The following is a 56595-nucleotide window of genomic DNA, read 5'->3' on the forward strand; positions in this document are numbered from 1 at the left end:
CGCGCAATGGCGCTATACCGAGGCCGAGCGTCACCACCAGCAGGCGCTGAACCTCTTCGAGCAGATCGAGCATCGGCAGGGGCAGGCCTGGGCCCACAATCACCTGGGTCGAATCCTGCGCCAATATGGGCGTACCGACGAAGCCGTTGAGCACAACCGCGAGGCCCTCCGGACATTCGAGGATATCGGTGACCTGTACGGCAAGGGGTGGGCTCTCTTGCACCTCGGCGCGGCACTTCAGGACATTGACCGATTGCAGAGCGCTCAGCAGATCTTCGCCGCGATGGATGTCCCGGAACACGAGGGACTGGGGACGTCATTGATGTGGCAAGGGCACTTCCTCGGTGACGCTGCGGCGCTCAACGAGGCCATCGGCTACTTCGAGGTCGTCGGCAGCCTTACCGGCCATGGGAGCGCGCTGCGCGAGCGGGCTGACATCGAACGTGCCGCAGGAGACGTTCAGGCGGCCGCGCGTTCCTACGAGGAAGCGCTCACGTACCTGCGGCGGGCCGCCGATCCGCATGGGGAGGCCCTGGCGCTTCTCGGTCTCGCCGGCATCGATCCGGAAGGCGGCCATGCGATGGTGGCCGAGGCCATCATGGCGCGCCTCGGCCTGCGGATTCCCTGAAGGCCGACCTGCCCAAGAAAGGACTCCACATGGAACCCGTTACTCTGGCCGCCGCGGCGGTGGGCGCGCTCGTCCCCTACCTCGGTCAGATGGCCGAAGGTGGTCTGGCGCGTTTGGGGGAGGCCGCGTCCGATGGCGTGTCGCAGCGGATCGCCGAACTTTACAGAACGATCCGCGGTCGCATTGCAGGCGCTCGCTATGAAGAGACCATCCTGGAGGGCGCCGAGGCCCAACCGGAGAACGAAGGGCGAAGGGCTGCGCTGCAGAACGTCCTCACTGAATTGATCGACGCCGATCCTGAATTCGCGACACGCCTTGAGCGGCTCGTCGAGGAGCTCAAGGCCGTCGAAGCGCGCCACCTTCAGGTCGCCGACTCTGGAGCGGTCGCCGGAAACGACCTTCACCAGACCGGCACCTATGTCGCCGGCCGCGACCTGCGCATCGGTGACGTACCGTAGCGATCCCGGTACCCGGCGCACGTGTGCTGCTCGGTCAGCCGATCAGCCCCCAGTAGTGATCTCTCCGACGGACCGGGCGGGGCGCTGCTCCTTGGCCAGGGGGTCGGTCGGCAAGGAGTGCGCGGCGACCCGGCCGGGTCGCCGCGCTGGGCTGTGGGTCGGTCCCATTTCCCCTGCCCTGAAGGTCAGTCGATGCGGCGGTTGCCGAGCTGGGCGACGATTGCGGGGTCGCGGTGGTCGAAGTACAGCGTGGCGCCGGTGTCCAGGGCCGCGATCTGGTTCATCTGGTCGCCGCTGAGTTCGAAGTCGAAGACGGCGAGGTTGGCGGCCATGCGGTCGGGGCTGATGGACTTGGCGTTGACGGGGATCTGCCGCTGGACGAGCCAGCGCAGCACGATCTGGGCGACGGACTTGCCGTGTGCTTGGCCGATGGCGGTGAGGACCGGGTCGGTGAACAGGTTGTTCTTGCCTGCGGCGAACGGGCCCCACGACTCGATCACCACGCCGCGTTCGGCGTTGATCTGCTGGTCGACGACGCGTTGGAAGAAGGGGTGGACCTCGATCTGGTTCACCGCGGGGGCGATCTCGTTGTGGTCGACCAGGTCGACGACGCGGTCGGGGTAGAAGTTGGAGATCCCGATCGCCTTGATCCGGCCCTGGCGGTGCAGGTCCTGCATCGCGCGCCATTGTGCGTAGGCGTCGCCGAACGGCTGGTGCATCAGGTACAGGTCGAGGTAGTCCAGGCCGAGCCTGGTCAGGGAGGTCTCGAAGGCCCGCTTGGTGTTGTCCTCGGCGGGGGCGTCCTGGACCCACAGCTTGGTGGTGATGAACAGTTCCTCGCGGGGGACGCCGCCGGCCTTGATCGCGCGGCCGACGGCCTCTTCGTTGCGGTAGGCCGAGGCGGTGTCGAACTTGCGGTACCCGGCGGCGAGCGCGTCGGTGACGGCCTGTTCGGTCTGCTCCGGCGGGATCTGGAAGACACCGAAACCCAGGATCGGCATTTCGATGCCGTTGTTCAGCGTGATGGTCTGCATGGTCTGTCCTTCCATGGACGGGCGGGCCGTCAACTGCCGGGTCACGGGCGGATGAGGACCTTGAGGGCGCGCCGGTCGGCCATGGCGCGGTAGGCGTCGGGGACGCCGTCGAGGCTGACGGTGCGGTCGAAGACGCGGCCCGGGTCGATGGTGCCGTTCAGGATGTCGGGCATGAGTTCTTCGATGTAGGCGCGGGCGGGGGAGGCGCCGCCGGTCAGCGTGATGTTCCGCATGATCATCTCGAAGCCCATCGGGCCGTCGGTGTACTGCGGGACGCCCAGGCGGCTGATGGTGCCGCCGTCGATGACGGCCCCGAAGGCGGTGTCGAGCGTCTGGCGGGTGCCGACGGCCTCGATGACACGGTCGGCACCGTCCCTGCCGGTCAGCTCCCGGACCCGCGCCACGCCCTCCTCACCGCGTTCGGCGACGACGTCGGTGGCGCCGAAGTCGCGGCCCAGGTCGGTGCGGTCGGTGTGGCGGCCCATGAGGATGATCTGCTCGGCGCCCAGCCGCTTGGCCGCGATCACCGCCGACAGGCCGACCGCACCGTCTCCGACGACCAGGACGCGGTCACCGGGCCCGACACCGGCGGTGACGGCGCCGTGGTGGCCGGTGCCCAGCACGTCCGACAGGGTCAGCAGGGACGGCAGCAGCGGAGAGTCCACGCCCACGGGGAGCTTGACCAGCGTCCCGTCGGCGTAGGGGACGCGGACGGCCTCGCCCTGCCCGGCGTCGACGCCGTTCAGGCCGTAGCGGCCGCCGTGGCGGCAGGAGGACTGCAATCCCCGGCGGCAAAAGTCGCAGGTGTTGTCGCAGTAGGTGAACGGGGTGACGACCAGATCACCCGCCTTCAGCCCGGTCACGTCCGAGCCGGTCTCGGCGATGACGCCGAGGAACTCATGCCCCATCGGACGGCCGGTGTCGGTGGCGGGCATGGAGCCGTAGGGCCACAGGTCACTCCCGCACACGCACGACAGCACCACCCGCACGATCGCGTCGGCGGGCTGCTGGATCTCAGGGTCGGGCCGGTCCTCGACCCGGACGTCTCCCGCGCCGTACATCACGGCTGCGCGCATCACATGCTCCTCATGCTCGGGGTGGCGTTGTCTCGCAGGGCCGCGGTCTCGCAGCGGCGCGCTCAGCGCTCCATCATTCGCATGCCGGCTTCGGTGTGGGTGTCGCCGGCGGCAGGCCGCTGAGCCTGGCGAGCTGCTCGGCGGTCAGCTCCACACCGTCGGCGGCGGTGTTCTCCTCCACCCGGTGCACGCGCTTGGTGCCGGGGATCGGCGCGATGTCGTCGCCCTGGGCCAGCAGCCAGGCCAGCGCGACCTGGGCGGGGGTGGCGCCCGCTTCGGCGGCGACGGCTTGCGCCTCGTCGGCGATGCGCAGGTTCCGCTGGAAGTTCTCGCCGGTGAAGCGCGGGTTACCGTGCCGGAAGTCGCCCTCGGCGAACTCGTCGGTGGAGCGGATCTTCCCGGTCAGGAACTGTCGATGAACGTGACGCCCAGCTCCAGCGCCCGATGCAGGGTCCGGATCGACTCGGCCTCGTCGCTACCCGCACCCGTATAGCCGTGCGACATCCCCATCGCCCCCAGCTCGATTGGAGAAACCTCCAGGTCACGCAACTTGATGTACTTCATGCCACTGCCTCCTCAGCACGGCTGCCGGTATGGGGGTCATCGCCGGTATGACGTTCAGCAATCAACCCGGCCAGTGATCGACGGGGCGTCCCGGCGTCGCGGTGCCGGCGGTGATCCCCTGTGATTCCAGCCTCGCGCGGCCGCGGCCGCGGTGACAGGGCGGGTCGTTCGGGGGTAGTGGCAGGGCCCCCCGCATGCCCGTTACGCAGGTCAGCGCGGTGTAACACTGAAGGCATGGCACAAGAGCGCATCGGCGACAGCACCGGACCGGAGCTGGGCCGGTTCCTGCGCGCGCGCCGCACCCAGACCAGCCCCGACCAAGTCGGCCTCAGCCCCGGCGCCGGCCTGCGCCGCACCCCGGGACTGCGCCGCGAAGAACTCGCCACGCTGGCCGGAATCAGCATCGACTACTACGTGCGGCTGGAACGCGGCAAGGAGACCCGGCCCAGCCCGTCGGTCCTGGACGCCCTCGCCCGCGCGCTGCGCATGGACGACCGCGAGCACCAGCACCTACGCGAACTCGCCGCCCGCGCCGCCCGCTACGCCCCCGAACCCCCGCCACCGCCCAGCCGCACCGTCCGCCCCCACCTCGAACTCCTGCTGGAAACCCTGCGCCCCAACCCGGCCTACATCGTCAGCCGCAGCATGGACTTCCTCGCCAGCAACCCCGGCGGACTCGCCCTGTACGCCGGCATGGACGACTGGCCCGCCAAACACCGCAACCTCGCCCGCTACCTCTTCCTGCACCCCGCCGCCCGCGACCTGTTCCCCGACTGGGACGCCCAGGTCCGCGGCTGCGTCGCACGCCTGCGAGCCCAAGCAGGCACCGCACCCGACGCCCCCGACCTCACCGGCCTCGTCGGCGAACTCCTCCTCAAGAGCCCCGACTTCGCCGGACTCTGGGACCGCTACGAGGTCACCGGCCGCAAACCCGCCCGCAAGACCTTCCACCACCCCCCAGGTCGGCACCATCACCCTCACCCCCCAATCCCTGGACGTGGAGGGCACTCCTGGGCAGCGCCTCGGCGTCTACGTCGCCGAACCCGGCACCCCCGACCACGACGCGCTGCTCCTGCTCGACATGGCCGCCCCCCGACCCGCCAGGACGTCCAGGGATCCGAGGCGAGACGCCCCCCGAACCCGGCCGTGATCCCCTGGACAGGCCGCACGCCCCGGGCTGTGCGCGGGAGACCGGGCGATTGACCGTGCAGTTGCGCGACGAGGCGAAGGTCAGCGTGACCCTGCTGGAGGGCGCGTCGGGCGGCGGTCACCCGCCGGCCGACTTCCACCGCGAGCTGATCCGGATGATCGCCGAGGTGGCCGACTCCGGCAGCGCGCAGTTGATCAGCGCGCGGCATGTGGACGGCGGGTGGCGCTGGGTCAGCGAGCCTCTGTAGGCGTGTCCGGTCCCGTGCGCGGGGGGTCGGCGGTCAGCCGGGAACGCGGACGGCGAGGATGGCGACGTCGTCCTCGCCGTTGGGCTCCATCTGTTCGAGGAGCCGGTCGCACAGGTCGGGGAGGGGGAGCCGGGCGAGGTGGGAGCTGCGGCGGCGTAGGCCGGTGAGGCTGTCGGTGAGGTCGGTGCCGCGGGTCTCGATGAGGCCGTCGGTGTAGAGGAGCAGCGTCGACAGTGGCGGTAGATCGCGGGTGCCGTCGGGGCGGCGGCCGGTGAGGTCGGGGTTGCCGAGCAGCATTCCGTGCTCGTCGAGGAAGGTCGTGCCGCCGTCCTGGGTGATCAGCAGCGGCGGCGGGTGGCCGGCGTTGCACCAGTGCAGACGCCAGTGGCCGCCGGGGGTCTTCTGGACGCGGGCGAACACGGCGGTGGCGAGTTCGGCGTCGCTGACGGCGTCCATCACCGCGTCCAGGCGTTCCAGGACGGAGCTCGGGGACACGCCCGGGCCCCAGGCCAGGGCCCGCAGCATGTTGCGGACCTGCGCCATGCGGGCCGCCGCGTGCAGGTCGTGGCCGACGATGTCGCCGATGACCAGCCCGGTGGCGCCGCCGGTGAGGGGGAAGGCGTCGTACCAGTCGCCGCCGACCCAGCCGACGCGTGCGGCGGGCACGTACCGGGCCTGGAGCTGCAGGTCGTCCGGTTGGGGGAGGGGGGTGAGCAGGCTGCGCTGCATGGCCTCGGCGGTGTTGCGCTGCGCGGCGAAGAGCCGGGCGTTGGCCAGGACGAGTCCGGTGCGGCGCGCGATGTCCTCCACGACGAGCCGGTCGTCGGGGCCGTAGCCGTGTCCGGGACGGGAGTAGCCGAGCGTCAGCGCGCCATAGGTCTCACCGCGGGCCGCCAGCGGAGTGATGATCGCCGTGTGCGCGTCCATGATCTGGAAGAGTTCGTGCTGGGCGGCCGTCAGCGGCTCATCGGGATACGCGCGGGCGGCGTCGGCGCTGACGACCAGGGTCGTCCCGCCTCGGAGCACGCGTGCGAGCGGGCCGCGAGCGGTTCGGGGGAGGGGTGGGAGCGGCCCCTCCAGGCGGGCGATGTCGGCGGGGGACAGTTCGCGGTGGGTCGCGGCCGCCCGTTCGATGCGTCCGTCGGGGATGAGCAGGTCGACCTCCGCCCAGTCGCCGAGCGCGGGCACCACCAGCCGGACCAGCCGCCGCAGCACCTCGTCCTCGTCCAGGGTGGACGACAGGACCGTGGTGATCTCGGCGACCAGTTCCAGCCGGGAGTTCGCGCGCCGCACCTGCGCCGTCCGGTCGTGCCGTTCCCGCTCGATCCGGTACCGTCCGGCCGCGTCCTGCAGCACGATGACCGCTCCGGCCACCGCCCCGGTTCCGGGCTCCTCCACGGCCGCGGCCGGATCACCGGCGTAGATCGGCGCGGACGACCAGGAGAGCATCACCTGCCGCCCGTCGCGGTGGGCGAACGCATCGCCGTCGGCGTGGTCGGGGAGGCCGCTGCGCAGCGTCCGCAGCAGGCGGCAGTTCCGCCCCGCGGGGAGGTCGTCTTCGGCGGCGCGGTGCAGGAGGTCGTCCAACGGCCTTCCCAGCGCCTCGTCGCGGGTGTATCCCAGCAGCTGCCGGGCCCGCGGGTTCCAGGCCGTGATCCGGCCGGCCGCGTTGACGGCCACGACCCCCGAGTTCATCGCCTCGACCAGGCCCCCAGGGTCCGCACCGGCCGCGCCGTCCGGCTGCCCGCTCATCTGCTCCCCCCGGGTCGGATATCAGGAGCCTGCCCCCGCGGCGATTCCGAACACCTCCACCAGGGAGGAGGGAACGCTCCGCCGCCGGATCGCTCCCCGACGGCGTTGACCCGGCACCGGCGGTCTCCCCTCCAGCGGGCTCAGGAGACGTGCGGTCCGGCCGCCGTGCCGGGTGCCGGGAGTTCATGGGGTCATGCCGCGGGCGCGGCCTGGGCGCGCGGAGCGGTCTGGACGACGAACACCCGGTCCAGGCCCGTGTGGTGGAGGAGTTCGGTGAGCTGCCGGCCGGCGGCGCTCAGGCGGACGGTGATCCCGAGTGCCGCGGCGCGGTGCTGGACGCCGACCAGGACGGCGAGCCCGGACTCGTCGCAGGACGACACCTCGCCCATGTCGAGGATCAGCAGCCGGCCGCTGGACCGCAGCACACCCAGCAGGTGCTCGCGCAGTGCCGGCGCCGCGGCGGTGTCCAGGGCGCCGCGCAGGGCGACGATGGTGTGGCCGGGGCGGCGGTGGGCGGGCATCCGCACCTCGGCGGGAGCCGCGGCCGGGTCGCCGGCGGCGGGTGCGGCGGTCATGAACGTGGTCATCGGTGATCTCCGTTCACCGGGCGCCCTGCGGCGACCCGGGAAGCAGTGATGAGCGGCACGGAGTCGTGCGGCTCAGGGGCGGGCGGTGGAGACGTCGCAGGAGGCCAGGATCTCCCCCGGCAGAACATCGCCGCCCAGGGCCGCCGCCCTGGCCAGGGCCTCCTCCGCGGAGGGCCTGGACGTTTCGGGCGGTATGACCAGCAGCAGGATCGGCTCCGCGCGCCCGCAGGCGACCGCGACCATGTGCTCGAGGTGGGGCAGCCAGGCCACCCGGATGGCCTGCCCGAGTGCGGTGATGCGCAGCGGGACGTGCTTCCAGTCGTCGAAGTCGATGGTCAGGCGGGTGGCCATGCCGAGCCGGTCGGTCAGGGCGATCACCAGTGCGGTGAGTTCGGCCGCCGCGTCGTGCGACCGGGGCCACCAGCCGCCGTCCATGATCCCGCGCCCGGTGTCGCCCGGCACCAGCCGAAGCCGGGACATCTCCGGCGGCGAAAGCAGGGGCGGCGCGGCCGCGCCGGCAACGTGTACGAGTTGAGTGCTGTGGCGGGCCATTTCGAGGGCCCCAATTCTCGGTCCGGCAGGGACCGGGTCGTGATCACCGAGAACGGCGCCGACATGGCGGCCTACGCACGAAGTGCCCTCGGTGTCACCAGCCTACGCCACGGGGCCCTGCCCCGGGCGGGTCATCCGTCGGTCGGCATCCAATGGCCCGCCCGCGTTCATCGGAGTCTCGCCCATCGCCCGCCGGTGCGGCCCTGCGGGACACCGATGAACACCGCGGCGCGCCGAGCGGTCGACCGGGACCCCACCATGCTCAGGCGACTTTGCAGGCCGTTGCCCTTGAGCAGGCGCCGTACCGCGTACCGTGGACGATGCAGGCTATCCGGGTGCCGATGATCGATCGGTGTTTCCGCGACGCGCGGTCGGACCTCGAGGAGCCGAGGATCGATCGGGGCGCGATGCCGGGCGGTGCCGTGGCCGCGTCGACGGGGCATCCGAAGGCAGCGCGGGCCACGTTCGCCCGTCGACGCTCTGCCGACTCCGTTCGCCCGCGATCCGCGTCGTGATCGTCGTGATCGGAGTGAAGCATCATGAACACGTCGTACACGTCCGAAGGCCATACCGGCACCCATCCGCAGGTGGTGGTGTCGGTGGTGCGCCGCCCGATGTTCACGGTCGCAGCCCTGCAAGGCGATCTCGACATGCTGACCGCCCCGGCGCTGCGCGACAGGTTGCTGGACCTGCTGTACCCAGGGCAGGGGATCCTGGTGCTGGACCTGTCACATCTGTGGTTCTGCGATGCGGCCGGGATATCCGTTCTGATCGGCGCCTGGCACCGTGCTCTGGCTCTGGGCGTCTCGATGCGTCTCGCCGCTCCCCGCTCCTACGTCGCGAAGATCCTTGGCGACGCCGCCCTGGGGCACGGCCTCGCGACCTACCCGACGGTGGCCCGAGCGCTCAGGCGGCCGGTTCCTCCGGCCCTCGAACCGGCCGCGGTCTGACCCGCCCACGGGGGCGTCCGATGGCACGCGGGCGGCGGCCGTCGTGGTGGCGGTCGCCGTCGACTTCGACCCGCCCGCGGACGCCGCGGTTGACGTCCGGGCTGGTCGCTTGGGGTGGTCGCGTGGGGGCGGTCAGCGGAGCGGCCGTTTGCGCCTGGTCGAGCGCACGGCGAGGAACGCCAGATCGGCGACGAGGACGATGACGCCGATGATCAGCAGGTAGAACAGGCCGTGGACGAGGATGCCGAGGATGCCCAGCACCAGCGCGGCGATGACCACGGCGAGGACGAAGACCATCATGTGCCTTCACTCCTTGATTCGGGGCCGGGTGTTCAGCGGCGGGCGAGCCGGCGTTCGCCGCCGGCGCCGGGCTGGTAGGGCAGTCCGTAGTGCCGGAAGACGGCTTCCTCGTCCTCGGCGGGCAGGACGTCGTCGGTGCCGATCGCGGGACTGTGCTTGACCCGCGACCTGTCGTGGGCGACTCGCACGTAGCCGGGGCCGGCGGTCGCGCCTTCCAGGGGGACGAAGGCCAGGCGGTGGCGGGTGGGCAGGCCGATCCGCACGGTGGCCATGGCGGGTTCGTCGGTGCTGGTGTCGACGTAGACCGACTCCAGCGTGCCGATCTTGTGGCCGCCGGAGTCGAGGACCGCGCGGGTGCGCCATTCCCTGATGTCGGCCATCTGGATCATGGGGACTCCTTCATTTCCGGTGGAATCAGTTTCCCCAGTCTTCGTCGTCCAATTCGTCCCAGGTCGGCTGATCCGTGGGCGGTGCGCCCGGACGGCGGGGGGATCCGCCGGGGGTGGTGGCGCGGCGGGTGGGCGGTGGGGATGGTGCGGCGGGTTCGTCAAGGCGGGGTTTGAGTTGCCGGTAGCGTTCCTCGGCCTCCTCGACGCCGAGGTTGAGAACGGCGGCGATCTGTTCGAAGCCCATGCCGGCGGCCTGCGCGGTGTTGAGCAGGCGCGCCTCGGTCTGGTCCAGGTTCAGGCGGACCGCGCTGAGCACCAGCAGGGCCGCGGCGACCTCGACCGGCTCGGGGCCGTCGCCGGTCCCGTGCTGGGCCCGGTCGCCGGCGTCGATGACCGCGTCGATGGCGTCGCGGTCGGGCATCGGCCGTTCTCTGGCCTGCCAGAGGAATTCGTCCACGCCGGTCGCGTGGCGGGGGGTCAGGTAGGCCCGCGCCTGCAGGACGATCCGGGGTTCCGGCGCGGGCAGGCCGACGGACGCGTGATCGGCTCGGTTCGTGGTGGTCATGGGGCCTCGCTTCCGACGGCTGCTGGTCCAGGGCCGCCCGGCTCGGGGAGGAGCGGACGGCCCTGGGGTGCCGGCGCAGCCCCCAGCAGTGACTGGGCCGACTCCCATTCAAGCCCGGCGCCCCGATGACGGCCACAGGGAATCCGCGCACAGGCCATCACTTGCGCTGATGACCACGATCCGGCGCTTTCCGGGTTGTTGTCACTCGACCAGGAAAGCGCCTCGGAAAGCGCTCCGGGACTTATGAAAAATAAAGTTCCATCGGGTAAAATGAAACCTTCTGGCAACGACGGTGTCTCGGTTCCGAGGTTGATCCGCCGCACCGGCTCGGAGGCGGGGAGGCGGCGTCAGGAAACGGCGATGGCGACCGCCGCGATGAGCACGCAGACGATCGCCACCGCGACGGCCATGCCGCCGATGAGGCCCATCATCAGCCGCACGTACTCATCTTTCATGGTCATCGCGCACTCCTCGCCGTCCCGGCCCGCGGTCCGCGTCGTCCATGGCGTCCTGGCGGCTGCGGGCGGACCATCGCTTCGGCCGCGGCCTGCCGCGCACGACCAGGTGGAGCAGCAGCAGGATGGCGCCGGCGACCATCAGGATGGCGCCGACCGTCTGCAGATCGATACCGCGCAGGGAGCCGGTGACGGCGAAAGCGAGAACCGCCCCGATCGTCAGCAGGGCCATGCCGCCGGCCATCGGCATCACGCGCCGCCCTTCAGGGAATTCGGGTGAACGATCGCGTGATCGTTCCGCCACCATTCAATGCCGGTCCGGCAGCAGGGGAAACAGCCGAATTCCGAACACCTCTTCTCCTGCGGAGATGACCGTTGGCCCGGGCGCCCCGCCGGGCGCGGGGTCTCGCGGTCACAGGAGTGGTCGGGTGAGGTGGTCGGCGGTGCCGCCCCGCCATTCGATGAGGAAGAGGGTGGCGTCGTCGCTGGTGATCCCGCCTCTTTCCCGCATGAGCGTGTGCGAGAGGTCTCGCACCATCTGCTGGACGCTCGCGCTGGCGGGCCCGACGCGTTCGATGGTGGCGATCAGGCGTTCCTCGCCGAACTGCTCGCCGCCGGTGGTGTGCTCTTCGATGAGGCCGTCGGTGTAGGCCAGCACCCGGTCGCCGGGACGGAGCCGCCGGTGGTTGATCAGGGGTGTCGATCCCCCGATGCCGACGGGCAGCGTGCCGTGGCCTTCCAGTGCGCAGATGACCTTGTGGTCGCGGATCAGCATGGGGGCCGGGTGACCGGCGTTGACCCATTCCAGGTGGCCGGTCCCGATGTTCAGGCGCATCATCTGCGCGGTGACGAAGTGGTCGGGGCCGAACTGCTGGTCGATGGCGGTGTCCATGAACGCGTACAGTTCGGCGAGGCCGGCTTCGGCGCGTCTGGCGTGCCGGTAGGCGCCCACGGCGACGGTGGCCAGGACGGCGGCGTTCAGGCCGTGGCCCATCGCGTCGATCATGGCCAGGTGCAGGACGTCGTCGTTGAGGGCGTAGTCGAGGCTGTCGCCGGCGACGTCGTAGGCGGGTTCGAGGATTCCGGCGACGGCGACCTGCGGTGTGGTCATGGTGAGCGGGGGCAGCAGGGACCACTGGATCTCCGCGGGCACGCTCATCGGCGCGCGCCGCCGTGCCCGCAGGAACTGGTCGGTGTAGTTGTTCTTGGTCACCAGCATGTCGGCGACCAGGCCCGCGAGCCGCCGCAGCAGCCGGCGGTCGTCGTCGTCGACGCTGTCGAGGGTCAGCGACATCACGCCGATCTCGTCACTGCCGTCCAGCAGCGGCAGGAACATCCGCACGCCGTCGTCCTGCCGCTGCTCGACGATGGTCTCCGACAGAAACGCGCGCCCGGCCGGCGAACCCTCCAGCGGCAGCGGTTCACCGTTCGAGAGGCCCCGGCCCGGCAGCGGCACCAGCATCAGCTGGGCATAGTCCTGCAGCAGGATCGAGACGTCCCAGCCGCCGATCGCGCGGACCTCCTCGGCCACCAGCGGCGCGATGAGCTGGGGCGGCATCTCGTGCGCCCGGTCCAGCAGCTGTCCCAGCAGCCGCTCACCGAAGCCTTCGCTCCGATCTACCGCTTCCTCCGGCCCGGTCAGTTCCCCCACGCCCGTCTATGTGCCCTCCGGCACGGACGGTAACTCCACGCATCGAGATCGTTAGACGAGACGTTCGTGGACGTAGCACCATCTCCAGGACGATTCCGGCTCCATGGCGGCGGCGAGCGGATGGTCGGTCTCCTGGTAGTGCGCCCGCGCGTGCCGGCCTGGCGAGTCATCGGAGCAGGCCACCCAGCCGCAGGTCAGGCACAGCCGTAGCGCCGCCCACCGGTCGCCCCGCGCCTCACACGCCGCGCAACCGCGTGATCGTGGCGCGACGGGCGTCAGGCCGTCCAGATGCTCGCAGCGGGGCGCCGAGCCGTTGGGGCTGTACGGCACGCCCGAGGCCATGGCGCGGACCCTCATCTCGTGGTTCATCGAACCTCCCTTCCGGGCGCCGCGGCGCCCCCGGGTTCAGTACTCCAGTTCCGGGCGCACGGGACCGCCGACCGCGTGCAGATGACGCAGTACCTGGGCGTAGGAGCGCGGCAGGCTCGTCTCGCAGTAGGCGATGTCGTGATGGGCGCAGAACGCGCGCACGAGGGCTTGGGCGCGGCGCAGGTTGGGGCGCGGCATCGAGGGGAAGAGGTGGTGCTCGATCTGGTAGTTCAGCCCGCCGAGCACGAAGTCGGTGATCCGGCCGCCGCGGATGTCGCGCGCGGTCAGCACCTGCCGGCGCAGGAAGTCGGCCTTGTGCTCCCTCCCGAAGATCGGCATGCCCTTGTGGTTGGGGGCGAACGAGCAGCCCAGGTAGAGCCCGAAGAGCCCTTGCTGGAGCAGGAGGAAGCCCACGGCCTGAGCCGGAGCCAGCACCCAGAACAGCACGGTGAGGTACCCGGCGGCATGGACGAGCAGCAGGCCGCCCTCGACCAGCCGCGTCCTTCCCCGGGCGTTCGCCCGGGAGGTCGCGCCATGCCCGAACAGCGCCCGGACCCCGGCCAGGTGCAGGTGGAATCCTTCCAGGAGCAGCATCGGGAAGAACAGCCACGCCTGGCGGCGGGCCAGCCATACGCCGGGGACGCCGCGGGCCTGGGCGTTCTCGCGGGTGAAGGCGATCGCGCCGGTGCCGATGTCGGGATCGCGGCCGACCCGGTTGGGGTGGGCGTGATGCCGGTTGTGCTTGGCGACCCACCAGCCGTAGCCGAGGCCGACCAGCAGGTTTCCGTGCAGCCGTCCCAGCAGGGCGTTGACCCGCTTGGAACCGGAGATCTGCTGGTGGCCCGCGTCGTGGCCGAGGAACGCGGTCTGGGTGAACGCCGCCGCCAGGAACGCCGCCACCGCCAGCTGCCACCAGGACGGCCCGACCAGCACGAAAGCGGTCCAGCCCGCGGCGAGGAACAGCAGATTCGTCGCGGCCTTCACCCCGTAGTAGCCGGGACGCCGCGCCAGCAGACCGGCCCGCTTCACCTGCCGCGACAGCACCGCGTAGTCGCTGCCCCGCACGCTCCCTCCGGCGCCCGTCGGGTCCGGTGCGCCGCCGCGGGCGTCGCCCGCGCTCACGATCGTGATCATGGTCCTCGATTTCACGTAGATGCCCTCCGGCGAGGGACGGCCGGCTCGGAAGCCGCCGGCGGGCTCGGGCGCGTGGAAGGCGCCTACCACCAGTTGAGCCCGGCCTTAGGGAACACCGAACCGGGCAATACGGACCAGAGTCATCAGCGGCGGCGATAACCGTCGGCCGACGACGCGGAACTCCAGCGCGGACCGCGCTGTACGCTGCTCGGAGGGGTCCAGCCGTTCCGGCCCGGAAGGCGGGAGACGTGGAACTGCGCCAGCTCCGCTATTTCGTCGCCGTCTCCGAGGAGCTCAACTTCGGCCGCGCGGCGTCCCGCGAGCACATCGTGCAGTCGGCGCTGAGCCAGCAGGTGCAGCGACTGGAGCGGGAGCTGGGGGTGCGGCTGCTGGAGCGCACCACGCACTACGTCGCCCTGACGGCGGCGGGGGCGGCGTTCCTGGTCGAGGCGCGGCAGATCCTCGCCCATGTCGAGCGAGCCGCCCAGGTCGCCCGGACCGCGCAGGGCACCTCGCCGGCGTTGCGCGTCGGCATCATCGACGCCAGCTACGACTCGATGCCGCAGATCCTGCACGAGGCCCAGGCCCGCTACCCGGATCTGGTGATCCACCAGGTGGAGGTCGGGGTTCCCGAGCAGTACCAGCAACTCGTCGACGGGCGCCTCGACGTGGGCATCGGCCGCGCCGCACTCGCCCCGAGCGGCGTCGCGTCGCACCTGTTCCGCCGGGACCGCCTCGGCGTCCTGGTCCCCCGCGGGCACCGGTTCGCCGACCTGGACGCGGTGCCCGTCGAGGCCCTCGCCCGCGAGCCGCTGCTGCTGGCCGAGGAGATGAAGGCACCGGAGTTCAACCAGTTCACCGTCGAGATGTGCCGGGCCGCCGGCTTCACCCCGACGGTGCACCAGGGCACCGTCGACAGCATCCGCGCCGCGTCCGCCCTGGTCGCCCAGGGCCGGTGCCTGTACTGCGTGCCCTCCTCCTGCATCTCCGCCCTCCCCGGAACGATATGGCGGCCGCTCACCGACCCCGCCTCGTTCTACCCCTGGTCGATCCTGTGGCGCGCCGCCGACGACTCCCCTCACGTCCAGGCCGTCGTCGCCTGCGCCCGGAGCATGTCCGAACGGCTCGGCTGGCTGGTCACCGCCGACCGAACGGCCGGCTGACGCCAATGCGATGTCAGGCCGGCCGGCCGGTGGTGTGCGGGTAGTCGGGGGATCGGTGCTGGAACGCCAGGACGGCGGGGTTCTGGACGACGCCGTCGCGGATCTCCACCGCCCGCCGGATGGTCTTGTCGGCGTCCCAGGCGGCGGGGCCCGCGAGGACCGTGGCCAGGTGCGGTATCAGGGCCTGGCTGATCTCCCAGGTCGCGGAGTCCCACAGGTAGGAGGGGCTGTGGTCGACGCCGTAGTGGTGGAGGCCGTGGCCGACGGTGAACATGGGGTCGGTGAAGGTGGTCGGCCGGGCCCATTCGAAGCCCATTCCCGCGTCGCAGGAGACGTCGACGATGAGGGTGCCGGGGGAGAAGACCGGCAGGTCGTTGTTCGCCGCGAACATCAGCGGTGCGCCGGTGTCCTGCAGGACGCAGTTGACGACGATGTCGTGCCGGGCGAGGAAGGCGGCCGTCGCGACCGGGCCGTCGTCGGTGAGGGCACGGGTGCAGCCGGGCCGCTGCGGGTCGCGGTCGAAGTGGACGATCTGGGCCGAGTGGATGGGCGAGCCGACGGCGCTGACGCCCCGGGCGGTGAGGACGTGGACATCGTGGACGCCGTGCGCGTTGAGGGCCGTGACCGCGCCCCGGGCGGTCGCCCCGAAGCTGATGACGGCGGCGCGTCGCCGCCTGCCGTAGGCGCCGGTGGATCCGGTGAGGGCGAGCGCGTGCAGGACGGAGCAGTAGCCGGCGAGTTCATTGTTCTTGTGGAAGACGTGCAGGTTGAACCCGCCGTCGGCCGTCCAGTGGTTCATCGCCTCGAACGCGATCAGGGTGAGCCGCCCGTCGATGGCGGCCTGGGTGAGCTCCCGGTCCTGGACGCAGTGCGGCCAGCCCCACAGGATCTGGCTGGGGCGCAGTTCCTTGAGGTCGTGGGCCTGCGGCTTGAGCAGCAGGACCACGTCGCAGTCGGCGATGAGCCGGTCGCGGGGGAGCAGCCCGGCGACCTGGGGGGCGAGTTCCTCGTCGGAGATGCCGAAGCCTTCGCCGTAACCGCGTTCGAGATAGATGCGCGATCGCAGGCCCGGGTCGATCCGCTGAAGGTGCAGCGGGTGGATCGGCTGCCGATGCTCGTTCTCCTTGGCCGTGCGGGCCAGGACACCGAGGCTCAGACCGGGGCGGGGGTTCAGCGGCGCCACCCTGGCGCCGGGGCGGGGCGAGCCGTTCAAGGTCGGCAAGACGTCCCCTCTCGGGGGGTAAGCCGGTGGGGCGGGTCAGCCTCGGGGCTGGATGTCGCGGTTCCCCGGCTCTTCGGACCCTACTTCAGGAATCTCCGGTGGCACCCGCACTGCCGGCAGGACCTGTTCCTCCTCGACGCGGACGCCGCGCGACGCGGTCGCGGATGGTCGGCGGGCATGGCGTTGTCCTGGCTAGCCGGCGGGCTTTGCGGCCTGGACGATGGCGGCGTGCAGCCCGTCGCCGGTCTCGGCGGTGGGGGTGATGGTGATGCCGGTGAACCCGGCGGCGTGCAGCTCGCGGCGGTACTCCTCGGCGGTGAGGGTGGAGGCGGCGCAGCCGATGTGCTGCTCTGCGGCGGCGCGCTCGTCGGGGTCAAGGCCGGGGTCGGCGATGATGTCGCTGACGCCGAATCGGCCGCCGGGGCGCAGGACGCGGAAGGCTTCGGCGAGGACGCGGGCCTTGTCGGCGGCGAGGTTGATGACGCAGTTGGAGATGACCACGTCCACGCTCGCGGCGGGTAGCGGGATGTCGTCGATGTGGCCGCGCAGGAAGTGGGCGTTGTCGGCTCCGGCCTGGGCGGCGTTGGCGCGGGCGAGGGTGAGCATGTCGTCGCTGGCGTCCAGGCCGTAGGCGGTGCCGGTCGGGCCGACGCGGCGGGCCGACAGCAGCACGTCCAGGCCGCCGCCTGATCCGAGGTCGAGCACGGTTTCGCCGGGGTGCAGCTCGGCGACGGCGAGTGGGTTGCCGCATCCCAGGCTCGCGCGTAGGGCGGCCTCGGGGACCTGGTCCTCGGCCTGGTAGGCGGCGGCGCCGAAGCAGGATTCGCCGCACTCGTCGCTGTCGGTTCCGTCGTGCGGGGTGGCGCCGGCAAGGGCGGCTCGGGCGAGACCGGAGTAGCGGGCAACGATCTCGTCAGTGGTGGGGGTGCCGGTGGTGTGGGAGTCGGGCATCACTCGTCTCCTTCGGGCGGGCAGGTCGGCGCGGCAGGTGCGGGTCGTCCCATGACCAGGTCGGCGGCGGTGGGGAAGCACTCCACGCACGCGGTGTTGATCCGGTAGAAGCGGGACGTGCCGTGCTGGTCGACCAGCACGAACCGGACCTCGGCCAGCACCTTGAGGTGCGCGGACACCGTCGACTGCCCGACGTGGACGGCGTCGACGATCTCTCCGACACTTATCGGCCGTCCCTGCCGGGCGAGCAGGGACACGATCTGGACGCGCGTCGGGTCGGCGAGTGCCTTGAACCAGGACGCGTACTCGGTGGCGGTCGGCCGGTCGAGCGGGCCTTTCTCCTCTTTCATCGTCCATCGACGATAGACGATGAATCGGACGTGGGGAAGACCGGCGACCGATGCCGGGGGCGGTCAGGCGTCGGCGGGCAGGAGTTCGGCGAGCAGGGCGCGAACGCGGGCGTCGATCTCGTTGCGGATCGGGCGGACGTTCTCGATCGGCTGGCCGGCGGGGTCGTCGAGCTGCCAGTCCAGGTAGCGCTTGCCGGGGAACACCGGGCAGACGTCGCCGCAGCCCATGGTGATGACCACGTCGGCGGCCTGGACGGCTTCGCCGGTGAGGGGCTTGGGGAACTCCTTGGACAGGTCCAGGCCGAGTTCGGCCATCACCGCGCGGACGGCGGGGTTGATCGCGTCGGCGGGCGCGGACCCGGCCGAGCGGACGCGGACCCGTCCGGCGGCGTGGTGGTCGAGCAGGGCGGCGGCCATCTGGGAGCGTCCGGCGTTGTGCACGCACACGAACAGCACCTCAGGCACATCGGCGGCGTGGGTCATCGGGTCTCCTGCGGGGTGAGGCGGCGGCGCAGCGCCAGCGAGACGTACACCAGGCCCACCAGAACGGGGACCTCGATGAGGGGGCCGACGACTCCGGCGAGGGCCTGCCCGGAGGTGACGCCGAACGTGGCGATCGCCACCGCGATGGCCAGCTCGAAGTTGTTGCCGGCGGCGGTGAACGCCAGCGTCGCGGTGCGGGGGTAGCCGAGACCGGCGGCGCGGCCGAGCGCGAACGCCCCGGCCCACATGAGGGCGAAGTAGACCAGCAGCGGCAGCGCGATCCGGGCGACGTCCCACGGCCGGGAGGTGATCGCGTCGCCCTGGAGGGCGAACAGGACGACGATGGTGAACAGCAGCCCGTACAGCGCGGCCGGGCCGACGCGCGGCAGGAACCGCTCCTCGTACCAAGCCCGGCCCCGTGCGCGCTCGCCGAGACGGCGCGACAGGTACCCGGCGACCAGCGGGACGCCGAGGAAGATCAGCACGCTGCGGGCGATGTCCCATGCCGAGACGTCCAGCTCCGCCTGGTCCAGGCCGAGCCATCCGGGCAGGACGCGCAGGTAGAACCAGCCGAGCCCGGCGAACGCGATCACCTGGAAGACGGAGTTGAGCGCGACCAGGACGGCGGCGGCCTCGCGGTCCCCGCACGCCAGGTCGTTCCAGATGATCACCATCGCGATACAGCGGGCCAGTCCGACGATGATCAGCCCGGTGCGGTACTGCGGCAGGTCGGGCAGGAAGATCCACGCCAGCGCGAACATGACCGCCGGGCCGATCACCCAGTTCGCCACGAGCGACGGGATCAGCAGGCGCCGGTCTGCGGTCACGGTGCCGAGCCGGTCATAGCGGACCTTGGCCAGCACCGGGTACATCATCACCAGCAGGCCGAGCGCGATCGGCAGGGAGATCCCGTCGACCTGCACCGACTCCAACGCATCGTCCAGGCCGGGGACGGCGCGTCCGGCGAGCAGGCCGAGCGCCATGGCCGCGCCGATCCACACCGGCAAGAACCGGTCCAGCACCGACAACCGGGCCGCCACGGCGTCCGCAGGCTGGGCGCCGGCGGGCTGCATTCCGGTGGCCGCGGCCTGGACGTCCGGTTCGGTGCCGGTCACGAAACAGCCGTGGTGACGCGCGGCCCCAGGATCGCCGACAGTCGCTCCAGGACGCCGGGGTTGAGCCAGTAGTAGACCCACGTCCCGCGCCGCTCGGAGTCGATCAACCCGGCCTGCTTGAGCACCTTCAAGTGGTGGCTGATCGTCGGCGCCGTGAGGTCGAACGCAGCGGTCAGGTCGCACACGCACGCCTCCCCGCCCTCGTGGCAGGCGATCAACGACAGCAGGCGCAGCCGGACGGGGTCGGCGATCGCCTTGAACAACGGCGCCAGCTCGGCCGCCTCGGTCTCGCTCAACGGCTCGCAGACCAGGGGCGCGCAGCACGCCCCCTCGGTGTCGGCGGGGTTCAAGATCGGCAACTGCTGTTTAGGCATGCATCTAATTTGACATCCATCTACACACGGATGCAAACTCGGGCCACCGGCTGCTTAGACAGACATCTAAACAGCGTTCACCGGGGCACCTGCCGACCGCCGACCGGCCGACACCGCCCACGACACGAGGAGGAACCGCATGTCCCGCGTCCAGCTCGCTTTGCGCGTGTCCGACCTGGAAGGCTCGATCGCCTTCTACTCCAAGCTGTTCGGCACCGAGCCGGCCAAACTCCGGCCGGGCTACGCGAACTTCGCGATCACCGAGCCGCCGCTCAAGCTCGTCCTGATCGAGGGCGAGGGCGGCGAGCCGACCCGCATGGACCACCTCGGCGTCGAGGTCGAGGACTCCGACCTCGTCACCGACGCCACCAAGCGCCTCGCCGACGCCGGGCTGGCCACCCTGGAGGAGAACGACACCTCCTGCTGCTACGCCCTGCAGGACAAGGTCTGGGTCCACGGCCCCGGCGGCGAACCCTGGGAGGTCTACGTAGTCAAGGGTGACGCAGACACCCTCGCCAAGGCCGAAGACTCCGTGTGCTGCGCCACAGGTGAGCAGACCACCGGCGTCCCCGACGCGAACGAGAAGGCCGCCACCGGCTCCGCCTGCTGCTGAGCCCGTTCACCCGGCCCGTGTGACGCCTGCGAGGTCGGTGATGAGGTCCGGCAGGACCTGTTCCTCTTCCACGCGGACGCCGCGCTCGGCCATGGCCGGCGCCAGCGCGGGGTCCCAGGGGGTGGGGGAGGGGCGCCCCGCCAGCGGAGTGCCCGACGCCGCCTCGCGGTACGCGGTCGCGTCGTAGCGCCAGGGGCGCCAGCCGACGCGGTCGCGGACGGCCGCGGCGATCGCCACGCCGCCCCAGTCGAAGTCGCCGTGGTAGGCGAACTCGGCGCCGCCCCCGGCGAGGAGTTCCAGCAGGCGCCACACCGCGGCCGACGGGCGCCCGTTGCCGCAGACCAGAGGCGGGCACGCCGGACCGAGGGCGTCGGACGCGGCGGTGAGAACGATGGGGTTCTCGCAGACGCGGACCAGGCCGGCGCGCATCGGTGCGGTGTGGCGGCGCAACTGGCGCAACGTGAGCGACACCGGTTCGCCGCGCATGGCCGCGAGCATCCGGCCGGTCGCGGTGCCCGCGTCGCCCGGCAGGCCCACGCACAGCACGGTGGAGGACAGCTCGTCCAGGTGCACCCCGACGGCGGCCCATGCCTCGCGGCGGGACCCGGCGCCGCCGTCGGCACGGAACGGCAGGCCCGCGATGGCGCGCGCGCAGGAGAGGGCCAGCGTGGCGAGGGGCCGGCCGTCGTCCAAGGCGTGCGCGTTCCCGCACGTCTCGGCGGCGAACCGGCCCAGCGGGATGCCGCCGGCGGGGAGCGCGCGCGCCACCGCGGCGAGGTGCCGCAGCATGCCGGCGGCCTCCCCGGGGCCGGACGCGAGGCGGCGGACGAGGCCGGAGGAGTCCAGCCGCCCGCGCCACTCGGCCATCTCGGGGCGGGCGGCGACCGCCTCGTCCAGCGGGGCGAACGCCGCGTTCCAGGCAGCGGCCGCCTCCGCCTGCTCGCGGGCCAGATCGCGGACCGGACCGTCCAGGACCTCCACGGCACCGGCCAGCCCGCCGGCGCAGGCGCCGCTCGCCCGCAGCACCCGATCGACCTCGGTGAGGGACACCGACAGCGATGTGCCGGTGCCGGCGCGGCGCCCCAGCAGCAGCTCGGCCGCGCGCCGCTGGCCGGGCGCGGCCCCGGCCAGGGTCACGGTCCCGGTCAGCGGGCGGCCGCGTTCCAGCCGCCGCCGGACGCGCCGCACCAGCCAGGCCGTGTCCGGGCCGCCGAGCAGCCGCCGCAGGCGGTCGGTGTCCGTCATCCGAACAGGCCGCCCTGCCCGGCCGCCGGTTCGGGCTCCGCGACGTCGGCGCGGGTGCGCTCCCGGCCGTCCCACCGCCACGGCGTCACAAGCACGGCGTCGATGCCGTCCCGCCGCGACAGCTGGCAGATCGACAGGCCGGGCACCTGCGGGTAGCAGCCCCATTCGCGCTCGCTGGTCATCACCACGTCCATGTCGAAGGTGGCGAGCAGGCCGAGGCACTTGGCGCGCGAGTCGTCGTCGACGCCCGCGAACGCCTCGTCCAGCGCGACGAGCCGCGGCGCGTGCGGGTTGCCGGCGGACTTGTAGTGCGCGGACGCGGCGGCGAACAGCGGCACGGACGCGGCGAGCACCCGCTCGCCGCCGGACGCCGGGCCGGTCGCCGGACGCCACTGCCCGTCCTGGAGCCGCTGGATCGCGAACGCGTGCCAGGACCGGTAGTCGAGCGCGCGGGTGAGCTGCTCGGTCCAGCCGGACGCCGGGTCATCGGCGTGCTCGCGGGCGATCTGCTCCTGCAGGAACCGGCCGACGGCGGCGCGGTCGTCGGCGGACCAGGCGTCGATGGTCTGCCGCAGCCGGTCGCGGACGCGGTCCAGCCCGTCCGGGGCGTCCTTCGCGGGCCTCCAGACGAGCCGCAGCCGCATCCCGGTGGACGTCGGGCGGGAGGTGAGCTCGGCGTTCATCTCCCGGACCTCGCCCTCGGCCGCCGCGATGAGCTCCTGGAGCGTGCCGGCGACCTCGTTCAGCAGATGGTTCTCCAGGATCTCCCGCTCGCGGGCCGACAGCAGCCGCGCCCGGTGCCCCGTCTCGGCCGCCAGCGCCTCCGCCAGGCCGGGGACGTCCCGGGAGCGGCCCTGGAACAGCACGTCCACGACCATGATCCCCTCGCTCAGGGTCAGGCCGACCGAGTGGCCGTGCCGCGACATCGCGTCCGACAGCAGCTTGTGCTCCTCCGCCACCTTCTTCTGCACCCGGTCCCACGGGCCGTCGCCGTCGTCGACCGCTTCGAGACCGGCGTTGACGGAGCGGGCCAGCAGCACGGCCGGGCTGGCCGCCCACTCCTGCGCCGGGTCGGGGACGTCCAGGCCGGGCACGGCGACGGGCAGCAGCCCGGTGGCGGCGAACGCCCGGAACTCCGCGACGGCCCTGTCGCGCGCCCCGGACGCCTCGGTGATCTGCTCCCGGAGCGCCTCGCGCGCACCCTCCGCCTTGCCGCGTTCCTCCAGCGCCGACCGCTCCCGCCCGGCGGCCCGCGCTTCGGCGGCGTCCCGTCCGGCCAGCGCCGCCCTGACCTCCTCCAGCCGCCGGAACAGCTCGTCGACGGCGGCGCCCGCCGTCTCGACCAGCGCCCGGTGCCGCTCCGCCGCGGCATCGGCCTGCCCGCGCGCCTCCGCCGCCCGCTCCGCCGCCTCGCCCAGCCGGTCCTCGGCGAGCGCGAGCTCGCCCGCGGCCTCCCGGGCCGCCTCCCGGGCCGACAGCAGGGCCTGCGCGGCCGGCCACAGCCCGGCCAGCGCCAGCCGGTACCCGGTGACCGCCTCGCGCACCCGCGCCAGTTCCGGCCCGCCGTCCGGCAGGCCGACGTCCGCGGCGAACTCCGCGGCCCGCTCCGCCGCGTCCGCGACCTCGTCGCGGCGCCGTGCCGCGGCGTCCTGCGCGCGCGTGTGGTCGCCGTCCAGCTCCCGCCGCCTGCGGTGCTCCCCGGCGAGCCGGACATGGGCCTCGCGCAGCGCGGTGTCGCGGGGCACGGACCGGTGCTCGGCGGCCAGCGTCTCCCGCCGCGCGGCCAGCTCGCCCAGCTCGGCCTCCAGCGCCGAGATCCGCGCCCGGGTCTCGGCGAGGGCGGAACGGAGCTCGGCGATCCGGGCCCGGCGGGCGGCCTCGCGGGCGCCCTCGCCGATGAAGCCGGCCGCGTCCTTGCGCCAGGAACCGGCGAGGGCGCCGTTGGCCCACCGGCCGTCGACCGCCACCCACGTCCGCGCACCCGGGCCGAGCCCCAGCCCGGCGAGGACGGCGTGCACCGCGCCGTCGCCCAGCGCGGCGGCCCGCGGGTCGGCGCGGTCGACCGCGGGACGCAGCACCAGCGCGCACGACGGCCCCTGGACGGGCTCGCCGGCCAGCACGAACGTGTCGCCGTCGCCGTCACCGATCAGGGCGCCGTCCGGTGTCACCCACGCGTCCAGGATGCCGGACGCCTCCAGCGCGGCCTCCAGCCCGGCGCGGTGGTCGGCGGGCACGGTGGCGGCGAAGTCGACGACCTTCCACAGCGGCGCGCCGGGCCGTCCCTCGCGGGAGCCGGCGCGGGTGTGCGGGACGGGCGGGACGTCGTGGCCGCCCGACTCCAGCCGCCCGATCTCCTCCAGCCGCGACGCCTCGGTCTCGCGCTCGGCCCGCAGCCGGGCCCGCGCGTCGGCGACGCGGCCGCCGAGCGCCGCCGTGGCCTCCCGGGCGGCGTCGTCCACGGCGGTCGCGGCCGGGTTGCGGCCCTCGGCGGTCTCCGCCCATGCCGCCACCTCCGCCAGCACCGCGTCCGGGTCGTCCACCGGGATCTCGGTGAGCCGGGCCAGGTAGGCGACGTACTCGTCCAGCAGCCCGGCCGCGCCGGCCCGCGCCCGCTCCTCGGCGCCGCCGATCCGCTCGCCGGCGGCCTGGAGCTCGGCGCGCAGCCGCTCCGCCTCCGCCGTGGCGGTCTCCAGGCGGGTACGGGCCGCGGCCACCTCCGCGGCCAGCCGGTCGAGTTCGGTGAGGGCGCGTGTCCGGTCGTCGGCCAGCGCGCCGGTGGTGCGGCGCGCCCCGGCGGGGTCGGTCTCCCAGTCCCGCACGGCGCCGGCGTGGGCGGTCCCGCATCCGGCGGTCGCCGCGTACTGCGCCGAACGGTCACCGGCGGCCGCGAAGGAGGCCTCGGCCTCGTCGGCCCGCGACCGCGCCGTCCCCGCCCGCGCCTGCTTCCGCGCCACCTCGCCGGACAGGTCGTCGCGGTCGCGTTCGAGCCGCGCGGCGTACGCCTCCCGGCGCCGCGCGTCCTCGCCCATCTCCTCGATGCGCTTCGCGTCGCGCATCTCCGGGCTCGCCTCCAGGGCCTGCCGGCGCGCGTCCAGCCGGGTCTTCTCCGCCGCCAGCTCCGCCAGCAGCCGCCCGGCCTCGTCCAGTTCCTCCTCCGCCGCCGCGAACCGCGCGTCCGCCTCGGTGAGGTCCCGGTTCAGGTGCTCGTACCTGCTGTGCGCGAGGCGCGGCCCGGCCGCCCTGCGTTTCGCGGCGATCCGGGCATACCGGGTGTAGTGCCCGAGGAAGCCGGTGGCGGCCCGGTGCGCCTCCTCCAGGGCGCGCAGCGCGTCCCGCTCCTCGTCCAGGCCGCGGAAGGCCTCCGCGACCGTGGTGACCAGCGCCGGGCTGAGCGGCGGCAGCGCCTCCGTCAGCGCCCGGGACAGCAGCCGCTCGTCCGGCTTCTTCGACAGCTGCGGCTGGCGGAGCTGGATCAGCAGGTTGACCAGCGCCCCGTAGCGGTGCTCGCCCAGGCCGAACAGCGCCTCGTCCACCGCCCGCCGGTAGTCCGACGCCCGGTCGTAGACGAGCCCGTGCCCCTCCACGGCCTCGCGCAGCTTCTCCCGCGTCAGCGACACGCCCGTCTCCGACACCAGCGACAGGTCGACGCCGACGCGGCGGGTCGTCACGAAGAACCAGTGCCGGACGATCCCGCGGTCCTTCACCGCCTTCAGCCCGCAGCCGAGCGTCCGGTACTCCTCGGTGCCGTCCGCGTGGCGGCGGCCGAACTCCAGCCAGGTGTAGCCGAGCCGCTCCGGATGCGGATGCTTCCCGCCGAGCAGCAGGTTCCACTCCATCCGCTTCTGCCGGTCGCCGTCGGGCTCGACCCGGTGCGGGGCGAGCTCGCCGTCCAGCAGGAACGGCAGCGTCAGCGCCAGCACCTTCGACTTCCCGGTGCCGTTGTTGCCGCGCAGCAGCAGCCGCCCGTCATGGAACCGGAACTCCTCGACGTCGTAGTAGAACATGTCGACGAGCCCCGCCCGCAGCGGCTTCCAGCGTTCGGACGTCGCGGTGGGCGCCCCGCTCATGTCGCGGTCCTCCTCGGTTCCCGGACGGTCGGTTCCTCCACGGCGAAACGCGCGATCGCCGGACGCGCCCGGACCCGGCCAGGGGACACCTCCACCAGGCGCAGCGCCGCCAGCTTCTCCAGCGCGACGCTGAGCAGCTCCTCCGCGGCGCCCGGCTCGGTGACACCCTTGCGCCAGTACGACCTGTGCCGCACCGCCGCGTCCCCGACGAACGCGACCAGCTCGTCCCGCCCGGCGCCGTCCTGCCCGGCGCCGTCCCGCCCGGACAGGTACTCGGCGACCAGCAGCGTCACATGCCCGTCGGTCCGCTGCTCCGGCATCCGCACGTCCGTCATCTCGTCGTCGGGGTCGACCATCGCCACGCCCTCGGCCCGCACCTCGGCGACGAGCCCCGCCGCCTCCTCGATCCGGCGGGTGATCGCGGCGCGCTGCGACACCAGGTAGGCGCGCTCCGCCTCGTCCAGGTCGTCGTAGTACACCACCGGGTCCTCCAGCAGCCTGCGGGTCAGGCCGCGCCGCAGCGCCCGGTTCCGCAGCTCGTCGGTGTCGGGGACCGGCTCGTCGGTCAGCTCCGCCAGCCGCTCCTCGAACCCCGGCGCGGTGACCGTCGACGGCCCCCGCGTCCCCGTCAGCAGCGCCGCCAGGACGACCCGGCGCACGTCGTACAGCACGTCCCCGGTCGCCGACAGGTACGACTCCTCGTCCCCCGACACCCGCCGCAGCACGCCCCAGCCGAGCAGCAGCCGCACCACCGCCACCAGGTCCGCGCGCTCCGCCCGGCTGTCCAGCGTGAACGGGAACGCCAGACCGGGCTCGGCCGCCGCGTTCAGCACCTCCTCCGCGAGCCGGCCCAGCGTCGTCTGCGCGTCCGCCCGCTCCAGCACCGCCAGCGCCAGGCACAGCACGACGTAGCGGCGCCTTCCGAACGGCTCCCCGGCCTTCCCGCGCGCCGGATGCGTGCCGTCCTCCAGCGTCGGCGCCGTCTTGAACAGCCGCGCCGCCTCCGCGTCCACCCGCAGCCGCCAGCCGGTCTCCCTGCTCAGCCATTCGCGCAGCTCCGCCTGGTACCGGCGGACCAGCACCACGTCCTCCGGATCGGACTCGACGGTCAGCAGCGGGCGCCGCAGCAGCGCCCGCAGCGCCGCCCGCCGCCGCGGGGCGTCCTGCTCCTCGCCCACGCCGCCGCTCATGCCAGGTCCGTGATCTCGATGAGGTGCTCGGGCCCGCCGAGCACACCGTCCTCGGTCATGACGCGCACCTCCCCGCCGCCGGGCACCAGCGACAGCCGCACCTCCAGCGACCCGTCCCCGGTGACGGCCTTCACCTCGGTGTCACCCGGCAGCCGTGCCGCGAGCGCGTCCCCCAGCAGGGACAGGAACAGCCGGAACGCCCGCGCGTCCAGCACGCCCAGCTCCGACAGCAGGACGGGGCCGCCGGTGCGCAGCCGCGCCCGCGCCGCAGCCGTCTCCGCGGCCTCCCGGTCGGCGCGCTCGCGCAGCAGCCGGCGCATCTCCGTCCGGTCCTGGACCCGGTTGGGCTTGCCGCGCCGCTCGTAGGAGCCGGTCCGGCGCAGCTGCGGCGAGATCCGCACCGGCGGCGCGTCCGCCCACGGCGCCCCCTGCGGTTCCGTCTCCGCCCACTCCGCCAGCGTCGCGGCCGTGACGGTGAGGTGCCGCGCGGACGCGAGCCCGAACGCCGCCCGCCACAGCCGGTGCATCGCCGCCTCGTCCGGAGCCTCGGCGAACCAGCGGGCCAATGTCCGGAAGTCCGCCGACCGGTCCGAGCGGCCCGAGCGGCGCTCGTTCAGCAGCCCCACCGTGTCGAGGAGCTGCTTGATCGCCGTCACCGCCGACTGGCGCAGCAGCCGCGCCTGCGACGGGCGGTCCGCGCCGCCGGAGACGAACCAGTCCCGCAGGCCCCGCCACCGGTTGCGCCACGACTCCAGCGCCGCGGCCTCGGCGCGTCCGAACGCCTCGGCGGCGTCCGCGCCCTCCGGGACCGCGTCGGACGCCTCCCGCCGCGCCGCCAGCCCGAGCAGCCGCTCGTGGCCGCGCGCCTCGGCCTCGTCCAGCAGCCGGGCGATGTGCGCGCCGGAGTTGGCGAGGTCGGCGATGAACCGGTTGATGTAGTCGATCAGCCGTTCCTTGTAGGCGATGAACCCCTCGACGTCGCCGTCGGAGAAGTCGATCGCCCGCCGCAGCGACGACATGAACGCCTGCGCGTTGTCGGCCAGCGAGGAGAACCGGTCCGCCAGCGCGAGCAGCAGCAGATGGACCTTGGCCGGATCCGGGTCCTTCTCCGCCGCCAGCACCGACAGGGCCGCGAGCTGGTCGGCGATGTCGGTGAGCGCCACCGACTGCAGCACGCCGCGCTGCCCGATCGCCTCCTCGTAGAACGCGATCGCCTGCTCGGCGGCGTGACCGGCCGCGGTGAGCTGGAACAGGAACCGCTTGCGGTGGAAGTCCTCGACCGTGGTCACCCGGCCGGTGTCGGCGTCGGCCCGCAGGTTTCCCCATTCGACGAGCTTGTCCAGCGCCTGCGCGAGCTGCTCGTCGCCGTCGCGCCGCAGCTCCGCCGCCACGTCCTCCGGGCGCAGATGGACGATGAACCGCTCCTTCGCCCGCGCGAACGAGCGCAGCACGTCCCTGTACAGGGCCGCGTTCGGCGCACTGAGATGCGCGAACGGCTGCGCCCCTCCTTCCGAAACCCGATCCGCCACCGCCCCATTGTCACCTTCCGGCAGGAGTGAATGCGCCGACTTCGTCCACTCAGGAATGTCGGACCATCTCACTACGCTCCTACCGTCAGTGAGTACGCGACCGCAGATTGTGAGTACGGTGGAACTTCATCCCACGTCAACGCGGCGTCAGGCCCGGCAGGACGAATCGCGCAGGCTGCGCGGTCTCGAGCGTGAGGCGGCGGCGCGGGCCAGAGTGCTTCTCGCGCAGCGGACGCCGCCGGACCGGGTGGTCCTCCGCCTGGGTCCCACCAACTCCGGAAAGACCCATGGCGCGATCGAGTTCCTCGTCGCGCAGGCCGAGCAGGGGCGGTCGGGCACCTACGCCGCTCCGCTGCGGATGCTCGCCCAGGAGGCCTACGAGCGCCTCCGCACACGCCTGCCCCCCGAGCGCGTCGGCCTCCTGACCGGCGAGGAACGGATCAATCCGCAGGCCGATGTCGTCTCCTGCACCGCCGAGTCGGCGCGCATCAGCGGCGACGCACTCGCACTCGACGAGGCGCACTGGCTCGCCGACCCCGACCGGGGCCACGCCTGGACCAGGCTGCTGCTGGCGGGCTCCCACCGCCACATCCATGTGGCCGCCGCACCCGAGGCCGGCCACCTGATCCGCGCCGCCCTCGCCGGGGCCCGCCACATCGAGACCGAACAACACGCGCGGCAGGCCGAACTGCTCCACACGTCCGCACTGAAGCCCGCGACGATTCCCGCAGGCTCGGCGGTGGTCGCCTTCAGCCGCAGAGCCGTGCTGGCCCTGCACCGCGAACTGCTCGATCACGGCCGCAGCGCCACCGTCCTGTACGGAGCCATGCCTCCCGGAGCGCGCCGGGAGCAGATCCGGCGGCTGACCGCCGGCGAGGTCGAAGTGATCGTCACGACGGACGTCATCGGCCACGGGATCAACCTGCCGCTGCGCGCGGTGGCCTTCGCCGAGACCACCAAGTTCGACGGCAGGGAGCGCCGCCCGCTGCGCCTGTGGGAAGCGGCGCAGATAGCGGGCCGCGCCGGCCGGCGGGGCCTTGGCGCCGGGGACGGGACCGTCGCGGTGTACGCGAGCGGTGTCCCCGGCTTCGCCCCCGACCGGGGGCTCGTCCGCGCGGCCGTCGCCGCGGCGAACGGCGCGCCGTCCGGCCTCTCGATCACCAGGGCCCATCTGCGCCCGGACTGGCCCGAACTCGGCGAACCCGCCCCGGCCGAGATCCCGCACGCCCTGACCGGCTGGCGGAGGGCGGCCCGCCACGAGGCCCGGGCCCACCCCTGGCTGCGCCCGGCACCGATCGAGACGCTGCTCGACCAGTGGCACGCGATCCGCGCATCGGTCGGCGTCCGCGCGGCGGTCGACGCCCCCTGGCCCGGCGCGGGCCCGACGGTCTGGCGGCTGATGACCCTGCCCGTGGACGCCGGCGGCGCCCTCGCGGAGATCGCCTCCGCGGTGCTGACCGGCCGCTCCCTGCGAAAGCTGCTCCGCGCCGGATCCGTGATCTCCCGGATGGGTCTCGACGAGGCGGAACGCCACGCCGCGACCATGCGCGACCTGCGGGCCGCCGGCCGGTCGTTCGGCCCCGTCGGCGGGGTCGACCCGGAAGAGGCCTCGGCAGGAGAAGAAGCGGCGTCCAGGCGGATCGCCGGACTCGTCGCCCGGCACGGCCCCCTCGCCGACGCCTCACTGTGCGCGTCGTGCGGTGGCCCGTGCGCCCCCTGGTTCAGGCGATGCGACGACTGCCACCACGCCGTCTCCGGCTGGTACTACGGGGATCCGTACGGCTGGTGACCGAACCCTGGCTCCGGCGGGACGAGCGCCTGCCGCCGGCCTCGCTGTGGCTGCTCGAGGAACGTACCAGCGCCGGCGGCACCGACCGGGCCCTCGGCGCGCTCGCCGGTCGAAGGCGCTGCTTCCCGACCGCCAGGCCGTCTACCAGACGCTCGGCGTCCGGCTCGTCTACCGCCCGGACAAACAAGAAATCCGGGTCGAGGCTGACCTCGACCCGGATCGTGTCGTGACATCCATGACCCCGAATTTGGGGAAACGGTACGTGTCCGAGGGGGGACTTGAACCCCCATGCCCCGTGAAGGGCACTAGCACCTCAAGCTAGCGCGTCTGCCTATTCCGCCACCCGGACCGGTGTCGCAGGCCGCAGCGCGGCTGCGGCGGGCTTCACCATACCAAAGGACTCGAGTCGCGGCGAAGTCGATCGAGCGGGCACGATGGTGGGGTACGAGGACGGCTAGCGCGAAGGTGATCACTGTGGCCCACCAGCCGACCGCTGAGGACGAGGTCGTCGGGCTCTGCCAGGAGCTGATCCGGATCGACACCAGCAATCCGGGCGACCATTCGGGGCCCGGGGAGCGGGTCGCGGCGGAGTACGTCGCCGAGAGGCTCGCGGAGGTGGGGCTGGAGGCGACGATCCTCGAGTCGCACCCCGGGCGCGCCAGTGTGGTGGCGCGGATCGAGGGAGAGGACCCGGGGCGGGACGCCCTGCTGCTGCACGGGCACCTGGACGTGGTGCCCGCGCGCAGGGAGGACTGGACGCGGGACCCGTTCGGCGGCGAGATCGCGGACGGGTGCGTCTGGGGTCGCGGGGCCGTGGACATGAAGGACATGGACGCGATGATCCTCGCGGTGGTGCGGCAGCGGCTCCGGGAGGGGCGCCGGCCGCCGCGGGACGTGGTGCTGGCGTTCCTGGCCGACGAGGAGGCCGGCGGCAAGTGGGGCGCGCAGTGGCTCGTCGAGGAGCATCCAGGGCTGTTCGAGGGGTGCACCGAGGCCGTGGGGGAGGTCGGCGGGTTCAGCCTGACGGTGCCCGGCGACAAGCGGATGTACCTGATCGAGACGGCGGAGAAGGGCATCGCGTGGATGAACCTGACCGCCAGGGGGACGGCCGGGCACGGGTCGATGGTGCATCCGGACAACGCGGTGACGGCGCTGGCGGCGGCGGTCGCGCGGCTGGGGGCGCACGAGTTCCCGGTCCGGATGACGAAGACGGTGCGGGCGTTCCTGGAGCGGGCGTGCCTGGCGTACGGGGTGGAGTTCGATCCGGAGCACCCGGAGGCGTGCCTGGAGGAGATCGGGCCGCTGGCGCGGATGATCGGGGCGACGCTGCGGCACACGCTGAATCCGACGCGGCTGGACGCGGGATACAAGACGAATGTCATTCCGCAGAGCGCGACGGCTCAGGTCGACGGGCGTTTCGTTCCGGGTTATGAGGACGATTTCTTCGCGACGGTGGACGAACTTCTCGGGCCGGACGTCCAGCGGGATTTCGTGCATCACGACCACGCGCTGGAGACCGAGTACGAGGGGGCGCTGGTCGCGGCGATGGAGGCGGCGCTGACCTCGGAGGACCCGGGGGCGCTGCCGGTACCGTACTGCCTGAGCGGCGGGACGGATGCGAAGTCGTTCGCGCGGCTCGGGATGCGGTGCTTCGGTTTCGCGCCGCTGAAACTGCCCCCAGAGTTGGACTTTTCCGGAATGTTCCATGGCATCGACGAGCGCGTTCCGGTGGACGGTCTGCGCTTCGGCGTGCGGGTTCTCGACCAATTCCTTGATCGGTCTTGAAATTCCCGTTGCCAATGCGATGTGTGGTGCTATCGTCACCGTTCGTAGGGACCCGCCCGTCCCGTGAGGGATGGGCGGTGGTCGCAACGGAGGTCTCACGGTGGCAGGTGTCGCGGCGCGGGCAGGGACGGTTCCCGTCCTGCTGCGCCGTGCCGTCGCCGCGCGGATGGTCCGGCGGCTGCTCGTCCTCGCCGGCCTGCTGATCGCGGGCTGGCTCCTCGGCGGCATGGCGCAGCAGGCCAGCGCCAGCGCCGCCGAAACGCCCGCGCCGAGCGTCCCGGCCAAGGTCGCGCCGGTGCTGGCGCACGTGCTGAAGGCCCCGCGCACGCCGGCGATCCCGCCGGTGGTCGGGGCCGTGAAGCGCCCGGCGCCCGTGCGGGCGCTGGCTCCGGCCGGGCCCGCGGCGCCGGTGCGGCCGGCCGCACCGGCGGCGAAGGCCGCGGCGCCGGCCGACCGGCACGCGGTCCCGCAGAAGGTCCACCATGCTCCCCGCCGCGCGGCGCGGAGCGCGGTGCGCGTGCACCGGTCGCCGGACCGGACGCACGCGGTCCAGCGGACGCCCCGGGCGTCCCATGTCCGGCATCACCGTGCCATTGAGCGGCATCCCGCGCCTTTCCAGGCGCCGGACCGGTCCGGCACGCACTCGGTGGCCTGCGGCGGTGTTCCGATCGGTGCCGCCGCCGGGCTGCCGTCCGTTTTCCCCTGGGCTCCGGTTCCGCCGCGAGCCTGCGTTCCGCGCGCTTTCGGCGCGGTTCCCCCGGCCGTCCGCACCGCTGCGGACGAGCCCTCTTTCGCGCCTGACTAATTCCTGATCTGAGCGCTCCCGGCGTGGGCCCGTGCGGCTCGGGCCCGGCGTGAGCGTGCCGTCAGGCGTGTCCTTTCCACGAGACCGAACCGGGGTCTCGGCATTCCATTCATCATCCCCCGAACGGAGCATCATGCGAACGTGGGCAAAAAGCACCGCGCGCACCGCGGCGGTCACCGCGAGTTTCGTCGCCCTCGGCGTCAGCGCCATTCCCGCCAACGCCTTCGCCGACACCACGAACGGTGACGGCAGCGTCCTCGGCGGCAACCAGGTCGACCTGCCGATCTCCGCGCCGGTCGACGTCAGCGGGAACGGCGCCGGGATCGTCGGCGCCGGGCACGGCGCGTCCAGGGGCGGCGCGTCCGTGCTGAACGGCGGCGGCGGAGGCGGCCAGCACACCTCCGGCAAGGGCAGCGTCGGCGGCGGCAACCAGGTGAACGCGCCGATCTCGCTGCCGGTGAACGCGTGCGGCAACGCGGTCGCGCTGATCGGCAAGGCGGGCGCGGGCTGCCCCGGCGGCTCGTCGGTGCGCAACGGCGGCGGGCACGGCGGCCAGCAGACCTCCGGTGAGCACAGCGTGCTCGGCGGGAACCAGGTGAACGCGCCGATCTCCGCGCCCGTGGACGTCTGCGGCAACGCCGTCGCGATCATCGGCAAGGCCGAGGCGGGCTGCAAGGGCGGCGCGATCGTCGACAACGGCGGCGACGCGGGCCGCGGCCGCAGCGGGCAGAGCACCGACGGCGCGCTCGGGGTCATCGCGGGCAACCAGGTGAACGCGCCGATCAGCGCGCCGGTGAACGTGTGCGGGAACGCGGTCGCGATCGTCGGCGAGGCGGTGGCCGGCTGCGAGGGCGGCGCGATCGTCAAGAACGGCGGGCACACCGGCGCGGGCCAGCAGACGAACGGGCTGCACAGCGTGCTCGGCGGGAACCAGGCGAACGCGCCGGTCAGCGCGCCGGTGGACGTGTGCGGGAACGCGATCGGCAACGCCCTGGCCGCATGCGAGGGCGGCGCGTCGGTGCGCAACGGCGGGCACGGGTCCGGCGGCCAGACGACCGACGGGGTGTCGAGCGTCCTCGGCGGGAACCAGGCGAACGCGCCGATCAGCGTCCCGGCCTCCGTCTGCGGCAACGCCGCGGCGCTGGTCGGCGAGGCGGGCGCGTACTGCGAGGGCGGCGCGCACGCCCGCACCAGCTCCGGCGGCGGCCAGCACACCTCCGGCACCGGCAGCGTCGGCGGCGGCAACCAGGGCAACGCGCCGATCACCGCCCCGGTCGACGTCTGCGGGAACGCCGCGGCGGTCGTCGGCGAGGCGGCCGCGCACTGCAACGGGCAGACGCTGGTCGAGGGCCCGCAGGGGTCCGGCGCGCAGACGTCCGGGAACGGCAGCGCCGGCGGCGGCAACCAGGCGAACGCGCCGACGAAGGCCCCGGTGGACGTGTGCGGGAACGTCGGCGCGGTCGTCGGCCGGTCTCTCGCGAAGTGCCAGGACGGACCGGGCTTCGGCGGCTACCACCCCTACGCCCGGTCCGCCGGCGAGCCCGCCGCCCCCAAGGGGACCGGCGACCCGCTGCCGGTGAACCCGGGGCTGCCCGTCCTGCCGAAGCTGCCCGTCACCGCGAACCACCGCGACGGCGGCCCCGCCGCACTGCCCGTGACCGGCCTGCCGAACGCGACGCAGGCGGTGTCCGGGACGCTCTCGCAGGTGAACGGGATCCCCGCGACCAAGAGCGTTCCGGTCTCGGACGCCCTGTCCGCGACGAACCTGCTGCCCGGTGCCGGCGACGTGCAGCGGACCGGTGCCCCGTCCCTCGGCCCGGTGCCCGCCTCGCAGCTGCCCGGCGTGCGGAGCCTGCCCGTCCAGGGCCAGCTGCCGACGGTGAACGGCCTGCTCAACGGGGCGATGACGCCGACGATCACGCCCAAGGTCAACGGGCTGCCGCGGGTGCCCGCCGCCGGGAAGCGGTCCGGCCGCGGCGGCGGCAACGGCATGACCATCGCGACGCTGCCGGTGAACCCGGGCGCGGTGACCGGCAACGCCGGGAAGGCGCTGCCTGCGGTTCCGGCGGCGCCGGTCGTCCCGGTGGCCTCGAACGCCCGCACGTCCGGCACCGGGAACCCGCTTCCGGTGAACGGCCTGCCGGGGACGAACGGGATCAAGCTCCCCAAGACCGGCGCCGTCAAGCTGCCGGCCGCGGGGAACGTCGCGCTGCCCGCCGGGGCCGTCAAGGCGCCCGCGCCCGTCACCGACCTCGGCCCGGCCCGGACCGTCGCCGCCCACGAGCCGATCGCGCCCGCGGACGGCTCGCTGTGGGGGCTCGGCATGGCGGTGATCGGCGCGGCGTTCGCCGGCGCGGTCGCGCTGACCCGCCGGCTGCGGCCCGGCCGCCGCTGACCGGCCCGGCCCGCCGGCGCGGCCCGGTGCGGGCGGCCGCGCCGGCGGAGCCCGGCCCCGCGGGGCCTGCCGGACGGTGATCAGCTCCCGTCCGGCAGGCCCGTCCAAGACGCTTCGCCCGTCCCGGAGGCGCGGTCCGGGACGGGCGAAGCCCTGCCCGCGGCCCCTGTACCGTTCGAGCACGTCGCAGGGCGAATATGATTACGTGACGTCATAGGTTTCGCACGTAGTGCTACGCTCCGTCCGGGACGCGGCGGACCCGCCCCGAAACGGGGCCGGATCACCGGGAACGGTGGAATCGGAGCGAACCTCCGCGATCGGCCGGAACCGCGGCCGGCCTGGCATGACGGCCGGTGCGCGCGGTCAGAACGTGCGGACGGCGCGGATGACCTTGCGGCGGAGCTGAATACGGCGGCGGCCGTCCGGGTAGAGGCGCAACCGATCGATCTCCCAGCCGCCGTGCTCGGCGTGCTCGGTCAGGATCTGCCGGGCCGTGTCACGGGTGGTGCCGGCCGGCAGGGACAGGACGAGGTAGGTGTACTGCACCATTGCGACCATTATTACTTGGTGGACCGGGTGTTGTGCATCGTACGGTGGCGGCCCGGTCCGCACGGGCGGTGGCGGCATGTCATCCTGTCCGGAGGCGAGCGGCGGTCGAGGGTTGCGCCCGCCCTGGGCGGAGCACGGCCGAAGGGGCGGCAGTGGGCATCCCGGGCATGAACCCGCCATCATGCGACGTTGTACGAAGCCTGTGTAAGAAGAGTGTGAGCTAGAAGACCAGACAGCGAGGTTGGAGCGACTGTGCCAGCCAAGAACGGCACCGCGAAGAGTGGCCAGGCGAACGGCGCCGGCACGCGCCTGGTGATCGTCGAGTCGCCCGCGAAGGCGAAGACGATCGCGGGTTACCTGGGCCGTGGCTACATCGTGGAGTCCAGTATCGGCCATATCCGGGACCTGCCCGGGAGCGCCTCGGAGGTGCCGGCCAAGTACAAGGGCGAGCCGTGGGCGAAGCTCGGCGTGAACGTCGAGCACGACTTCGAGCCGCTCTACGTGGTCAACACCGACAAGAAGGCGCAGGTCGCCAAGCTCAAGAAGCTGCTGGCCGAGGCCGACGAGCTCTTCCTCGCGACGGACGAGGACCGGGAGGGCGAGGCGATCGCCTGGCACCTCCAGGAGGTCCTGAACCCGAAGGTGCCCGTGCACCGGATGGTCTTCAACGAGATCACCAAGGACGCGATCCAGCGCGCCGCCGCGAACCCGCGCCAGCTGAACATGCCGCTGGTGAACGCGCAGGAGACGCGGCGCGTCCTGGACCGGCTGTACGGGTACGAGGTCAGCCCGGTCCTGTGGAAGAAGGTCATGCCGAAGCTGTCGGCGGGCCGGGTGCAGTCGGTGGCGACGCGGCTGGTGGTGGAGCGGGAGCGCGAGCGGATCGCGTTCGTCCCGGCGCACTACTGGGACATCCTCGGCGAGTTCGACACGGGCAAGGACGACGAGCCGAAGGCGTTCAAGGCCGGGCTCGTCTCCGTGGACGGCAAGCGCGTGGCGCAGGGCCGCGACTTCGCGTCCGACGGCACGCTGAAGACCAAGGACACGCTGCACCTCGACGAGCCGTCGGCGCGCGCGCTGGCCGAGCGCCTGCGCGGCAGGCCGTACGAGGTCAAGTCGGTCGAGTCCAAGCCGTACACGCGCAAGCCGTACCCGCCGTTCCGGACGACCACGTTGCAGCAGGAGGCCAGCCGCAAGCTGAGCTTCTCGGCGAAGTACACGATGTCGGTCGCGCAGAAGCTGTACGAGAACGGCTTCATCACCTACATGCGAACCGACTCGATCACGCTGTCGGAGACCGCGATCACCGCGGCGCGGCGGCAGGCGGCGAGCCTGTTCGGCGGCGAGTACGTGCCGGACAAGCCGCGCGTGTACCAGTCGAAGGTGAAGAACGCGCAGGAGGCGCACGAGGCGATCCGCCCGGCGGGCGACAGCTTCCGCACCCCCGCCGAGACGGGCCTGTCCGGTGACCAGTTCCGGCTGTACGAGCTGATCTGGAAGCGGACGATCGCGTCGCAGATGAAGGACGCGGCGGGCCGCTCGGTGTCGATCCGGGTGACCGGGGTGTCGACGCGGAACGAGACCGCCGAGTTCGGCGCGACCGGCAAGACGATCACCTTCTACGGGTTCCTCAAGGCGTACGTGGAGAGCGCGGACGACCCGTCCACCGACCGCGACGACCAGGAGCGGCGGCTGCCGAACCTGGAGCAGGGCGACCCGCTGTCGGCGAACGCGGTGGACGCCGAGGGCCACTCGACCCGCCCCCCGGCCCGCTACACCGAGGCGAGCCTGGTCAAGGAGCTGGAGGAGCGGGAGATCGGCCGCCCGTCCACCTACGCCTCGATCATCGGCACGATCCTGGACCGCGGCTACGTGTTCAAGAAGGGCACGGCGCTCGTCCCGTCGTTCCTGGCGTTCGCCGTGGTGAACCTGCTGGAGCAGCACTTCGGCAACCTGGTCGACTACGACTTCACCGCGCACATGGAGGACGGTCTCGACGAGATCGCCCGCGGCGAGGCCGAGCGCGTCCGGTGGCTGACCCGGTTCTACTTCGGCGACAACGGCGAAGAGGGGCTGAAGGAGCTCACCGAGGACATCGGCGACATCGACGCCAAGGGGATCAGCTCGTTCCCGGTGAAGGGCTCCGACATCGTCGTCCGGGTCGGCCGGTACGGCTCGTACCTGGACCGGGACGGCGAGCGGGTCAACATCCCCGACGACATCGCGCCGGACGAGCTGACGGCGGAGAAGGCCGAGGAGCTGCTGGCGCAGCCGTCCGGCGACCGGGAGCTCGGCACCGACCCGGAGACCGGGCACATGATCGTGGCGAAGTCGGGGCGGTTCGGCCCGTACGTCACCGAGATCCTGCCGGAGGCGCCGCCGCCCGCGGAGGGCGAGAAGAAGAAGCGCACCAAGAAGGCCGACGCGCCGAAGCCGCGTACCGGGTCGCTGTTCAAGTCGATGTCGCTGGACACGATCACGCTGGACGACGCGCTGAAGCTGCTGTCGCTGCCGCGCACGCTGGGCGAGCTGGACGGCGAGCCGGTGACGGCGCAGAACGGCCGGTTCGGGCCGTACATCAAGAAGGGCACCGACAGCCGCTCGCTCGGCTCCGAGGAGGAGCTCTTCACCGTCACGCTGGACCAGGCGAAGGAGCTGCTGGCGCAGCCGAAGCAGCGCGGCCGGCGGGCCGCCGCCGCGGCGCCGCTGCGCGAGCTGGGCAAGGACCCGGCGAGCGACAAGCCGGTGGTGGTGAAGGAGGGCCGGTTCGGCCCGTACGTCACCGACGGCGAGACGAACGCGAGCCTGCGCAAGGGCGACGAGGTCGAGTCCATCACGATCCAGCGCGCCGCGGAACTGCTCGCGGAACGGCGTGAGAAGGTGGCCGCGGGCGGCGGGAAGAAGAAGACGACGACCCGCCGTCGCACCTCTGCAAAGTCCGGCTCATAACGACATTCACGCCGATACCCTGACCGACATGACCAGAACGGACGCCTCCCGGCCGCACCCCGCCGCGCCGCAGCCGGGCGCCTCCCCGCTCTCCGCCGCGGCGGCGCCGTTCCGGCGGCTCCGGACCGCGCTGTCGGTGTCCGGCCTGGGCCAATGGCTCGCGGTGCCGGCGCTGTCGGCGGCGGCGGTGCTGCCGGCGGACGGCACGGAGGCGCGGCTGCGCGCCGCCGGCGCCGTGCTGGCGCTGCTGGTGCTCCCGGCGGTGCTGCTCGCGCCGCTCGCGGGGGCGCTCGCCGACCGGGTCGACCGGCGGCTGGCCCTGCTGATCGCCGACGGGCTGCGCTTCGTGGTCGTCCTGACGGTGCCGCTGGTGGACGCGCTGCCGTGGACGCTGGCGGCCGCGTTCCTGGTCGGCTGCCTGTCGCTGCTGTGGGCGCCGGCGGCGTCCGCGGCGCTGCCCGCGCTGGTGTCCGACGCGACGGTCGGAGCGTCCGCGGGCGGGACCGTGGTGGCGCGCGAGGCGGCGGAGACCGATCTGCGCGCCGATGCCCGCCGGTCCGCGGCGCGCGCCGCGTTCGGGCCCGCGCCGGTCGCCGCGCTGCTGTTCGCGGTGCTCGCCGTGATCGCGAACGCGGTGCTCGGGGCGTCGCACCGTACCGACCTCCCGCTGTACGCGACCGCCGCGCTGTTCGTGCTCGCGGCGGCGCTGACGGCGCTGGTCAAGCAGGTTCCGGCGACGGAGCCGATCTCGGTCCCGGCGCCGCTGAAGCTGCTGTTCCAGGGGCCCGGCCTCGACCGGGCCGGGCACGGGCTCGGCCTGGCCGTCGGCGGTGCCGCGCTCGCGGCGGGCGCGGTCGCCGCGGTCGCGCGGGTGCACACCGGCGAGCTCGGCGGCGGGGACGCGGGCTACGGCGCCGTCCTCACCGGGCTCGCCGCCGGCCTCGCGACCGGGCTGTTCCTCGGCCCGCGCGTCCTCGGCCCGTTCAGCCGGCGCCGGCTGCTCGGCCTCGCGGTGATCGCCGCCGCGCTGCTGCTGATCGTCGCCGCGCTCGTGCGCAACCTCGTCGTCGTGGCGTTCGTGGCCGCGTTCCTCGGCGTCGCCGCCGGGGCCGCCTGGTCCACGGCGACCGCGGCCGTCCGCGATCCCGCCGGCGAGACCGGCGACGAATCCGGCGACCGCCGTCCGCGCGCGTTCCTGGCGTCGATCGCGCTCATCGGCACGCTGGTCGCGGTCGCCGCCGTCCCCGCGGTGGCGGGCGCGCTCGGCTCGCACCGGCTGACCATCGGCGACGGCTACGACCTCGACGGCTCGATGGCCGCGCAGCTGATCGCCGCCGTCCTCGCCCTGATCACCGGAGCCGTCGCCTACCGGCGGCTGGACGACCGGCGCGGCATCCCCCTCGCCGCCGACCTGCGGGCCGCGCTGCGCGGCGAGGTGTACGTCCCGCCGTCGCAGGCCCCCGCGCCCGAGCCGGTCCGCCGCGAGCGCGGCGTGTTCGTCGCGTTCGAGGGCGGCGAGGGCGCCGGCAAGACCACGCAGGCACGGCTCGCCGCGATCTGGCTGCGCGACCACGGCTACGACGTGATCACCACGCACGAGCCGGGCGCCACCAAGATCGGCATGCGGCTGCGCGCGATGCTGCTGGACCGCGACACCACCGGCCTGTCCGACCGCGCCGAGACCCTGCTGTACGCGGCGGACCGCGCCGACCACGTCGCCAACGTGATCCGGCCCGCGCTGGAGCGCGGCGCGATCGTGGTGAGCGACCGCTACCTGGACTCCTCGCTCGCCTACCAGGGCTACGGCCGGCAGCAGCCGGTCGGCGCCATCGCCCGCGTCAACGCGTGGGCGACCGGCGGGCTGGTGCCCGACCTGACCGTCCTGCTGGAGGTCCCGCCGGCGGACGGGCTGCGCCGGCTGTCGGCGCCCGCCGACCGCATCGAGTCCGAGCCGCAGGAGTTCCACGAGCGCGTCCAGGCCGGCTTCCGCGCCCTCGCCGAGGCCGAGCCCGACCGGTACCTCGTGCTGGACGCGAGCCGCCCGCAGGCCGAGCTGAGCCGCGAGATCCAGTACCGCATCCGCGAGATCCTCCCGGACCCGATCCCGGCCGGCACCGAGGACGCGACGAGCACCTTCCCGGCCATCACCGACGTCTAGGGCGTCCCGGCGCGCGGCAGCCCTTAGCCTTGTCCCATGAGCGTGTGGGATGACCTGGTGGGGCAGGCGCCGGTCGTCGAGCAGCTGTCGTCGACGGCCGCGGGGACCGGCGGCGGCATGGCGCACGCCTGGCTGTTCACCGGGCCGCCCGGGTCCGGGCGGGTCACCGCGGCGCGGGCGTTCGCGGCGGCGCTGCAGTGCACCGAGACGCCGCGCGGGTGCGGGCACTGCGCGTCCTGCCACCAGGTCCTGCAGGGCACCCACGCGGACGTGGAGGTCGTCCGCCCGCAGGGGCTGTCGTTCGGGATCAAGGACGCCCGCGCGCTGGTGCTGCGGGCGTCGTCGTCGCCGAGCGGGCACGGCTGGCAGATCGTGCTGTTCGAGGACGCCGACCGCGCCACCGAGGGCGCGGCGAACGCGCTGCTGAAGGCCATCGAGGAGCCGCCGGCGCGGACGGTGTGGCTGCTGTGCACGCCGTCGGCGGAGGACCTGCTCGTGACGATCAGGTCGCGGTGCCGGCAGGTGACGCTGCAGACGCCGCCGATCGCGGCGGTCGCGGACATGCTCGTCCAGCGCGACGGCGTCGACCGGGAGACCGCGGAGATCGTCGCGCGGGCCGCGCAGGGGCACATCAGCCGGGCGCGGCTGCTCGCCTCGGACCCGGCGATGCGCCGCGTCCGCGAGCAGGTCGTGGCGGTGCCGCGCCGGCTGACCGGGGTGAGCCCGGCGGTCGCGGCGGCGGAGACGCTGGTGAAGGCCGCGAAGGCGGAGATGGAAGCGCAGACGTCGCAGCTGAACGAGGCGGAGACGTCCGCGCTGCGCAAGGCGCTGGGGGAGAGCGAGAAGGGCCGCATGCCGCGCGGTACGGCGGGCGCCCTGAAGGATCTGGAGGACCGGCAGAAGTCGCGGTCGACGCGGCTGCTGCGCGACGCGCTGGACCGCACGCTGCTCGACCTCGCCTCCTACTACCGGGACGTGCTGACGATCCAGCTCGGCGCGGGCAGCGAGCTGGTGAACATCGAGCTCGGGCCGGAGCTGCGGACGGCGGCGTCGGGGGGCCGCCCGGAGGACACCCTGCGCCGCCTCGACGCGATCATGGACTGCCGGGAGCGGCTCGCGGCCAACGTCAACCCGACGCTGGCGTTCGAGGCGCTCACGCTCGCGCTCCGCACCGGCTGAGCGCCCATCGGACCGCAGGGCCGAGCGCCCGCCGGACCGCGGGGTCGAGGCCCGCTATTCGACGGCGCGTCTGGGATTAACACAAATCGCCCCTTTTCGTTACAGCTCCGTACGCGTCTCTCAACAGACGCACCCGTACCGTCTGCTGGCCATAGCACGCCGAAAACGGGCGCGTTCCCCCCATGGCCAGGAGGTCTGCTTTGCGGCGAGCCTTGATTTCCGCCGCGTGCGCCGTCGCCACCACGGCGGCGCTCGCGATTCCAGCGTCCGCGTCACCGGCTCAACAGCCGGCGAAAGGCGCGGCGTCGGAGTACGTCGTCCTCTACAAGGACGGCGTTTCCCTCGGCAAGGCCCATGACGCGGTGAAGGCCGCCGGCGGCTCGATCGTCGAGGAGAACGCCGATGTCGGCGTCGCCACCGTCCGGTCGAAGAACCCCGGGTTCGTCCAGGCGGTGATGCGGCAGGGCGCCCTGGACGGCGCCGCGCACAACCGCGTCATCGGCGAGGCCCCTAAGGAGAAGAAGGCCGCCGCGAAGGTCGAGAAGACCGCCGGCACGCAGGGCCGGGTGACGGTGAAGGGCAAGCCGTCCAAGCACACCGAACCCCTCGCCGACCTGCAGTGGGACATGAAGCAGATCCACGCGACGGCGAACGGGTCGTACAAGGCCGAGCCCGGTTCCAAGAAGGTCCTCGTCGGCATCCTCGACACCGGCGTCGACGGGAACCACCCCGACATCAAGCCGAACTTCGACCGGAAACTGAGCCGGAACTTCACGCACGACGTCCCCTACGACGCGGATGGCAACGTGCTGGACGGGCCGTGCGAGTTCAAGTCGTGCGTGGACCCGGTCGACTGGGACGACAACGACCACGGAACGCACGTCGCGTCCGAGATCGCGTCCCCGCGCAACGGCCTCGGAATGGCGGGCGTCGCACCGAACGTCACGCTGGTCAATCTGCGCGTCGGCCAGGACTCCGGGCAGTTCTATCTGCAGCCGACCATCGACGGCCTCACCTATGCCGCGAAGAACGGCATCGACGTCGTCAACATGAGCTACTACATCGACCCGTGGCTGTGGAATTGTGCCAATAACCCGGCGGACAAGCCGGAGGACCAGCTCGAGCAGCGCACCATCATCCAGGCGACGCAGCGGGCGCTCGACTTCGCGCACCGGCACGGCGTCACCCTGATCTCCGCGGCCGGCAACGACTTCGTCGACTACACCAAGACCAACGTCGACGACAGCAGCCCGGACTTCCCGTCCTACCCGGGCGAGAAGCCGTACGAGCGGACGATCCCGGCGAGCTGCCAGTCGATGCCGTCCGAGGGCAAGCACGTCATCCCGATCTCGGCGACCGGGCCGAGCACCCGCAAGTCGTACTACAGCAGCTTCGGCAACGGGTACGTCGCGGTGGCCGCCCCCGGCGGCGACAAGGTCGACAACGCCGCCCAGCGGCCCGACGACCGCGGCGGCATCTGGGCCGCCTACCCCGAGCGCCTCGCCAAGGAGCGCGGCGAGCTGAACGCGGACGGCACGCCGAAGGTGTCGTACGTGATCCGCAGCTGCAAGGGCAAGACCTGCGCCTACTACCAGTCGCTGCAGGGCACGTCGATGGCGTCCCCGCACGCGGTGGGCGTCGCCGCGCTGATCATCAGCAGGTTCGGGCACCGCGACGGCCGCACCGGCGGCCTCACCCTCGACCCGGACTTCGTCGAGTGGAAGCTGCGCGGCAGCGCCACCCCGAAGGACTGCCCGAGCCCGAGCACCGTCGACTACGTCTGGTACACGCAGACCAACGGCACCTGGGTGAAGCACACCTCCACGCAGACCTGCGAGGGGACGAAGGGGAAGAACGGGTTCTTCGGCGCCGGCATCGTGGACGCGCTCCACGCCGTCCAGCGGTAACCGCCTTCCGGCACGCGGCCCCCGGTCCCTCCCGGCCGGGGGCCGCGCCCATGCCCGGCGGAGGCCGCTGAAACAGATCGGCCGCTCGAAGCAACCCGGGCGGCCCGGCGACGTCTCTGGGACATGGAGACTGAAACGGTGCTCCCCGAACGGGAACGTCCAGCGGCCCCCGCGCGCGCGGCGTCCGGCGACGCGGCGGACGCGGTCACGGAGCTGTACCGGGGCCACGCTCTCGGCCTGATGCGGCTCGCCCTGGTGATGGTGGGCGACCGCGGCACGGCCGAGGACATCGTGCAGGACGCGTTCGCGGGCCTGTACAAGCGATGGCCCCGCCTGCGCGACCGCGACAAGGCGCTGACGTACGTGCGGTCGGCGGTCATGAACGGGTCCCGGACGGCGCTGCGCCGCCGCCGCAGGCCGCTGCGGGCCGTGCACGCGCCGGCGGTGTGGTCCGCGGAGGCCGCGGCGATGGTCGGCGAGGAGCGCCGCGAGGTCATGGACGCGCTGCACCGGCTCCCGGGCCGCCAGCGCGAGGCCCTGGTGCTGCGGTTCTTCGCCGACCTGTCCGTCGAGGAGATCGCCGCCGCGATGGGGGTCAGCCCCGGCACCGTCAAGTCGACCACGTCCCGGGCGCTCGCCGCGCTCGGCCGGATCCTGGAGGGAGAGCAGTGAACACGACCGAAGAACGCCTGGTGGACGCGCTGCGGTCCGTGGGCGACACCGTGAGCCCCGAGGACGTCCCGCCGCCGCGCTTCACCGAACGCCGCCGTGCCGGGGCCCGGCGGCCGGTGCTGATCGCCGCCGCGGCAGCCGCCGCGGTCATCGCCGGAGGCGCCGTCGCGGGAGGCGTGCTGCCGTCCGGCCACAAGGACCGGCGGCCGGTCGCCGCGAGCACCGGGGTGCGGGTGGCGCTGTTCCTGTGCACCCGCCAGAACCGTAACGACAACTGCGCGGGCAGGGACGTGACCGAGCGCCAGAAGGCGGATCTCAACGCGTCGCTGGACACCGACCGCCGGGTGCGCGACGTCGTCTACGTCACGAAGGAGCGGCACTGGGAGCAGTTCAGGGCACGGTTCAAGAACACGAGGCCGCCGGCGCTGCCGACGACCTCACCGGAGTCGATTCCTCCGATGTTCATCGCCACGGTCGGCCGTGCGGACGTCAAAGCGTTCATGCAGTTCTACCTCGGGCGGCCGGGGGTCGACACCGTCGTGATCGAAGGGCGCTGACCTGGGGCATGATGGGTGGATGCCGTACCGAGTCACTTTCGTGTGCACGGGGAACATCTGCCGCTCGCCGATGGCGGAGGCGATCCTGCGCCACCATGTGGAGGACGAGGGCCTGGACGTCGAGGTCGACAGCTCCGGCACCGGCAACTGGCATGTGGGCGACGGCGCCGACGAGCGGACGGTCGCGGCGCTGGACCGCGCCGGGTACCGGTCGGCGCACATCGCCCGCCAGTTCGAGGAGCCCTGGTTCGACCACTACGACCTGATCCTGGCTTTGGACGAGGGCCACCGGCGGGCGCTGCGGTCGATGGCGCCGGACGACGAGGCGCGGGCGCGGATCCGGCTGCTGCGCGAGTTCGACCCGGAGGCGGGCAGCGACCTGGACGTCCCCGACCCGTACTACGGCGGCCGCGCCGACTTCGACCTGGTGCTGGAGCAGGTCGAGGCGGCGATCCCGGGTCTGCTGGAGGAGATCCGGGCCGGTCTGAAAGCCGCCTGACGTGCCCGGCCTGCGGGAACGCCTCGGGCGGCTGCTCGGAAGCCCGGTCGAGTCGGTCTCCGGCCTCGGCTCCAGCCACGCGTGGACGCTGCACCGCGCGGCCCTCGCCGACGGCCGCGAGGTGTTCGTGAAGGCCGCGTCCGACCAGGCGGGCGTGTTCGCGGCGGAGGCGGCCGGGCTGCGCTGGCTGGGGGAGGCGGGGCCCGGCGCGCCCGTCCCGGACGTCCTCGCCGCCGACGACCACCTGCTCGTCCTGCCGTGGCTGCCGTCCGCCTCGCCCACGCCGGAGGCCGCCGAACGCTTCGGACGGGAGCTGGCCGCCCTGCACACCGGAGCCCGTCCGGACGCCTACGGCGCGCCCTGGGACGGGTACATCGCCGACCTGCCGCTGGACAACACGCTCGACGACCGGGGCTGGCCCCGCTGGTACGCCGAGCGGCGCCTCGAACCGTTCCTGCGCCGGGCCGAGCGGGACCTGTCGGCGGACGACGTCCGGCTCGTCGAGCGGGTCATGGCGGAGATCGAGGATCTCGCCGGGCCGCCGGAGCCGCCGAGCCGCGTGCACGGCGACCTGTGGTCCGGGAACGTCCAGTGGACGGACGGCCGGGCCATGCTGATCGACCCGGCGGCGCACGGCGGCCACCGGGAGACGGACCTGGCGATGATGGCTCTGTTCGGGACGCCCCACCTGGACCGGATCCTCGCCGCCTACGACGAGGCGGCGCCGCTCGCCGCCGGCCGGCGCGACCGCGTCCCGCTGCACCAGCTGCATCCGCTGCTGGTGCACGTGGCGCTGTTCGGCGCGTCGTACCGGGCGTCCCTGGTGGACGCGGCCCGCTCCGCCCTGGGCTGACCGCACGGACCGGTTCGGCCATCCACTAGGGTCGTCGCACCCCGCGGTACAAGGCTCGGACTCGAAGTGATAACTCCCCAAGCACGGGCGAATGCCGCGCGGTATATCAAATGCCGAGCAGCGGAGAGGCGGTGCGGAGCGACCCCATGGACGGCGGGAACGACGAGGGCGGAAGCGGGATCCGGTTCCGGGAGGTGTGGCGGACCGCGGTGCCGGTCAGCGTCGCCGCGGCCGCGGCGCTGTTCGCCGGCGGCAGCGTCGACCTGGTCCACCGGCACCAGCGGGCCGCGCACAAGGAGCACGACGCGGAGGCCGCCGCGGCCAAGAGCGCGCCGCCCGCGCCGCGTGCCGTCGTCGGCGTCACCCGCGCCGGCGGCGCGCTGACCGTCCGCGACGCCCGCAGCGGCGCCGCCGTCGGGCTGCCCGTCGCCGCCCCGGACGGACGCCGCTTCCAGCGCGTCGCGGGCAGCGGCGACTCGTTCGTCGTCGCGTCCTACGGCGCCGGGAAGGTCACGTTCGAGCGGCTGAAGCTCGGCGCCGACGGGCGGCCCGCGTCGCTCACCGAGATCCCCGGGGCGGCGGTCCCCGGCGTCTCGACGGCATGGTCGGACCTCGCGGCGGCCCCCGACGGCGACCGCATCGCCTACGTCACCTACAAGGGGACCCGCGCCCGCATCGACGTCGTCTCCGCCCGCACCGGCGCGCGCAAGACGTGGACGACCCGCTTCCCCGCCCGCGTCAGCAGCCTCTCATGGGCCGGTGACACCCTCGCGTTCGTGTGGAACCCCGTCCGGCGCGTCGCGGGCAGGTACACCGCGGTCCGGCACGAGTTCCGCCTGCTGGACACCAGGGGCGCCTCGGGCGACCTCAAGGCCAGCAAGGCCGTCACCGCCCTGCCCAAGGGCACGACCAGCGCGGTCGTCACCCGCGACGGGAAGACCGTCGTCGCGGGGGTCGTGGAGCGTTCCGTCGCGTCCGTCCAGGCGTACTCGGCGCAGACCGGCCGGCCCACCAAGGTCGTCTGGAGGCAGCGGCTGAACGGCAGCATCACCGGCCTCGACAGGGGCAAGGAGGGCAAGCTGCTGATCTCCGGCAGCGACGGGCGCCTGTACGCCGAGGGGGCCGGCACGATCACCGCCGCGGATCTCGCCGACGCGGCCTGGTGATCTCCGCCCGCGTCCGCCGTACAGTGGACGGACAGAACCGGGCGAACGGAGCGAAACCGTGGGCATGGTGATGGCCGTCAGCTTCACCCGTTACGGCCGGCTCTACTACCTCGACCCGGGTCCGCACACGCCGAAGGTGGGCGACAAGGTCCTCGTCCCGACCGACTCGGGCCCCGAGGTCGCCGAATGCGTCTGGGCGCCGCAGTGGGTCTCCGACGACATCGGCGGCCTCCCCGAATGCGCCGGCCCCGCCACCGGCGAGCACCTCGAACGCGACGAGACCAACCGCCGCCGCCGCGCCGAGGGCCGCTCGATCGCCAAGCGCCTCATCCGCCGGCACGACCTGCCCATGAAGGTCATCGGCGTCGACTACCTCGACACCGACAACGTCTTCAAGATCTACTTCACAGCCCCGCACCGGGTCGACTTCCGCGCCCTGGTCCGCGACCTCGCCCGCAACATCAAGGCCCGCGTCGAGCTCCGCCAGGTCGGCCCCCGCGACGAGGCCCGGCTGCAGGGCGGCATCGGCCCCTGCGGCCGCGACCTGTGCTGCGCCACCTTCCTCAAGGACTTCGAGCCCGTCTCCGTCCGGATGGCGAAGGAGCAGGACCTGCCCGTCAACCCGCTGCGCATCGCGGGCGCCTGCGGCCGCCTCATGTGCTGCCTGAAGTACGAGCACCCGCTCTACACCGAGTTCAAGGAGAAGGCGCCGCGCCTCGGCGCGAAGGTCTCGACGCCGGAGGGGGACGGCCAGGTCATCGGCTACAACGTTCCCGGCGACCGCATCACGGTCAAGGTCGGGTCGCGCCGCTGCTCCTGCCCGTCCGCCTCCGTCTGCTCCCCCCGCCGGCAGCACGACGCCCACTACAACCCCGGCGACGACCCCGCCTGACGCCTCCGGCGGGCGGGTCATGAGCGGGCCGGCCTCGGGAGGAGCTGGGCCAGGGCGGCGGTGGCGGCGCAGAAGGCGATGATCGGGACGAGCGCCACCTGGAAGGCGTCCGCCACGTCCGCCGGGACCGGGCGCCCGCCGAGGACGGTGTAGAACGCGATCCCGACGACCGCGACCCCGACCGCGCCGCCGACCTGCTGGAACGTCGACAGGACGCCCGCCGCCGACGCCGCGTGCCGCTCGCCGACCCCGGCCAGGACGAGCGCCGACATCGGCGCGAGGACGAGGCCCATGCCCGCGCCGGCGAGCGCGAGGCCGGGGATCAGCCAGGCGACGCCGCCGTCCTGCGCGACACCGTCGATCAGCAGCAGGCAGCCGGCCGCCTGCACGGCGGCGCCGAGCGCGAGGACCTGCCGGCCGATCCGGGCGGCGGCCGCGGCGGCGCGGGTCGACGCGGCGAAGTATCCGGCGCCGAGGGCGGTGAACAGCAGACCCGACTGCAGCGCGCTGAGGCCGCGTCCCTGCTGCAGGTAGAGGGCCAGGTAGAGGAAGAACGACGCCATGGCGAGCTGGTAGGCGAAGGCGATGCCGATGCCGACGGTGAACGCCCGCTGCCGGAACAGCGCCGGAGCGATCAGCGGCGCGGTGCCGCGCCGCTGCCACAGCGCGAACGCGGCGAGCAGCACGGCCGAGCCGGCGAACGAGAACCACGTCCAGGCGGGCCAGCCGAGCCGGCGCCCCTCGATCAGCGGCAGGACGAGCGCGACGAGACCGAGCGTGACCAGGGCCGTCCCGGCGAGGTCGAGCCGGGTGCCGCGCGCGGCGGGGGTCGCCGGGACCGTCCGGCGGACGAGCGCGAGGGTGCCCGCGCCGATCGGGACGTTGATCAGGAAGATGCTCCGCCAGCCGCTGCCGAGGACGTCCGCCTGGATCAGCGCACCGCCGATGAGCTGCCCGAACACGCCTCCGAAGCCCATGGTCAGGCCGTAGGCGGTGAACGCGCGGACCCGCGCCGCGCCCTCGAACGCGCCGTTGATGATGCCGAGCACCTGCGGCATCAGCAGCGCCGCCGCGACGCCCTGCGCGACCCGGGCCGCGATCAGCGTCCCGGCCGTCGGGGCGAGGCCGCAGGCGAGGGATGCGGCGGTGAACGCGGCGAGCCCGGCGGCGTACATCCGGCGGCGCCCGACCAGGTCGCCGAGCCGCCCGCCGGTGATCAGCCCGCCGCCGAGCGCCAGCCCGAACCCGGCGACGACCCACTGCGTGGCGGCGGCGCCCGCGTGCAGGTCGCCCTGGATGTCGGGGATCGCGACGTTGACGATGAAGAAGTCGAGCGTGGTGATGAAGATGCCGACGAGCAGGACCAGCAGGCCGCCGGCGGGCGCGGCGTGCGCCGGCGCGCCGTCCTGCGGCCGCCTGCCCGCTCGCGGTGTAGCGGTGGTGGACAAGGGATCTCCCCGGTTCGTTCGTCTCGGTGCGTGCACCATGACGATCTCCCGGGCCCGGTCATCGGGTCGATGACGTGAGGGGTAATGCGGCCTGCGAGGGGCGGTGTAATTCGCTTGTGAGCAGGGCGGTCACCGACCTAGGTTCGCCTCTCATGGACTCACCCGTGCGGCGGCTCTCGATCGACGACCTTCCCGCGTGCCAGCGGCTCGCCGAAGACCGCGAGTGGGGCGAAGAGGACCACAAGTGGCGGTTCCTCTTCTCGGTCGGCGACGTCTACGGCATCGACGACGGGAACGGCGACCTCGCCGCCACAGTGGTGTCGACCCCGTACGGCAAGGACGTCGCGGCCATCAGCATGGTGCTGGTCGCCAAGCGTTACGAGCGGCGCGGTCTAGGCGGCCGCATCATGCGGCATGCGATGGACGAGGCGGGGACGGCGAGCCTCTGCCTGACCGCCACCGAGATGGGCCGTCCGCTGTACGAGCGTCTGGGGTTCCGCTCGGTCGGGTCATGCACGACGTACACGGGCGTGGTCGACGGGCCGTTCCGGCAAGGTGCGTCCAGGCCCGCTACGTCCGCGGACATGGCCGCCGTCCACGAGCTCGACACCGAGGTCTTCGGTGCGGACCGCTTCCAGGTCGTCGAAGGGCTCCCGACGTTCTGCTCGGCCTTCCACGTCGTCCGCGACGAGTCCGGTCTGGTGGGTTTCGGGGGCGTCTGGTGGAACGACGGGCGGGCCCTCGTCGGTCCGGTCGTGGCCCGCGACGCCGAGGCCGCCCTGACGCTGGTGGACGAGATCGTCCCGCGCGGTCCGGTGCGCCTCGACATCGACCACCGGCACCCGGAACTGGTCGAGTGGGCGGACAAGCGCGGGCTGACCCCGTTCTTCTCCACCACGATCATGGAGTACGGCGAGCCGATCGCGAACGACCCCGCGCGGCTCTTCCTGCCGGTCGCCCAAGCCCTCGGCTAGGGGTCCGCTCAGGCGGCGACGGGTTCGCGGGCCGGCGGCTTCGGAGCCGGCTTCGGCTTGGCGGCGCCGCCCGGGAGGGCGTACCGGAAGATCTTCTTCCAGGTGCTCGTGACCTGCTTCGACAGCGACCCGGTGTGGTACGGCAGGCCGTAGCGGGCGCACAGGTCGCGGACGCGCGGGGCGATCTCGGCGTACCGGTTGCTGGGGATGTCCGGGAACAGGTGGTGCTCGACCTGGTGGCTGAGGTTGCCGGTCATGAGGTGGAACAGCGGGCCGCCGGTGATGTTGGCGGAGCCGAGCAGCTGCCGGACGTACCACTCGCCCTTCGTCTCCGCGTCGAGCGGGTAGTCCTCCTCGAACACGTCGACGTCGCCGGGGAAGTGCCCGCAGAAGATGATCATGTGGGCCCAGACGTTGCGGGCGGCGTTCGCGGTGAAGTTCGCGGCCAGCGTGGACAGGAACTGCGGGCCGCTGAGCAGCGGGAACGCCAGGTAGTCCTTGCCCCACTGGCGGCGCACCTTGCGGCCGATCGCGCGCAGCTTCGCCTTCGTCACCTCCTCGTCGTGGGTGCCCTCGCGGATCCTGTCGATCTCCAGGTCGTGCAGCGCGACGCCGTACTCGAAGAACATCGCCAGCAGCGCGTTGTAGATCGGCTGCGGGACGTTCGCCCAGCTCCACGGCTGCTCGGGCGCGACGCGCAGGATGCCGTAGCCGACGTCGTTGTCCTTGCCGAGGACGTTGGTGAAGGTGTGGTGGACGAAGTTGTGCGAGTGCTTCCACTGCTCGGCGGGGGAGACGTTGTCCCACTCCCACGTCGTCGAGTGGATCTTCGGATCGCGCATCCAGTCCCACTGGCCGTGCATGACGTTGTGCCCGATCTCCATGTTCTCCAGGATCTTCGCGACGGCGAGCGTCGCGGTCCCGGCGACCCAGGCGGGCGGCAGCGCGGACGCCATCAGCAGCGCGCGGCCGCCGATCTCCAGGCCGCGCTGCCAGCGGATCACCCGGTGGATGTAGTCCGCGTCGCGCTCGCCGAGGTCGGCGGTGACCTCGTCGCGCAGCGCGTCCAGCTCGCGGGCGATCGCGGCGTAGTCGGCGGGGGTGAGGTGGTCGGTCGTTGCGGGCATCGTCGGTCCCTTTCAGAGTTCGATGTCGACGGGGCCGGCGGCGGCCGAGACGCACGTCTGCACGATCTGGCCCTCCTCGCCGTGCACCTCGCCGGTGCGCAGGTCGCGGACCCGGCCGGAGCGCAGGCGGCCGACGCAGCTGTGGCAGATGCCCATCCGGCAGCCGCTCGGCAGCAGCGCGCCGGCGCGCTCGCCGGCGTCCAGGAGCGGCGTGTTCCCGTCGGCGTCGGTCTCGACGCCGCTCTCGGTGAACCGGACGCGCCCGCCCTCGCCGCCTCCCGTGCCCGCCGCCAGCGCGGGACGGAACCGCTCGACGCGCAGCCGGTCCTCGATTCCTTCGGCGCGCCAGTGCGCGGCGAGGTCGTCGAGCATGCCGGACGGCCCGCAGGCCCAGGCGTCCCGTTCCGTCCAGTCGGGGCAGAGCTCCGCCAGGTCGGACGGGGTGAGGCGGCCGCCCGTGGACGTGTGCCGCTCGTGCAGCCGGATCCTGGGCATCCGGCGCAGCTCGCCGCCGAAGATGACGTCGCCGGCGTGCCGGTCGGAGTGGACGAGCGTGACGTCGGGCGCCTCGCCTGCCGCGGCGAGGTGCCGGAGCATCGCCATGACCGGCGTGATCCCGCTGCCCGCGGTGACGAACAGCAGCCTGGACGGCACCGGCGCCGGCAGCGTGAAGTCGCCGTCCGCCTCGCCCAGCCGGACGATCGCGCCCGGCCGGATCCGGTGCACGAGGTGCGCGGACACCAGGCCGTCCGGCCCCGCCTTGACCGTGATCGTGATGCGGCCGTCCGGGCGGGGCGGTGACGACAGCGAGAACGTGCGCCAGTGCCGGACGCCGCCGATGTCCACGCCGACCTTCACCCACTGGCCGGGGCGGTGGCCGCGCCAGGCCGTCCCGGGCCTGATCAGCAGGGTCGCGGCGGCGGGCGCCTCGTGCCGCACCGCCTCGACGCGGCCGCGCGGCTCGGCGGTGGACCACAGCGGGTTGAGCAGGCCGAGGTAGTCCTCCGGCAGGAGCGGCGTGGTCAGCAGCCTCGCGGCGGCGGCGAGCCGGCGGCCGCGGCCGGGTCCCGCCGGCCGCGCCGAGAGTGCAGGGGTCAAGGGTGCCTCCCCGTCGGCGCTCTTAACTTACGCTTGAGTAACCTACGGTTACGTAGCCGTAGGGAGGTCGCAAGTCCTGCCGGGCGAAAGCGACAGGCATCACACCATCGCATGATGTTCCATCCGACGGTGTAATGCCTGGTGACAACTTCGGTGCCCGGATTTGGGCTGGCCGCTAACCCTCCTTAGTCGGGAGACGAGAGGCGCCCCGGACCGCCCGGCTCAGAAACGCGACTTCGGCCGCTCCTGAAGCACCCCGTCGACGAAGATGTCGACCTTCTCGCTGTAGAAGCACACCAGCCCGGCCACCTTCCGGGACTCCTCCAGCGGCGTCCGGTACGACCACGCGAGATCCTCGTGAACCTCGCCGTTCGCCCGCACCGACCAGTACTCCGCCGTGCCCTTGTACGGGCAGTGGGTGACAGTGTCGGTGTGCTCTAGCAAATCCATCCGGACATGCGTCTTCGGCAGGTAGTACCGCACCGGAAGACCCGTCTCGAACAGCAACCTGGGGCTGGACGACTCCGCCACCGTCACGCCGTCCACCTCCACACGCACACGCCGGGAACTCGCCAGCACGTCCACCCGCGTGTACGGGTTGCGCGGATGGACGAACACCTCCTCGTCCTCCTCGAACCAGGCGTCCATCGCGCCCCACTCCAGCCGGACGAGCCCCCGCAGCTCCTCGACCGGCGACTCCGGATAGCGGAGCGCCGCCCCGGGCGCCTCCGCACCGTCCACCTTCACCGTGTACGCCGTCGCGTCACCCCGGCTCGGCGAGTGCTTGCCCGGGCCCTCCTCGACGAGCTCGGCCCGCACGTCCGCCGCCGGAAAGTAGTAGGTCGGGTAGTAGGGGATCTCCCACACGAGCACCGGCGCCGTCGTGTCCGCCACCAGGTTGCCGCCGAGGTACGCCCGGACGCGCTTGCCGCCTTGCTCGATGCGGACGCGGGTCCGCTCCTTCGCTGCACTCATGACTGGGCCAACCGCCCCTGCGACGCCCCTATTTCGGCCGCATGCGGCCGCCGCTCACTCGGCATGGCGACGCGGACCGGCGACGCGGACCGGCGACGCGGACCGGCGACGCGGACCGGCGACGCGGACCGGCGACGCGGATGGCAACGCGGCCAGGCGACCCTTGTACCTGCCCACATGAGCCCGTCCTGTCACACCGGTCCCGGCTCTCTCATCCAATTCTCATATCCGCCTCACGCGAGCCCCATGCGCGGCCAAGAGCCTTCTCGCATGAAATGGCCGTTCCAACGCCGGACCACGCTCATCAACGGCACCCTCGGCGTGCTGCTGGTGGCCGGGGCCGGCACCGCATACCTCACCCTCGGCGACGGAGGTGACGGCGCCTCGGCGGCCACCCGCGTCACGCGGGTGGAGCGCGGCACGGTGTCGGCGTCGGTGTCGGCGTCCGGCTCGGTGGAGAGCGCGCGCAGCCGCGACCTGTCGTTCGGCACGTCCGGCATGGTCGCCAAGATCTACGCCAAGGCGGGCCAGAAGGTCGTCGCCGGCGCCGTCCTCGCCCGGCTCGACCAGACCGAGGCGCTCGAGAACATCGACGTGGCCAAGGCCAACCTGGAGGCCGCCGAAGGCGGCGACACCACCTCCGCCAAGGGCTACGCCAGCTACCTGCAGGTGAAGAACGCCTACAGCACCGCGCTTCGCACCTACCAGGGCACCGTCCTCAAGGCACCGTTCGCAGGGACCATCACCGCCGTCAACGGAAGCGTCGGCGGCAGTTCCGGCGGATCCGGGTCGTCCTCGTCGGGCTCCGGCGCCGCTTCCGGGACGTCCGGTGCGGGGACGTCGGGCGGCGGCGGGTCCGGTTCGTCGTCCTCCTCCTCGTCTTCGGGGTCGTCGTCCTCGTCCGGGTCCGGGTTCATGGAACTCGTCGACACCAGGCACCTGCAGATCGAAGGCGACTTCACCGAGGCCGACACCACCAAGCTCAAGGTCGGCCAGACCGCCTCCATCTCCTTCGACGCCCTCACCGGCAAGACCGCCACCGGCAAGATCACCTCGATCGGGCTGTCCCCGACCACCACCGACAACGTGGTGAAGTTCCCGGCGACGATCTCGCTGACGAAGGTCCCGTCCGGCGTCCGGCTCGGCCAGACCGCCACCGTCGAGATCACCACCGCGTCCGCCGACGACGTCCTCTACGTGCCGACCGCGGCCGTGAAGACCGCCGGCGGGCAGAGCACCGTCACCGTCGTCCGCAACGGCAAGCAGACCACCGTCACCGTCGAGACGGGCGTGAAGGGCGACCAGGGCACCGAGATCACTTCCGGGCTCGACGAGGGCGACCAGGTCGTCGTGACCTCCACGAGCACCGGGTCGAGCGGCACCACCCAGCGCGGCGGCTTCCCCGGAGGCGGCGCCCCCGGCGGCGGCTTCGGCGGCGGCGGACCGGGCGGCGGCGGAGGCCGCAGGTGACCCCCACCCCGCGGCCGGACGCCCTCGGACCCACCCCGCGGCCGGACGCCCCCGGACTCGCCCCGCGGCCGGACGCCCCCGGACCCGCCCTCGGACCCGCGCTCGCCGCCGCACCCGCGCTCGCCTCCGCACCCCGGCCCGTCCTCGGCATCCGCGACGTCAGCAAGGTCTACGGGGAGGGCGACACCGCCGTGCACGCGCTGCGCGGCGTCTCCCTCACCGTCGAACCCGGCGACTACGTCGCGATCATGGGCGCGTCCGGGTCCGGCAAGTCCACCCTGATGAACATCATCGGCTGCCTGGACGTGCCGAGCGGCGGCCGCTACCTCCTCGACGGCATCGACGTCGGCGCCCTCGACGAGCGCCGCCTCGCCATCCTGCGCAACCGCCGGATCGGGTTCGTCTTCCAGTCCTTCAACCTCATCCCGCGGATGACCGCGCAGGCCAACGTCGAACTCCCGCTCGCCTACGGCGGCGTCAAAGGCCCCGAACGCCGCCGCCGCGCCCTCGCCGCGCTCCGCGAGGTCGGCCTCGCCGACCGCACCCGGCACGAGCCCAACGAGCTGTCCGGCGGGCAGCAGCAGCGCGTCGCCATCGCCCGCGCCCTCGTCACCTCCCCGACCCTGCTCCTCGCCGACGAACCCACCGGCGCCCTCGACAGCGGCTCCACCGCCGACGTCCTCGCCGTCTTCGACCGGCTCAGCCTCGCCCGCCGCACCATCGTCGTCATCACCCACGAGGACGACGTCGCCGCGCACGCCAAACGCGTCGTCCGGCTCGTCGACGGCCGGGTCGTCGACGACGTCCGCCGCGCCCCCGTCGCCGGCCCGCCGCCCGCCGCGTCCTGGACCACGGAGGGCGCCCGGTGAGCCCCCTGGAGATCCTGCGGTTCGCGCTGCGCGGCCTGTCCGCCAACAAGCTGCGCAGCTCCCTCACCACCCTCGGCATCCTCATCGGCGTCGGCGCCGTCATCCTGCTCGTCGCGGTCGGCAACGGCTCGTCCGAGCAGATCAAGAAGAGCATCCAGCGGCTCGGCGCCGACTCCCTCACCGTCACCAAGACCACCACCGGAGGCGGCGGCGGGCGCGGCGGCTTCGGCGGAGGAGGCTTCCCGGGCGGTTTCGGTAGCGGCGGGTCCGGTTCGGGTTCGGGGCCCCGCACCCAGGCGCACGACCTCACCACCCA

At 73.0% G+C, this 56595-nt stretch carries 54 protein-coding genes, 1 tRNA gene and 1 pseudogene (2 of these 56 running past the window's edge); 26 read left to right on the forward strand and 30 right to left on the reverse strand.

The annotated features are described in order from the left end of the window. Together J4709_RS01915 and J4709_RS01920 are read left to right on the forward strand one after the other, a co-directional pair. Positions 1-628 carry the final stretch of a tetratricopeptide repeat protein gene (locus J4709_RS01915; protein WP_208236159.1) on the forward strand. It extends 1859 nt beyond the left edge of the window, so 628 of the gene's 2487 nt are visible here — the last part of the coding sequence; the start codon falls outside the window, past its left edge; its stop codon occupies positions 626-628. Between the two features lie 29 nt (positions 629-657). Then, a complete protein-coding gene (locus tag J4709_RS01920; protein WP_208236161.1) occupies positions 658-1086 on the forward strand; it encodes a hypothetical protein in 429 nt (142 codons plus the stop codon). Positions 1087-1271: 185 nt separating this feature from the next. On the opposite strand, the gene J4709_RS01925 is transcribed toward J4709_RS01920, so the two are convergent. The 4 genes from J4709_RS01925 to J4709_RS01940 form a co-directional block, all read right to left on the reverse strand. Beyond that, complete coding sequence (locus J4709_RS01925; protein ID WP_208236163.1) at positions 1272-2120, reverse strand: aldo/keto reductase; 849 nt, start codon at positions 2118-2120, stop codon at positions 1272-1274. A 41-nt stretch (positions 2121-2161) separates the two neighbouring features. Next, positions 2162-3196 carry a zinc-binding dehydrogenase gene (locus J4709_RS01930; protein WP_208236165.1) on the reverse strand — a complete coding sequence of 345 codons (1035 nt, stop codon included), beginning with the start codon at positions 3194-3196 and terminating at the stop codon, positions 2162-2164. A 73-nt stretch (positions 3197-3269) separates the two neighbouring features. Next, on the reverse strand, positions 3270-3602 hold the full coding sequence (locus J4709_RS01935) for an aldo/keto reductase (RefSeq protein ID WP_208236317.1): 333 nt from the start codon (positions 3600-3602) through the stop codon (positions 3270-3272). Next, complete coding sequence (locus J4709_RS01940; RefSeq protein WP_208236167.1) at positions 3599-3760, reverse strand: hypothetical protein; 162 nt, start codon at positions 3758-3760, stop codon at positions 3599-3601. The genes J4709_RS01935 and J4709_RS01940 overlap by 4 nt, the downstream gene beginning before the upstream one ends. 234 nt (positions 3761-3994) lie before the next feature. Here J4709_RS01940 and J4709_RS01945 point away from each other — a divergent pair. From J4709_RS01945 to J4709_RS01950, 3 genes and pseudogenes are all read left to right on the forward strand, one after another. Next, positions 3995-4645: pseudogene (locus tag J4709_RS01945) on the forward strand (helix-turn-helix transcriptional regulator); the annotation flags it as partial. A gap of 112 nt (positions 4646-4757) precedes the next feature. Beyond that, positions 4758-4910, forward strand: a complete 153-nt coding sequence (locus tag J4709_RS56075) for a hypothetical protein (protein ID WP_372442033.1) — start codon at positions 4758-4760, stop codon at positions 4908-4910. A 49-nt stretch (positions 4911-4959) separates the two neighbouring features. Beyond that, entirely contained in the window at positions 4960-5157 is a 198-nt protein-coding gene (locus J4709_RS01950; RefSeq protein WP_208236171.1) for a hypothetical protein, read from the forward strand. A 33-nt stretch (positions 5158-5190) separates the two neighbouring features. Here J4709_RS01950 and J4709_RS01955 read toward each other — a convergent pair whose 3' ends face one another. From J4709_RS01955 to J4709_RS01965, 3 genes are all read right to left on the reverse strand, one after another. Then, a complete protein-coding gene (locus J4709_RS01955; protein WP_208236173.1) occupies positions 5191-6909 on the reverse strand; it encodes a SpoIIE family protein phosphatase in 1719 nt (572 codons plus the stop codon). A 191-nt stretch (positions 6910-7100) separates the two neighbouring features. Beyond that, positions 7101-7496 (reverse strand): STAS domain-containing protein, encoded by a 396-nt coding sequence (locus J4709_RS01960; protein WP_208236175.1) that lies wholly within the window; start codon positions 7494-7496, stop codon positions 7101-7103. Between the two features lie 72 nt (positions 7497-7568). Continuing rightward, on the reverse strand, positions 7569-7976 hold the full coding sequence (locus J4709_RS01965) for a DUF5994 family protein (protein ID WP_208236177.1): 408 nt from the start codon (positions 7974-7976) through the stop codon (positions 7569-7571). Between the two features lie 611 nt (positions 7977-8587). Here J4709_RS01965 and J4709_RS01970 point away from each other — a divergent pair. After that, complete coding sequence (locus J4709_RS01970; protein WP_208236179.1) at positions 8588-8998, forward strand: STAS domain-containing protein; 411 nt, start codon at positions 8588-8590, stop codon at positions 8996-8998. Between the two features lie 132 nt (positions 8999-9130). Here the strand turns inward: J4709_RS01970 and J4709_RS01975 are convergent, their stop codons facing one another. The 7 genes from J4709_RS01975 to J4709_RS02005 all read right to left on the reverse strand — a co-directional run bounded on the left by J4709_RS01975 (position 9131) and on the right by J4709_RS02005 (position 13861). Next, the gene (locus J4709_RS01975; protein ID WP_208236340.1) at positions 9131-9298 is read right to left on the reverse strand and encodes a hypothetical protein; all 168 of its coding nucleotides are present in this window, start codon (positions 9296-9298) and stop codon (positions 9131-9133) included. A 32-nt stretch (positions 9299-9330) separates the two neighbouring features. Next, complete coding sequence (locus J4709_RS01980) at positions 9331-9687, reverse strand: PRC-barrel domain-containing protein (protein WP_208236181.1); 357 nt, start codon at positions 9685-9687, stop codon at positions 9331-9333. 25 nt (positions 9688-9712) lie between these two features. Continuing rightward, positions 9713-10252: a hypothetical protein gene (locus J4709_RS01985; RefSeq protein WP_208236183.1), complete on the reverse strand. Its 540-nt coding sequence runs from the start codon at positions 10250-10252 to the stop codon at positions 9713-9715. A gap of 444 nt (positions 10253-10696) precedes the next feature. After that, entirely contained in the window at positions 10697-10957 is a 261-nt protein-coding gene (locus J4709_RS01990; protein WP_232382863.1) for a DUF6458 family protein, read from the reverse strand. A gap of 162 nt (positions 10958-11119) precedes the next feature. Further along, positions 11120-12358, reverse strand: a complete 1239-nt coding sequence (locus J4709_RS01995) for a PP2C family protein-serine/threonine phosphatase (protein ID WP_307800868.1) — start codon at positions 12356-12358, stop codon at positions 11120-11122. Positions 12359-12409: 51 nt separating this feature from the next. Beyond that, positions 12410-12727 (reverse strand): UBP-type zinc finger domain-containing protein, encoded by a 318-nt coding sequence (locus tag J4709_RS02000; RefSeq protein ID WP_232382783.1) that lies wholly within the window; start codon positions 12725-12727, stop codon positions 12410-12412. Positions 12728-12763: 36 nt separating this feature from the next. Next, positions 12764-13861 (reverse strand): fatty acid desaturase family protein, encoded by a 1098-nt coding sequence (locus J4709_RS02005; protein WP_208236187.1) that lies wholly within the window; start codon positions 13859-13861, stop codon positions 12764-12766. Positions 13862-14109: 248 nt separating this feature from the next. Between J4709_RS02005 and J4709_RS02010 the strand changes: the two genes are divergently transcribed. After that, the gene (locus tag J4709_RS02010) at positions 14110-15024 is read left to right on the forward strand and encodes a LysR family transcriptional regulator (RefSeq protein ID WP_208236189.1); all 915 of its coding nucleotides are present in this window, start codon (positions 14110-14112) and stop codon (positions 15022-15024) included. 13 nt (positions 15025-15037) lie between these two features. On the opposite strand, the gene J4709_RS02015 is transcribed toward J4709_RS02010, so the two are convergent. The 6 genes from J4709_RS02015 to J4709_RS02040 all read right to left on the reverse strand — a co-directional run bounded on the left by J4709_RS02015 (position 15038) and on the right by J4709_RS02040 (position 19519). Further along, the gene (locus J4709_RS02015; RefSeq protein WP_208236191.1) at positions 15038-16246 is read right to left on the reverse strand and encodes a N(5)-(carboxyethyl)ornithine synthase; all 1209 of its coding nucleotides are present in this window, start codon (positions 16244-16246) and stop codon (positions 15038-15040) included. A gap of 192 nt (positions 16247-16438) precedes the next feature. Further along, entirely contained in the window at positions 16439-17197 is a 759-nt protein-coding gene (locus tag J4709_RS02020; protein ID WP_208236194.1) for a methyltransferase domain-containing protein, read from the reverse strand. Continuing rightward, a complete protein-coding gene (locus J4709_RS02025; RefSeq protein ID WP_208236196.1) occupies positions 17197-17547 on the reverse strand; it encodes an ArsR/SmtB family transcription factor in 351 nt (116 codons plus the stop codon). The genes J4709_RS02020 and J4709_RS02025 overlap by 1 nt, the downstream gene beginning before the upstream one ends. Positions 17548-17610: 63 nt before the next feature. Continuing rightward, positions 17611-18030, reverse strand: coding sequence for an arsenate reductase ArsC (locus tag J4709_RS02030; protein ID WP_208236197.1), 420 nt, complete (start codon positions 18028-18030; stop codon positions 17611-17613). Beyond that, entirely contained in the window at positions 18027-19103 is a 1077-nt protein-coding gene (gene arsB / locus J4709_RS02035; RefSeq protein ID WP_208236324.1) for an ACR3 family arsenite efflux transporter, read from the reverse strand. The genes J4709_RS02030 and arsB overlap by 4 nt, the downstream gene beginning before the upstream one ends. A gap of 38 nt (positions 19104-19141) precedes the next feature. Beyond that, the gene (locus tag J4709_RS02040; RefSeq protein ID WP_208236199.1) at positions 19142-19519 is read right to left on the reverse strand and encodes an ArsR/SmtB family transcription factor; all 378 of its coding nucleotides are present in this window, start codon (positions 19517-19519) and stop codon (positions 19142-19144) included. Between the two features lie 139 nt (positions 19520-19658). Here J4709_RS02040 and J4709_RS02045 point away from each other — a divergent pair, with 139 nt between their 5' ends. Further along, positions 19659-20132, forward strand: a complete 474-nt coding sequence (locus tag J4709_RS02045) for an ArsI/CadI family heavy metal resistance metalloenzyme (protein ID WP_208236201.1) — start codon at positions 19659-19661, stop codon at positions 20130-20132. A 6-nt stretch (positions 20133-20138) separates the two neighbouring features. Here the strand turns inward: J4709_RS02045 and J4709_RS02050 are convergent, their stop codons facing one another. Genes J4709_RS02050 through J4709_RS02065 form a run of 4 tightly spaced genes read right to left on the reverse strand, consistent with a single transcriptional unit; the run spans position 20139 to position 28163 of the window. Next, complete coding sequence (locus J4709_RS02050; RefSeq protein ID WP_208236203.1) at positions 20139-21377, reverse strand: TIGR02679 family protein; 1239 nt, start codon at positions 21375-21377, stop codon at positions 20139-20141. Next, positions 21374-25444 (reverse strand): TIGR02680 family protein, encoded by a 4071-nt coding sequence (locus J4709_RS02055; protein ID WP_208236205.1) that lies wholly within the window; start codon positions 25442-25444, stop codon positions 21374-21376. The genes J4709_RS02050 and J4709_RS02055 overlap by 4 nt, the downstream gene beginning before the upstream one ends. Next, a complete protein-coding gene (locus J4709_RS02060) occupies positions 25441-26634 on the reverse strand; it encodes a TIGR02678 family protein (RefSeq protein ID WP_208236207.1) in 1194 nt (397 codons plus the stop codon). Before J4709_RS02060 ends, J4709_RS02055 begins: the two co-directional genes overlap by 4 nt. Then, positions 26631-28163 (reverse strand): TIGR02677 family protein, encoded by a 1533-nt coding sequence (locus tag J4709_RS02065; RefSeq protein WP_208236209.1) that lies wholly within the window; start codon positions 28161-28163, stop codon positions 26631-26633. Before J4709_RS02065 ends, J4709_RS02060 begins: the two co-directional genes overlap by 4 nt. A gap of 214 nt (positions 28164-28377) precedes the next feature. On the opposite strand from J4709_RS02065, the gene J4709_RS02070 reads away from it, so the two are divergent. After that, positions 28378-29952, forward strand: a complete 1575-nt coding sequence (locus tag J4709_RS02070; RefSeq protein ID WP_208236211.1) for a helicase-related protein — start codon at positions 28378-28380, stop codon at positions 29950-29952. A 263-nt stretch (positions 29953-30215) separates the two neighbouring features. Here J4709_RS02070 and J4709_RS02075 read toward each other — a convergent pair. Beyond that, positions 30216-30301 (reverse strand) — tRNA-Leu (locus tag J4709_RS02075). A gap of 125 nt (positions 30302-30426) precedes the next feature. Between J4709_RS02075 and J4709_RS02080 the strand changes: the two genes are divergently transcribed. The 3 genes from J4709_RS02080 (at position 30427) to J4709_RS02090 (ending at position 34937) form a co-directional block, all read left to right on the forward strand. Beyond that, a complete protein-coding gene (locus tag J4709_RS02080) occupies positions 30427-31737 on the forward strand; it encodes a M20/M25/M40 family metallo-hydrolase (RefSeq protein WP_307800870.1) in 1311 nt (436 codons plus the stop codon). 100 nt (positions 31738-31837) lie between these two features. Next, positions 31838-32542, forward strand: coding sequence for a hypothetical protein (locus J4709_RS02085; RefSeq protein ID WP_208236215.1), 705 nt, complete (start codon positions 31838-31840; stop codon positions 32540-32542). Positions 32543-32675: 133 nt separating this feature from the next. Next, a complete protein-coding gene (locus tag J4709_RS02090; protein ID WP_208236217.1) occupies positions 32676-34937 on the forward strand; it encodes a chaplin family protein in 2262 nt (753 codons plus the stop codon). 363 nt (positions 34938-35300) lie between these two features. On the opposite strand, the gene J4709_RS02095 is transcribed toward J4709_RS02090, so the two are convergent. Further along, entirely contained in the window at positions 35301-35486 is a 186-nt protein-coding gene (locus J4709_RS02095) for a DUF5703 family protein (RefSeq protein WP_151540728.1), read from the reverse strand. A gap of 252 nt (positions 35487-35738) precedes the next feature. Here J4709_RS02095 and topA point away from each other — a divergent pair, with 252 nt between their 5' ends. The 10 genes from topA to J4709_RS02145 all read left to right on the forward strand — a co-directional run bounded on the left by topA (position 35739) and on the right by J4709_RS02145 (position 48318). Further along, on the forward strand, positions 35739-38435 hold the full coding sequence (topA, locus tag J4709_RS02100) for a type I DNA topoisomerase (RefSeq protein ID WP_208236219.1): 2697 nt from the start codon (positions 35739-35741) through the stop codon (positions 38433-38435). Positions 38436-38463: 28 nt separating this feature from the next. Continuing rightward, positions 38464-40593 (forward strand): dTMP kinase, encoded by a 2130-nt coding sequence (gene tmk, locus J4709_RS02105; RefSeq protein WP_208236221.1) that lies wholly within the window; start codon positions 38464-38466, stop codon positions 40591-40593. Between the two features lie 36 nt (positions 40594-40629). Further along, positions 40630-41772 carry a DNA polymerase III subunit delta' gene (locus J4709_RS02110; protein ID WP_208236223.1) on the forward strand — a complete coding sequence of 381 codons (1143 nt, stop codon included), beginning with the start codon at positions 40630-40632 and terminating at the stop codon, positions 41770-41772. Between the two features lie 200 nt (positions 41773-41972). Beyond that, positions 41973-43679: a S8 family peptidase gene (locus tag J4709_RS02115; RefSeq protein ID WP_208236225.1), complete on the forward strand. Its 1707-nt coding sequence runs from the start codon at positions 41973-41975 to the stop codon at positions 43677-43679. Between the two features lie 123 nt (positions 43680-43802). Next, entirely contained in the window at positions 43803-44351 is a 549-nt protein-coding gene (locus J4709_RS02120) for a SigE family RNA polymerase sigma factor (protein WP_208236227.1), read from the forward strand. Continuing rightward, the gene (locus tag J4709_RS55370; RefSeq protein ID WP_208236228.1) at positions 44348-44908 is read left to right on the forward strand and encodes a permease-like cell division protein FtsX; all 561 of its coding nucleotides are present in this window, start codon (positions 44348-44350) and stop codon (positions 44906-44908) included. Before J4709_RS02120 ends, J4709_RS55370 begins: the two co-directional genes overlap by 4 nt. 19 nt (positions 44909-44927) lie before the next feature. Further along, a complete protein-coding gene (locus J4709_RS02130) occupies positions 44928-45407 on the forward strand; it encodes a low molecular weight protein-tyrosine-phosphatase (protein WP_208236230.1) in 480 nt (159 codons plus the stop codon). A 1-nt stretch (position 45408) separates the two neighbouring features. Then, entirely contained in the window at positions 45409-46260 is an 852-nt protein-coding gene (locus J4709_RS02135) for a fructosamine kinase family protein (protein ID WP_208236232.1), read from the forward strand. A 131-nt stretch (positions 46261-46391) separates the two neighbouring features. Then, a complete protein-coding gene (locus J4709_RS02140) occupies positions 46392-47426 on the forward strand; it encodes a hypothetical protein (protein WP_307800872.1) in 1035 nt (344 codons plus the stop codon). A 64-nt stretch (positions 47427-47490) separates the two neighbouring features. Then, positions 47491-48318, forward strand: a complete 828-nt coding sequence (locus J4709_RS02145) for a PSP1 domain-containing protein (protein WP_208236328.1) — start codon at positions 47491-47493, stop codon at positions 48316-48318. 17 nt (positions 48319-48335) lie between these two features. Here J4709_RS02145 and J4709_RS02150 read toward each other — a convergent pair whose 3' ends face one another. Further along, entirely contained in the window at positions 48336-49766 is a 1431-nt protein-coding gene (locus J4709_RS02150) for an MFS transporter (protein ID WP_208236234.1), read from the reverse strand. A 152-nt stretch (positions 49767-49918) separates the two neighbouring features. Here J4709_RS02150 and J4709_RS02155 point away from each other — a divergent pair, with 152 nt between their 5' ends. Further along, positions 49919-50740 carry a GNAT family N-acetyltransferase gene (locus tag J4709_RS02155; RefSeq protein ID WP_208236236.1) on the forward strand — a complete coding sequence of 274 codons (822 nt, stop codon included), beginning with the start codon at positions 49919-49921 and terminating at the stop codon, positions 50738-50740. Positions 50741-50748: 8 nt separating this feature from the next. Here the strand turns inward: J4709_RS02155 and J4709_RS02160 are convergent, their stop codons facing one another. The 3 genes from J4709_RS02160 to J4709_RS02170 form a co-directional block, all read right to left on the reverse strand. Next, positions 50749-51867 carry a fatty acid desaturase family protein gene (locus J4709_RS02160; RefSeq protein WP_208236238.1) on the reverse strand — a complete coding sequence of 373 codons (1119 nt, stop codon included), beginning with the start codon at positions 51865-51867 and terminating at the stop codon, positions 50749-50751. Between the two features lie 12 nt (positions 51868-51879). Continuing rightward, positions 51880-52965, reverse strand: coding sequence for a ferredoxin reductase (locus J4709_RS02165; RefSeq protein WP_208236240.1), 1086 nt, complete (start codon positions 52963-52965; stop codon positions 51880-51882). 222 nt (positions 52966-53187) lie between these two features. Beyond that, positions 53188-53940, reverse strand: coding sequence for a DUF427 domain-containing protein (locus J4709_RS02170; protein WP_208236241.1), 753 nt, complete (start codon positions 53938-53940; stop codon positions 53188-53190). 270 nt (positions 53941-54210) lie between these two features. On the opposite strand from J4709_RS02170, the gene J4709_RS02175 reads away from it, so the two are divergent. The 3 genes from J4709_RS02175 to J4709_RS02185 form a co-directional block, all read left to right on the forward strand. Further along, entirely contained in the window at positions 54211-55410 is a 1200-nt protein-coding gene (locus J4709_RS02175) for an efflux RND transporter periplasmic adaptor subunit (RefSeq protein WP_208236243.1), read from the forward strand. Between the two features lie 149 nt (positions 55411-55559). Further along, positions 55560-56279, forward strand: coding sequence for an ABC transporter ATP-binding protein (locus J4709_RS02180; RefSeq protein WP_208236330.1), 720 nt, complete (start codon positions 55560-55562; stop codon positions 56277-56279). Beyond that, positions 56276-56595, forward strand: the 5' portion of a protein-coding gene (locus J4709_RS02185; RefSeq protein WP_208236245.1) for an ABC transporter permease. Its footprint extends 970 nt past the window's final position; 320 of the gene's 1290 nt are visible here — the first part of the coding sequence; it begins with the start codon at positions 56276-56278; its stop codon lies off the right edge, out of view. Before J4709_RS02180 ends, J4709_RS02185 begins: the two co-directional genes overlap by 4 nt.

The sequence above is a fragment of the Actinomadura violacea genome (assembly GCF_017573465.1).
GTDB lineage: Bacteria > Actinomycetota > Actinomycetes > Streptosporangiales > Streptosporangiaceae > Spirillospora > Spirillospora violacea.

Excerpts from the sequence above, each read along its gene's own strand:
- J4709_RS02050 (WP_208236203.1), bottom strand. The coding sequence starts at position 21,377 with ATGACGGACACCGACCGCCTGCGGCGGCTGCTCGGCGGCCCGGACACG.
- J4709_RS01940 (WP_208236167.1), bottom strand. The coding sequence starts at position 3,760 with ATGAAGTACATCAAGTTGCGTGACCTGGAGGTTTCTCCAATCGAGCTG.
- J4709_RS02155 (WP_208236236.1), top strand. The coding sequence starts at position 49,919 with ATGGACTCACCCGTGCGGCGGCTCTCGATCGACGACCTTCCCGCGTGC.
- J4709_RS02160 (WP_208236238.1), bottom strand. The coding sequence starts at position 51,867 with ATGCCCGCAACGACCGACCACCTCACCCCCGCCGACTACGCCGCGATC.
- J4709_RS01920 (WP_208236161.1), top strand. The coding sequence starts at position 658 with ATGGAACCCGTTACTCTGGCCGCCGCGGCGGTGGGCGCGCTCGTCCCC.
- J4709_RS02095 (WP_151540728.1), bottom strand. The coding sequence starts at position 35,486 with ATGGTGCAGTACACCTACCTCGTCCTGTCCCTGCCGGCCGGCACCACC.
- J4709_RS02055 (WP_208236205.1), bottom strand. The coding sequence starts at position 25,444 with ATGAGCGGGGCGCCCACCGCGACGTCCGAACGCTGGAAGCCGCTGCGG.
- J4709_RS01980 (WP_208236181.1), bottom strand. The coding sequence starts at position 9,687 with ATGATCCAGATGGCCGACATCAGGGAATGGCGCACCCGCGCGGTCCTC.
- J4709_RS01965 (WP_208236177.1), bottom strand. The coding sequence starts at position 7,976 with ATGTCCCGGCTTCGGCTGGTGCCGGGCGACACCGGGCGCGGGATCATG.
- J4709_RS02170 (WP_208236241.1), bottom strand. The coding sequence starts at position 53,940 with ATGAGTGCAGCGAAGGAGCGGACCCGCGTCCGCATCGAGCAAGGCGGC.
- J4709_RS01975 (WP_208236340.1), bottom strand. The coding sequence starts at position 9,298 with ATGATGGTCTTCGTCCTCGCCGTGGTCATCGCCGCGCTGGTGCTGGGC.
- J4709_RS02175 (WP_208236243.1), top strand. The coding sequence starts at position 54,211 with ATGAAATGGCCGTTCCAACGCCGGACCACGCTCATCAACGGCACCCTC.
- J4709_RS02045 (WP_208236201.1), top strand. The coding sequence starts at position 19,659 with ATGTCCCGCGTCCAGCTCGCTTTGCGCGTGTCCGACCTGGAAGGCTCG.
- J4709_RS01925 (WP_208236163.1), bottom strand. The coding sequence starts at position 2,120 with ATGCAGACCATCACGCTGAACAACGGCATCGAAATGCCGATCCTGGGT.
- J4709_RS02030 (WP_208236197.1), bottom strand. The coding sequence starts at position 18,030 with ATGACCCACGCCGCCGATGTGCCTGAGGTGCTGTTCGTGTGCGTGCAC.
- J4709_RS01990 (WP_232382863.1), bottom strand. The coding sequence starts at position 10,957 with ATGCCGATGGCCGGCGGCATGGCCCTGCTGACGATCGGGGCGGTTCTC.
- tmk (WP_208236221.1), top strand. The coding sequence starts at position 38,464 with ATGACCAGAACGGACGCCTCCCGGCCGCACCCCGCCGCGCCGCAGCCG.
- J4709_RS02025 (WP_208236196.1), bottom strand. The coding sequence starts at position 17,547 with ATGAAAGAGGAGAAAGGCCCGCTCGACCGGCCGACCGCCACCGAGTAC.
- J4709_RS02090 (WP_208236217.1), top strand. The coding sequence starts at position 32,676 with ATGCGAACGTGGGCAAAAAGCACCGCGCGCACCGCGGCGGTCACCGCG.
- J4709_RS02000 (WP_232382783.1), bottom strand. The coding sequence starts at position 12,727 with ATGAACCACGAGATGAGGGTCCGCGCCATGGCCTCGGGCGTGCCGTAC.
- J4709_RS01960 (WP_208236175.1), bottom strand. The coding sequence starts at position 7,496 with ATGACCACGTTCATGACCGCCGCACCCGCCGCCGGCGACCCGGCCGCG.
- J4709_RS01985 (WP_208236183.1), bottom strand. The coding sequence starts at position 10,252 with ATGACCACCACGAACCGAGCCGATCACGCGTCCGTCGGCCTGCCCGCG.
- J4709_RS01930 (WP_208236165.1), bottom strand. The coding sequence starts at position 3,196 with ATGCGCGCAGCCGTGATGTACGGCGCGGGAGACGTCCGGGTCGAGGAC.
- J4709_RS01955 (WP_208236173.1), bottom strand. The coding sequence starts at position 6,909 with ATGAGCGGGCAGCCGGACGGCGCGGCCGGTGCGGACCCTGGGGGCCTG.
- arsB (WP_208236324.1), bottom strand. The coding sequence starts at position 19,103 with ATGCAGCCCGCCGGCGCCCAGCCTGCGGACGCCGTGGCGGCCCGGTTG.
- J4709_RS02110 (WP_208236223.1), top strand. The coding sequence starts at position 40,630 with ATGAGCGTGTGGGATGACCTGGTGGGGCAGGCGCCGGTCGTCGAGCAG.
- J4709_RS02020 (WP_208236194.1), bottom strand. The coding sequence starts at position 17,197 with ATGCCCGACTCCCACACCACCGGCACCCCCACCACTGACGAGATCGTT.
- J4709_RS02005 (WP_208236187.1), bottom strand. The coding sequence starts at position 13,861 with ATGATCACGATCGTGAGCGCGGGCGACGCCCGCGGCGGCGCACCGGAC.
- J4709_RS02130 (WP_208236230.1), top strand. The coding sequence starts at position 44,928 with ATGCCGTACCGAGTCACTTTCGTGTGCACGGGGAACATCTGCCGCTCG.
- J4709_RS02040 (WP_208236199.1), bottom strand. The coding sequence starts at position 19,519 with ATGCCTAAACAGCAGTTGCCGATCTTGAACCCCGCCGACACCGAGGGG.
- J4709_RS02145 (WP_208236328.1), top strand. The coding sequence starts at position 47,491 with ATGGTGATGGCCGTCAGCTTCACCCGTTACGGCCGGCTCTACTACCTC.
- J4709_RS01970 (WP_208236179.1), top strand. The coding sequence starts at position 8,588 with ATGAACACGTCGTACACGTCCGAAGGCCATACCGGCACCCATCCGCAG.
- J4709_RS02060 (WP_208236207.1), bottom strand. The coding sequence starts at position 26,634 with ATGAGCGGCGGCGTGGGCGAGGAGCAGGACGCCCCGCGGCGGCGGGCG.
- J4709_RS02120 (WP_208236227.1), top strand. The coding sequence starts at position 43,803 with ATGGAGACTGAAACGGTGCTCCCCGAACGGGAACGTCCAGCGGCCCCC.